The organism is Deinococcus sp. AB2017081, from assembly GCF_034440735.1.
GTDB classification, from domain to species: Bacteria; Deinococcota; Deinococci; order Deinococcales; family Deinococcaceae; genus Deinococcus; species Deinococcus rufus.
The window spans coordinates 57,672-114,747 of the sequence record NZ_CP140100.1; the positions used below are offsets into that span (position 1 = coordinate 57,672).

The following is a 57,076-nucleotide window of genomic DNA, read 5'->3' on the forward strand; positions in this document are numbered from 1 at the left end:
GCTCGTAATACACGGCACTGACGTCCGGAAGGATGTTCTGCAGCATCTCCACGCCCATGCGCGCCAGATCCAGCACGTCGCTGGTCGAGGCCGCACGCTCGGTGAACTGGGCGAAGGCGTCCAGCGCCAGGGTGCGGTTCCTGACCTGGACATCCAGATTCTGCGCGAGTTCGGCCCACCCCAGGGACACCGCCGCCAGGGCAGTCAGCGTCCTGAAAAACCGCTGCTCGCTGTCCGTGAAGTGGTGCGGTTCGCGAAAATCCAGCACGATCACGCCCAGAGAACGCTCTTCCAGAACGATCGGCAGGACGGCCGTCGCCACGGGCGCGACCGCCCGGGTCTGCGTCTCGAGATCCGGGTAGGCGCTGGTCAGGGCGCCCTCGTGTTCGAACAGCAGGGGCTGCCGCCGGGTCAGGGCATCGGACACCGGCGAGGCGTCCTCGAGGGGGCCGTCCTGCCACAGGATGGCCGCCCCCGCTTCATGGCCCCGGGTCAGGGCCAGCTCGACCCGGTCGCGCGTGTCGGTGACCATCAGGACAGCGCCGCCCAGCGCGTCGAACGAGTCGTGGGCGGCCTGCAGCACCAGATCCAGGATGACCGAACGGTCGTGGGTGCTGGCCAGCTGTTCGGTGATGCCCTGGAGTCGGTCGCCGAAGGAGGGCGTTATGGCCACGGACTTGCTGGACATGACCCGAGCATAGACACCGGGGCGGTGCGCCGGGCCATGCCGGCTGTCCTGCACACCGGCCTGAATCTTCACAGATGCGTGATCCGTCGCCAGATGCCTGAACGGCGGGCGGCCTGAGCACGGCCACCGCCCCCGGCGGCGGTGTGGAGCGCGGCGTGTCCCCAGGGCGTGTCGGTCATCGGCGGCCCGTCCCGGTGTCCCAGCGGTGTTCCGTTCCGCCCCGGGGCTGTGATGATGCCCCAGGGCTCCACGTCCAACCGCTGCCGTGTCCGGGACTCGCTCCGCTCGTTTCAGAGGCCGTGAGGGCATTCCTCACGGCCTCTGAACTCTGCTGTCACACTCGGCCCATGCTGCTCGTCGTCCACGCCGCACTGACCTGGGCCCTGGTCGGCCTGATCCTGACCATCCAGATCGTCCACTACCCCCTCTTCTCCCGGGTGGGTGCGGCCGGATACGCGGCCTACCAGCGCGAACACGTCACGCGCATCACCACGCTGGTCGCGCCACTGATGCTGGCCGAACTGGTGACCGGCGCCGCCCTGGTGGCGTGGCCACCCTCCCTCCGGTTCTCGCCGTCTGGCTGGTTGGGGCTGGGGCTGATCGCGGTGGTGTGGATGTCGACGGCCCTGGTGCAGTCCCCGGCGCACGGCCGACTGGCGACGGGCTTCAATCCGGCGTGGCACACGCGCCTGGTGACGACGAACTGGGTGCGCACCGTGGTCTGGCTGGGGCGCGGCGTGCTGGTGGGCTGGTGGCTGCACCAGGCGCTGGCATGAGTACCGGCCATCTGCCGCGCCGGTCAGGACGGACGGCCGCCCCACCGGTCATCGGTGCGGGGGATCGGGGGTGCGGGTGGGGTGACGTGGTACTCAGCAGTCCGCCGCGTTCCGGCTGCCGGTGCCGTCTCTGGAGCCTCTGGGCTGCCGACCGGCGCTCCCCCGGTGCCCGTCGAGTCGGCGGTACGCCGGGGGGCCGCCCGCTTCATGGGTTCCCGGACGCCGACCGTCTGCCGCATCCCTCCGCCGGATCCACGCCGTGCCCTGAACCAGACTGGCGCTCTGTCCGCTCCAGCTCGCCTGACGCACGCTCCGGCATGCGGTGCGTGTGCCTGCAGCTGCTCGCCCTGAGCCGCGCCGCGCCGGCCCTGATCCCCCGCCTTGGGGTCACACCGCCAGACACGCTCCGACCCCACGCTCTTGGAGCAGGTGCTGCATGGCCCCTCGATCGAGTGGATCGCGGAGCCACAGGCGATGACGCCCGGTGGACACCGGAACCGGTCAGGTTTCGCCCAGCCGCCGATCGAGCCTCAACCACCCTGGCAGGCGTGCAGCGACACCGCGGAACCATGACCAATCGGTCAAGACGCCGGTGTGGCGTGTGCCCCTGATCCGCCGACGCAGCACGCCTACGCTGCGTCCATGGAGGAATCGGTCGCGGCCGCCCAGGTGTGGCGCCACCTGGCAGCTCTGGGCTGCACGCGGTCCGTGCGCCGGGTGTGGGTGGATGGTGCCCAGCAGTACGGCGTCGAGATCTTCCAGGGGGACACGCTGATCGCGTCCGGGCACCATGAGCAGCAGGGCCTGGCCAATTCGGCCGCGCTGCTGGCGGCGATGCGGATCCTGGGGCCGCCCGACCGGCGGCGCTGAGCCCGGTGGTCGGCATGGGCCGCTCAGGGGGTCACACGGCCCCCTTGCTGGCGACCGACGGTACCTGGCCACGCCGCGTGCTGACGACACCACGATCCAGTCCGGTGCTGTCGTCTGCGGCATGCAGGAATGGTCGTGCGGGTCTCAGGCCCCATCGTTCGGGAAGGCGACGGTTCATCACGTGGCCCCGGTTCCGGACGCGCCTGCCAGTGGGCGGGGGATCGCTGAGATGACGTGGTCAGCGTCACCGCCGGCGGGACGGTGACCCGTGTGGGCCCACCCGTCTGCACGGCCCACGGCACGTGACAGCGGTGTTCAGTTCCACCCCGGGGCTGGACGGATGCCCCTCCCGTCCACGTCCAGCCGCTGCCGTGTCCGTCACCCGCTCCGCTCGTTGCAGGGGGAATGAGGGAACCCCTCACTCCCCCTGCAACCTGCTGTGAGATCCGCCGCGCTCACGTGCGGGGTGGCTGGCACGATCCGCGCACGATCAGCGTCGTCGGGAGGCGGTGGACGCCCGGCACGCGGGGGGCCGTGCCGGTGACGGCATCGATGACCAGCTGCGCGGCCATGCGGCCCAGACGGGCGGCGTCCTGCGCGATGACCGTCAGGGGCGGGGCGATCAGGGTCGCCCAACGGGCGTCGTCGAAGCTCACCACGGAGAGGTCCGTGGGAACGCGGAGCTCCGCGTCATGGAGCGCCTGGAGGGTTCCGACCGCCATCTCGATGTTGGCCACGAACAGCGCGGTCGGGCGGGGGCCCGGGCGCGACAGCAGGGCCGTGGCCGCGCGGTAGCCGTCCTCGGCGGTGTAGCGCGCTGTGACGACCCAGCGGTCAGGCAGGGGCACGCCGGCACGCTCCAGTTCGGCGCGCAGGCCCTCGAGGCGTTCGCGGCCGGACGTGAGGGAGGGGTCGCCGGCGACCGTGCCGATATGGCGGTGGCCCAGGGCGAGCAGGTGACGCGCGGCGCTCGCGGCGCCGGCGACGTTGTCGGAGAGCACTGCGGCGGTGCCGGCCGCGCCGCTGATGCAGTCGACCTCCACGACCGGCAGGCCCGAGCGGACGAGGCCCTCCACCTCGGCGCGGGAGCCCTCGGTGGGTTCGAGCACGACGCCGCACACCCGCTGGCGGCGCAGCAGGTCGAGGGCGCCGCGCTCCTTGCGGATGTCCTCGTCCGAGGTGCACAGCAGGGCGGAGTACCCGCGCTGCGCCGCCTCGCGTTCCAGGCCGCTGGCCATCTGCGCGTGGAAGGGGTTGAGGAGGTTCGCGATGATCAGGCCGATGGTGCGCCGGCACGGCACCGAGGTGCTGCAGCGCTCGTCGAGCGACGGCCGCTGGCTGTACACGTACTACCCGACCGAGCGCGACCTCGGCGTGGTGCTCGAGGTGCTGGAGGCCCGCCGTCCGGCATGACCCGCGGCCGTGACCGCCGGTCAGCGGCCCCGCGCGCGGAACTTGGTTCCCAGGAGCGGCCCGCGGTGGCCGGCGTGTCCGAACCGTCCCGGGATCCGGTGTGGCGCCGGCGCGGCCGCGCGCCTCACGTGACCGGCGTTGCGGCCGGCGTCCACGTGTCCGGATCGATGCGGCCGGCGTACAGCGGGAGGGCCAGGGGAGGGTCGCCGGGTCGGAACGGCGCCCACGGGCGGGTGAGGCCCACGGTGCCGTACGTGCGGACGCGGGGCACGTGGTCGAGGTCGAGGACGTCCGTGAGCACGGTGGCGTCCGTGGCGGCATGCACGCGCACGAGGCCCTCGGGATCCACGATGACGCTCTGACCGGTGCCCTCGGGCCCGGCGGCGTTCACGCTCACGACGAACACCTGGTTCATGATGGCGTGCGCGCGGGCGAGCACCACCTCCTGCGGGCGGTCACAGGTGGTGGTCTTGACGACGTTGAGGACGACCTCGGCGCCCATCCACGCGAGGTGGCGGGTGACCTCGGGGAACCACGCGTCGTAGCAGACGGTCAGGCCGGCGCGGCCCACGCCGGGCAGGTCGAACACCACGAAGGCGTCCCCAGCGTCGAAGGGCTCGTGGGGCCGCCACGGAAAGACCTTGCGGTAGGACGCGGCGAGCTGGCCCTCGGGACTCAGCACGACGGCCGTGTCGTACAGTTCCCCGCCCGGCCCCAGCTCGCACACGCTGCCGGGCACGAGCCACACCCCGAGGTCGCCGGCGAGCGCCGCGAGGTCGCGGAGCCTCGGTCCGCTGAGCGGCTCCGCGACGGCGCGGTACTCCTCGGCGGTGGCCGCGCCGCCGTGCAGGTGCAGTTCCGGGTACACGAGCAGCTGCGCCTGCGGGACGCGGCGGGCCACGCCCTCGACGTCCGCGGCGAAGCCCGCCAGGGGCCCACCGGCCGGGCGGGGGGCGGCCTGCACGGCCGCGACCGGCAGGGCGCGGGCCACGGCTCAGCGCACCCGCAGGCGCATGGAGTCGGCGTGGCCGACCATGCCCTCGGTGTCGGCCATGGTGATGAAGGGCGGCGCGACCGTGGCGTTCGCGGCGTCCGAGACGCGCTGCCACGTGACGGTCTTGATGAACTTCCCGACCCACAGCCCGCCGGTGTAGCGCGCGGCGTGCCCGGTGGGCAGCACGTGGTTGGTGCCGATGCCCTTGTCGCCGTACGCGACGGTGGCGTTGCGCCCGAGGAAGAGGGAACCGTAGTTCTTCAGCCGCGCGAGGAACCACGCGGGGTCGCGGGTCTGCACCTCCAGGTGCTCGGACGCCACCTGATCCGAGACGTGCCGCATCTCCTCGTCGTCCTCGACGAGCAGGATCTCGCCGTAGTCCCGCCACGACGCGCCGGCCGCGTCGGCGGTCGGGAGGGCCGCGAGCTGCCGGTCGATCTCGCGGGTCACGGCGTCCGCGAGCGCCCGGGACGTGGTGATCAGCACGGACTGCGAGTTCGTGCCGTGTTCCGCCTGGGCGAGCAGGTCGGCCGCGACGAACTCCGGATCGGCCGTCTCGTCGGCGAGGATGCAGACCTCGGTCGGCCCGGCGAGCAGGTCGATGCCGACCACGCCGAACAGCTGGCGTTTGGCCTCGGCGACGTAGGCGTTGCCGGCCCCCACGATCATGTCCACGGCCGCCAGGGGCGGCGCGCCGTCCAGGCCGAAGGCCATGGCGGCCATGGCCTGCGCGCCGCCGATCGCGTAGATCTCGTCGGCGCCGCTGTGCACCATGCCGTAGAGCTGCAGCGCGTTGACCGCGCCCGTCCCGCGCTGGAGGGGCGCGCACGCGACGATGCGCTCCACGCCGGCCACCTTCGGGACGCCGATGGTCATGGCGGCCGACGCCAGGATCGGGTAGCGGCCGCCGGGGATGTACGACCCGACCGCCTGCACCGGGATCTGCTTCTGGCCGATGGTGACGCCGGGGAGCGTCTCCTCCTCGAAGTCCACGAGGGTGCGGCGCTGCGCCTCGGCAAAGTGCTTGACCTGCGCGATGCTGAAGTCGATGGCCCGCGTGACACTCTCGTCGAGCGACGCGAGCTGCGCGCGGATGTCCGCCTCCGACAGCCGGAACTCGGCGGGCGCGAAGCCGTCGAACTTCTCGCTGTAGCGCCGCACGGCGTCCACGCCCTCGCGCTCGACGTCCGAGATGATGCGCGACACGGTGTCCCGGATTTCCTGGGTGACGGCGGCGGGCTGGGGCGGGGCTTTCTTGACGTATTCCATGACGCTCCTGTCAGGGGGGGCTCAGCGGCCGGCGGGCCGGCACAGCTGCGTGAGAAGGGCGAAATCGTTCCAGACGGTGTCCTCGCGCTGCACGCGCCCGGCCGCGACGCGCAGGTGGCTGATGCCGGGCACCCGCACGCGCCGCCCGGTGGGCGGGCCGTAGCGGCCGTCGCCGGTGTGCGTGCCCTGGAAGGTCCAGCGGACGGCGACCGTGGCGGCGGGGCCCGGCGCGGCGAGCACGTGATCCACGTGCATGGCCCCGTCCGGGAACGCGGCCAGCCACGCCAGCACGTGCCGCGCGACGCCGTCCGGGCCGCCGAGGCGGCCCCCGGGCACGCGGACCACGGCGTCCGGGGCGTAGACCGTGCGCACGAGGTCGAGCCGCCGGGCATTCCACACGTCCTGCGCGAGCACGGCCGGGAGGTCACGGGCCTCGGCGGGCACGCCCGGTGCGGTGGGTGGGGCCGCCTGCCCGCGGCCGCGCACGACCTCGCCGACGCCGGGCGCCGGGGCGGCCGGGCCGGCCGCCGCCTCGGCGTGTGCGGCGGTGCGGGCGAGCGCCCACGCGTCCAGGCCGAGCTGCCGGACCACGGCGAGGTCGTCGTGGACGCGCCACTCCTCGACCACGCGGCCGCCCACCACGGTGCGCTGCGTGATCTCCCGCCAGTGCACGCGCCGGCCGGTGGGCGGGCCGAACGCGGCGGGCCCGAGGTGGTGTCCGCTGACCAGCACGCGGTGGGAGGTGTGCATGCCCCCCGGCGCGGCGCCGCACACGAGCTCATCCCCGTGCAGGCGCACGTCCGGGACGGCCGCGAGCGTGCGCAGGGCGTGCCGCACGATCCCCTCGCGCCCGTGGTGGTCGCCGTCCGCGGAGTGCAGGACCGCGGTGTGGACGTAGTGGGTGTAGATCTCGCCGAGCGCCCGGTCCTCCCGGATGCGGCGCGCGAGCGCCACGACGTCGCCGCCCGGATCGGCCGCCGGAGCGTCAGGGGACGAGGTCGGCGGAGGTCGCCTGGGCGTCACCGCGGCCTCCCGGCTGGCCGTACAGCTGCTTGAGGAGGGCGAACTCGTCGAACACCGTCCATTCCTGGGTGATCTTGCCGTCCTGGACGATGTGGTGGCTGATCACGATCAGGAAGATCCGCCGACCGGTGGGGGCACCGTACGGGCCATGGCCCTCGTGCGTGCCCTGCAGCGTGCAGCGCGTCGCGACGCGGTGGCCGCGCTCCGCGTCGCCCTGCACGCACTGGTGATCGACGGTGATGGCCAGGTCCGGGAAGCACGCCATGAATGTGATCACGAAGTTCTCGTAGTCGCCGTACCCGACGAGTTTGCGCGAGTCCGGCACGAACGCCACGTGGCCGGGTGCGTGGTGTTCACGCACCATGTTCACGAGCCGCGCGTTCCACAGGTTGAGCAGCACCGCCCGCACGAAGCCCTGCGGGTCGCGGGTACCGTCCGGGACGTCCAGGAACTCGGGGGCCTGCTGGCCGGTGGGCAGGCGGTCGATCTCGCCGTGCGTGTGCGGCGTGGCGGGCAGGACGGCCTGCCGCGCGAGCGCGACCGGGTCATAGCCCATCTGCCGGATGACGGTGACGCCGTCGTGGGTGAGCCACTCCTCCACGATGCGGTTGTGCACGATGAAGCAGTCCGCGATGCCCCAGTACGCGATCTTGCGCCCCGTCGGGGGGCCGAACTCGGTGTACCCGCTCTGCGTGGCGGTGTTCGAGTGCCGGTGCGAGGTGTAGTACCCGAGCCGGTCGTCGCCGCTCCAGATGACGTCGTCGGCATACGCGCGCAGGTCGCCCCACATCGCCTGGTTCTGGATGGTGTTGCGCACGACCGTCTCGCGGCCGTAGATGATGCCGCCCGTCGTGTGCACCAGGGCGTTGTGGGCGTAGTGGGTGTAGATCAGGCCGATGGCCTTCTCCTCCCAGATCTTGTGCGTGCAGCGCACGATGTAGTCCACGATGTCGGTGTAGTCGTCGTCGAACCCGGCGAGCGGCTGGCGGCGTCCGGTGCCGGCGGCCCGCGTGAAGTCCGAGTAGTCCGGCCGGTCCGCGAAGTCGAAGACGGGGAGGGGCGTGTCCGGGGTCATCCTGCCTCCGGCTGGCCGTGCAGCTGCTTGAGGAGGGCGAACTCGTCGAAGATCGTCCACTCCTGCGTGACCTTCCCGCCGCGGATGATGTGGTGGCTGATCACGATCAGGTAGATCCGCCGGCCGGTGGGCGCGCCGTACGGGCCGTACCCGCCGTGGGTGCCCTGGAAGGTGCAGCGCGTCGCGACGCGGTACCCGCGCTCCGCGTCGCCCTGCACGCACTGGTGGTCGACGGTGACCGCGAGGTCCGGGAAGCACGCGAGCAGGGTGATCACGAAGTTCTCGTAGTCGCCGTACCCGACGAGCTTGCGGGAATCCGGCACGAACGCGACGTGGCCGGGGGCGTAGTGCTCGCGCACCATGTTCACGAGCCGGGCGTTCCACAGGTTGAGCAGCACGGCCCGGACGAAGCCCTGCGGGTCGTCCCCGGCGGCGGGGACGCCCAGGAACTCCGGAGCCTGCTGACCGGTGGGCAGGCGGTCGATCTCGCCGTGCGTGTGCGGGCTGGCCGGCCGCACCGAGCGCTTCGCGAGGGCGACGGGGTCGTAGCCCATCTGGCGCAGCTCGGTGAGGGTGTCGGACGCGAGCCACTCCTCGACGATGCGGTTCTCGCGCACGAAGCAGTCCGCGATGCCCCAGCGGTGCACCGTGCGGCCGCTCGGCGGGCCGTACTCGGTGTAGCCGGTGTTCACCCCGACGCTCGACACGCGGTGCGAGGAGTAGAAGCCGCGCTGCTCGTCGCCGCTCCAGATGACGTCGTCGGCGTACGCGCGGCGCTCGGAGTACACGGCGATGCGCTGCAGGGTGTTCACGACCATCGTCTCGCGGCCGTAGATGATGCCGCCCGTCGTGTGCACCAGGGCGTTGTGGGCGTAGTGGGTGTAGATCAGGCCGACGGCCTTCTCCTCCCAGATCTTGTGCGTGCAGCGCACGATGTAGTCCACGATGTCCGTGTAGTCCTCGTCGAACCCCGCGAGCGGCTGGCGGCGTCCGGTGCCGGCGGCCCGCGTGAAGTCCGAGTAGTCCGGCCGGTCCGCGAAGTCGAAGACGGGGAGGGTGGGGCTGAGCGTGTCGTCCATGCGGGTCCTCTTCCTGGGGGGCGGGGCGTCGGGGCGGGGCGTGCGGGGCCGGCGGGCGGTGGTCACTTCACGGCCCCGACGGTGATGCCCTCGACGAAGTACTTGCGGATGAACAGCGACATGACCAGGATCGGGACCATCACGAGCATGCCGGCGGCAGCGACCTGCTCCCACATCGGGCCGCGCGGGCCGGAGATCGTCTGGATGGTGACGGGGAGCGTCAGGGCGTCCGAGCGCGTGAGGATCAGGGCGAAGAAGAACTCGTTCCACGCGGAGATGAACGCGAACACGGCGGCGACGAGCAGGCCCGGCAGGATCAGCGGGATCGTCACGTACCGCAGGGTCTGGAGTTCGTTGCAGCCGTCGATGAACGACGCCTCCTCGATCTCGACGGGCAGCGCGTCGAAGAAGCCGCGCAGCATCCAGATGGCGTAGGGCAGCGTGAACGACAGGTACACGATGATCAGCGCCCACGGCGTGTCGATGAGGTTCAGGGAGCGGAACAGCGTGAAGAAGGGAATGGCGACCACGACCGCCGGCACGAACTGCGTGATCAGGATCAGCAGGAACAGGGTGTCGCGGCCCCGGAAGCGGTGCCGGGACAGGACGTACGACGCGGCGGCCGCCAGCGGGATGGTGACCGCGACGGTCAGGAACGACACCAGGGCGCTGACCCACACGTGCGAGCCGAGGAAGATCGGGTTGGCGAAGATCGCCCGGAAGTTGTCGAGGGTGGGCGTGAACAGCAGCCGCGTGGAGTACACGTCGATCTGGTTCTTGAACGCGGCGAGGATCATCCACACCAGCGGGAAGGCGACGAAGAAGATGACGGCGAGCGTGGCGACCACCTCGCCGGTCTGGGCGGCGCGGCGGCGCAGCAGCACGCCGGGCTCGGGGCGGCGCAGCGGGGCCTGCATCAGTCCCCCCTCATCAGGGTGCGCACGTAGAACGTGGCGATCACGGCCATCATCGCGACGAGCAGGTACGACACGGCCGACGCGTAGCCCAGGTCGAGGTTGCGGAACGCCACCTGGTACACGAAGAAGTACAGCGTCTGGGTGGAGTCGCCGGGGCCGCCGCCGGTCATGATGGCGACCTGGTCGAACATCTTGAACGCCGAGATGATCTTCAGGAGCGCCACGATGTACAGCACCGGGGCGAGCAGCGGCAGCGTGATGCGCCGGAAGATCTGGACGCCCGTCGCGCCGTCCATCTTGGCGGCTTCCGTGGTCTCCGCCGGGATGGCCCCGAGCGCGCCGATGAACATCAGGGCGAACAGCGGCGCCCAGCCCCAGATCTCGGACATCGCGATGGCGACCAGGGCGCTGAAGTCGTGGCCCAGCCACACGTAACCCTTGAGCGGCGGGAAGACCTCGCCGAGCATCTTGGCGTACACACCGTACTCGGGGTTGAGCATGAACCGCCACGAGTAGCCCTTGAGGATCGGGGCGACGGCGAAGGGGAAGATCAGCAGGGTGCGCGCGAAGACGTTCAGGGGGGTGGGCTTGGCGAGGATCAGCGCGATGCCCAGGCCGGTGACGAGCGTCAGCGTGACCGAGATGAGCGTGTACAGTCCGCTCACGCCGAGGCTGTTGAGGAAGCCGGCGTCGGTGAGGGCGCGCGTGTAGTTCTCCAGACCCACGAAGGCGCCGGGGGTGGGCGAGTTGATGAGGCGCCAGTCGCGGAAGGACGTGATGAAGGACGCGACGAGCGGGTAGATCACGGTCGCGAGGATCACGACCAGCGCCGGGGCGAGCATCAGCCAGCGCAGGCCGCTGCTCTGCGGTCGCCACGGCCGGGGAGCGGTGGTCGCGGCGGGGCGCGGGGCGCCCTCGGCCACGAGGTCAGGCGTCGTTCGGGGGAGTTCCATGGATCCTCACCTCAGCCGGGCCACCCTGGAAACGGTGGCCCGGCGTGCCGTGCAACAGGGGAAACGGGGCGTGGGCCGCGTTTACTTGTAGTAGCCGGCGCGTTTCTGGATGGCGTCCACGTCCCTGGCCATGCGGTTCAGGGTCGCCTGCACCTCGGCGCCGGTGGCCATCTGGTTGATGCCGACCTCGAGGACGCTCTGGATCTCGGCCCAGGTCTTGACCTGCGGGAGGGTGCGGGCGGTCGCGAGGGCCTGCGCGCCCACCTTGGGGATGCCGCCATTGGCGGCGTTGACCTTGGCGTCGTTCATGCCGCTGAACGTGACGATGGTGTTGTCGGCCTCGGCGGGAATGCTGCGGTTCGCCGCGACCTTCTTCTGCACCTCGGTGTTCGTGACGTACTTGATGAACTCCCACGCGGCGTCGGGGTTCTTGGCGTTCTTGAAGATGCCCAGCGGCCAGATCAGCGCGTAGTTCTGCGTCTTGCCGCCGGCCCAGCCGGGCGCGGGCGCGAAGCCGACGTTGTTCAGCACGGCGGGCGCGACGCCCTTGGGGTCGGAGAAGCGCGCCCAGTACCACCACCACCCGACCCACATGGCCGCGCGGCCCTGGAGCAGTTCGGAGGACGATTCGGGCTCGGCGAAGGTCGTGGCAGCGGGGTTGGTGACCTTGTTCTTGCGCAGGATGTCGATGTAGAACTGCGTGGCCTGCACGCCCCTGGCGCTGTTGAACACCGGCTTGCCCTGCTTGTCGAGGATGTCGCCGCCGTTGCCCCACAACATGCTGACCCAGTTGAAGAGGTTCTGGCCGGCGCTCACGCCGTACATGGTCGACAGGCCGGTCATGCCGGGCTTCTTCTGCTGGATGGTGGCCGCGGTCTTGACGGCGTCCTGCCACGTGGTGGGCACCTTGAGGCCGAGGTCCTTGAAGACGTCCTTGCGGTAGAACAGCACGAGTGGGTGGCCGCGGAACGGCAGGCCGACGATGTTCCCGGACGCGTCGGTGGACGCCTCGATGTAGGCGTTCGGGTAGTCCTTCATGTTGATCTTGTCCGCGGCGATGCGGCTGTTCAGCGGCATCATCTGGGACTTGAAGGCCTCGCCCCACGCGTCGACCCACGCGACCGCGTCGTAGGTGTTGCCGGTGGTCGCCTCGACCAGGATCTTCTGCTGCAGCGCTTCGTAGGGGGTGTTCTCCCACTTGACGGTGATGCCCGTGAGCTTCTCGAACTCGCTGCCGGGGCCGGTGAGCTTGATCATCTGGGCGAACTGGCCGGCGGTGGCGCAGCAGATGAGGAACTTGACCTCGGTGCCGGCGTAGGGCTTGCCGGCCTTGAGGCCGTACGTCGCGGCCGTCTGCGCCGAGCCGGTGGCGGTGGTCGCCACCGCGCCCAGGAGGCTCAGGGTCAGTCCGATGCGCCGATGAACTCCGTGTTCTGCCTTCGTCATGTGGTTCCCTCCTGAGGAGTGGGTCGGGGTCCGGTGCCGGGTGGTCATGCGGTGGCGCGCGGTGGACGGGCCGGTTCGCGGCGGTCGCGGAACGCGGTACGCGGGTTCCGGGTCATCCGGGTGCCGCGGGCTCCCGTTGACGCGTGAATTGCATACGTATTCATACCTTAGGGGTGGGTTCCGGTTTTTGTCAAGCCTTCCCACATGCGCTACAGAACGTACTTTATAGACATCCACTCCCCGTTGGCCTTGACGACGCCGGAAGAGCGCCGTACAGTTTGCATACGTATTCATATGCACCGAACCCTGCGGGTTCACTGTCCGGGCCCAGACGGCCCGCCGTCCCTTCCTGGAGGCTCCATGACCGTCCCCGAACCCACCGATCCCCGGCCCGTGGAGCACCTCGGTGCCATGACCGGCAACGTCGTCCGCTTCCGCGACCTCAAGACCCGGCCGATCCCGCTCATGTTCATCGACTCGATCCTGCCCGGCCACCAGCGCCACAACTACGCCGTGATCGGGGACACCGCGTCCGAGAACGACGCCTACGCGCCGTTCATCACCTCGCCGCACGGCTTCCAGATCGGCATGGTGCGCGCCCGCCAGGGCAACGGCCCCGCGTACCACACCCACGACTACATCGAGTCCTTCCTGCCGCTCAAGGGCCGCTGGCGCTTCTACTGGGGCCAGGGCCCCGACGCCATCGACGGCGAGACCATCCTGGAGGAGTTCGACTACGTCACGCTGCCCGCGCACCTGTGGCGCGGCTTCGAGTGCATTGACGAGGGCGAGAGCTGGATCTTCGCCGTCCTCGAGAAACACGAGGTGTACGAGGGCAAGGATCCGTACTGGGCCCCGGACGTGATCCGCCGCGCCCGCGAGTACGGCTTCGAGGCGAGCGAGAGCGGCAAGATGATCAAGCCGGACAACTTCGCCGACCTCGAGCAGCAGATGCTCCGCCAGTTCGGGGAGGACTGACGCGGTGACCACGGTGCTGCTGCCGGGCACCCTGTGCGACGCGACGCTGTGGCACGGCGTGGCCGCGCCGCGCGGTGTCCGCACTGCGCCCGTCGTGCGCGGCAGCACGCTCACCGACGCGGCCGCGCGGGCGGTGGCCGGCGCAGCCGGGCCCCTCCACGTCGTGGGCTTCTCGCTGGGCGCTCTGGTGGCCTTCGAGGTGCTGCGCCGCTGGCCCGGGCGCGTGGGCCGGCTCACGCTCATCAGCGCGTCGCCCCTGCCCCCCACGCCGGCACAGCTCGACACGTGGGCCGCGCAGCGGCGCGCCACCGAGGCGGGCGACTTCGGGGAGGTCGTGGCCCGGATCTCGGCCGCGTCGGGTGCACACGCGGGCACCGTCGCGGCCATGGCGCACCGGGTCGGGGCGGCCGCCTTCCTCGAGCAGCTCGCCCTGCTGCGCTCGCGGCCCGACAGCCGCGCCGACCTGGGCGCGTACGGCGGGCCCCTCACCCTGCTGGTCGGCGCGCACGACACCGTCACGCCGCCCGCGCTGACCCACGCCATGGCGGCGCTGGCCCCGCACGCGGACGTGCGCGTCGTGCCGGGCGCCGGCCACTACCTGCCGCTCGACGCTCCCACCGCCGTCTCGGACGCCCTGGGTGGGATCGCCCATGCGTGAGCCGTGGGCCGTCGCGGAACGCCTGCGCCGCGGCGAGGTGGTCCTGAACGGCTGGCTGCACCTGCCCGGCGGCGTGAGCGCCGAGGTGATGGGCCGCGCCGGCTACGACGCCCTGACCGTCGACCTGCAGCACGGCCTGATCGGCGACGGCGGCCTGGTGGGCACCCTGCAGGCGATCGCCACGACGCCCGCCGCGCCCCTGGTGCGCGTGCCGGGCCTGCACCCCCCGGACCTCATGCGCGCCCTGGACGCCGGCGCGGTGGGCGTGATCTGCCCGATGATCGACACGCCGGATCACGCGGACGCGCTCGTGCGGGCGTGCCGCTACGCCCCGGCCGGCCAGCGCTCCTTCGGCCCGACCCGCGCCCGGCTGGTCCACGGCGACGCCTACGCGGCGGGCGCGGACGCCGGCACCCTGGTCTTCGCCATGATCGAGACCGCCCGCGCGCTCGAGCACCTCGACGCGATCCTCGACACGCCGGGCCTGGACGGCGTGTATGTCGGTCCGGGCGACCTGAGCCTCAGCCTGACGGGCCACGCCACCCTCGACTTCCGCGCGGGCGCGGTTCATGACGCGGTCGCGCACATCGCGCGCGCCGCGGCCGCGCGCGGCGTGGTTCCCGGGATCTTCACCCAGGGCGGCGACCTGGCCCGCGCCGCCCTCGACCTCGGCTACCGCTTCGTGACGGCCGGCTCCGACCTCGCCCTGCTCTCCACGGCGGCGCGCACCGTGCTCGGCGACCTGCGCGGTGGGGCGCCCCCAGGAACGCCACCGCCGCTGTACTGAGTGATCCGTCCCCACCCGATTCCCGCGCAAGGAGGCACGCCATGGCCCACATCGTCAAGCCCGGCATGAACGTCGACACCCAGCTGAGCATCACCCAGAGCGTGCACGACACGGTGCGCGGCCTGATCGCGGACATCCGCGCCCGGGGCGACGGCGCGCTGCGTGAGCACTCGCAGGCCTTCGACGGCTGGAACCCCCCGCAGTTCCGCCTCAGCGCCGAGCAGATCGCGCTGGCCGTGGCGCAGGTGCCCGAGGAGCAGCTCGCGTCCATCCGCTTCAGCCTCGAGCAGGTGCGCACCTTCGCGCGGGCACAGCGCGCGTCCATCCACGACGTGGAGATCGAGACGATCCCCGGCGTGACCCTCGGCCACCGGGTGCTGCCCGTGAACTCGGTCGCGTGCTACGTGCCGGGCGGCCGCTACCCGATGATCGCCTCGGCCATCATGAGTGTCGCCACCGCCAAGGTCGCCGGCGTGCCCCGCGTGGTGGCGGTCACGCCGCCCAAGGACGGCCAGCCGTACCCGGCGACCGTGGCGACCATGCACCTCGCCGGGGCCGACGAGATCTACATCATGGGCGGCGTGCAGGCGCTCGCCGCGCTCGCCCTGGGCACGCCGAGCATCGCGCCGGTCGACATGCTCGTCGGGCCCGGCAACGCCTACGTCGCCGAGGCCAAACGGCAGCTGTTCGGCCAGGTGGGCATCGACCTGCTCGCCGGGCCCACCGAGACGCTCGTGATCGCCGACGACACGGTGGACGCCGAGATGGTCGCCACGGACCTGCTCGGGCAGGCGGAGCACGGCACGAACTCGCCTGCGGTGCTGCTCACCACCTCCGCCACGCTCGCGCAGGACGTGCAGGACGAGATCGGACGCCAGCTCACGCGCCTGGCCACGGCCGAGGTGGCCGGGCGCGCGTGGCAGGACTACGGGCAGATCATCGTGGCCGAGGACGAGGACGAGATGGTGCGCCTCGCCGACGAGATCGCCTCTGAACACGTGCAGGTGCTCACGCGCGACCCGGACGTGTTCCTCGCGCGCATGACGAACTACGGCTCGCTGTTCCTCGGGCCGGAGACCAACGTCGCGTACGGCGACAAGGCCATCGGCACGAACCACATCCTGCCCACCGGGCGCGCCGCACGCTACACCGGCGGGCTGTGGGTCGGGAAGTTCCTCAAGACCGTCACGTACCAGCGCGCCACCCGCGAGGCGTCGGTGGTCGTGGGCCGGCACTGCTCGGTCATCTGCGGCGTGGAGGGCTTCGCCGGCCACCAGCGGCAGGCGGACCTGCGCGTCGAGCGGTACGCGCCGGCCGTGGCGGTGGGCACGGGCGACTGACCGGGCGGTTTATGCTGAAGGCACGTCCATGACCCGCGCTCCCTCCCCACCGGCGTCCGCCCAGCGGGTCACGTCCCTTGACGTGTCGCGGGAGGCGGGCGTGTCGCAGTCGGCGGTGTCACGCGCCTTCACGCCCGGCGCGTCCATCCGCCCCGAGACGCGCCGGCGCGTGCTGGAGGCCGCCCAGCGCCTCGGCTACCAGCCCAACGCGATCGCCCGGTCGCTCGTCACGCAGCGCAGCGGCATCGTGGCGCTCATCGTCGGTGAACTGCACAACCCCTTCTACCCGCAGGCCCTGTCGAAGTTCGCCCAGGCACTGGAGGCGCGGGGCAAGCGGGCGCTGCTGCTCACCCACGACGCGCGGCGCGACGTGCAGGAGACGCTGGACGCGGCCCGCTCGTACCAGATCGAGGCGGCCATCGTGTTCCCCACCCGCCTCACGGCGACGCCGCCCACCCTCGGCCACGTGCAGGGCGGCGGGGTGCCCGTCCTGCTGTTCAACCGGCACCTGCCCGGCCACCAGCTGCTCTCCGTCGCGTGCGACAACCACGCCGGGGGCCGCCTGGCCGCGCAGGTGCTGCTGGACGCCGGCGCCCGCCGGCCGGCCTTCATCGGCGGCGATCCCGACACGTCCACCCACCAGGATCGGCTGCGCGGCTTCACCGAACGCCTCGCCGAGGCGGGCCTGCGGCCGGTCGCCGCGCCGTCCCGCGCGTTCCAGTACGACTGGGGCGTCCAGGCGACCCTGCACCTCGACGCGACCGGCACGCGGCCTGACGCGTTCTTCGGCGCGAACGACATCGTCGCCATCGGCGTGCTCGACGCCCTGCGCACCCTGGGCCGCCGCGTGCCCGAGGAGGTCAGTGTGATCGGATTTGACAACATCGACGAGTCGGCGCGCCTCGCGTACCGCCTCACCACCATCGGCCAGCCGCTCGACGCGATGATCGAGGACGCCCTGCGCGCCCTCGAAGACCCGCAGCCCGTCGACGGCCCGCGCCTGCACGCGCCGGAACTCATCTGGCGCGACACCGTCGCCGGAACCGGGCCGTGACGGGCGCACCGTCCCTGGCGGGCCGCGTGGCGCTCGTGACCGGCGGTGCCGGCGGCATCGGGCGCGCCATCTGCAGCGCCCTGGCGGCGGCGGGCGCCACCGTGATCGTCGGCTACGGCGGGAGCGAGGCGCGCGCCGCCGCGCTCGCCGCCGCGCTGCCGGGCCGCGGCCACCGCTGCGCGCGGGTGCCCGTCGACGACTCGGCCGTCCTCGCGGCGGTGGCCGAGGACATCCGGCGCGCCGAGGGGCACCTGGACCTGCTCGTCAACAACGCGGGCCTCACGACGCCCGTGCCGCACGCCGACCTGGACGGCCTGAGCGACGAGTGGATCGACACGATCCTGCGCGTGAACGTGCGCGGCCCCTTCGCGTGCGTCCGCGCGTTCGCGCCGCTCCTGCGCTCAGGCGGCCACGGCCTCGTCGTGAACATCTCGTCGGTCGCGGCCGTGACGGGCCTGGGGTCGAACGTCGCGTACTGCGCGTCCAAGGCGGCCCTGGACTCCCTGACGCGCTCGCTGGCCCGGGCGCTGGCCCCGGACATCCGCGTGCTCAGCGTGTCGCCCGGCTGGGTGGACGGCGAGTACGCGGCCCGCATGCCCCCGGAGGTGATCGCGGCGCAGGCCGCCCACACGCCACTGGGGCGCATCGCCCGTCCGGAGGAGGTCGCGCAGGCCGTGCTCGCCGCGGCCACGCTCCTCACCTTCACCACCGGCACCGTGCTCCCGGTGGACGGCGGCCGCCCCCTGGGCTGAGGGAGCGCCCCGCGCCCGGCGAGCTGCCCCACCGGCGGCGTCCGGACGACACAGCCAGGCACGCGACCCGGAGGTCGCCTCGATGTCGGCACGCTGGCCCGGTAGGCACCGGAACGCCACTCGGCAGGCTCGCTCCGGATGCTGCCGTGCCACCCGAGAAGCCGTCGGAACGGTCGGTGCCCGCGGCCCCCGGCCAGGCCGCCCTCGTCTGGGCGCCGTCTCCCCCGCCCCGCCCGGCGTCCTGGGCCCACCGGATCACGCCATCCCCTCGGCCCCGCGCAGGTCGGGGAGCCGGCGCTCGGACTGCACGACCAGGATCCACGCCACCGTCCCCAGCCCCTGCAGGCACGCCGCCGCGCCGAACCACACGGCGGGCGGCAACCGGTCGAGCCACGGCGACACGAGCAGCAGGCTCAGCGGCATCCCGATGCTCGATCCCATCCCCAGCACGCTGAACACCCGCCCCAGGTATGCCGCCGGCACCAGGTGCTGCAGCAGGGTATTCAGCGGCGTGTTCAGGATCCCGAAGCCGAAGCCCAGCACCGCCGACCCGGCCAGCACCACCGGCAGCACCGGCCACGACCACATCGCGCCGTACGTCACCGCCGTCAGCAGCAGGCCCGCCGCCGTCGCCCGCCGGGTGGGCAGGCGGCGGCCCAGCACGGTGAACAGCACGCCTGCCACCACCATGCCAGCGGCCTCCAGGGCGAGGAACGCTCCGTACCCCTGCGCACCCGCCCCGAGCGAGACCATCCGTTTTGGCACGATGACCAGCAACGGGGCCAGGGTGGCGTTCAGCAGCAGGCCGATCACCGGCGTGAACGACAGCGTCCGCGAGCGCCGCATCAGCCGCAGGCCCGCCCACAGGTCGGCGAGCAGCCCCGGCCCAGCCGCGCCGCGTCCCATGGTCTGAGGCAGCGTGACCTGCGTCAGCAGCCCGGCCATCACCAGGAAGCTCACGCGGTCCAGCGCGATCGCCACGGCGGGCGACACGGCGGCCACCAGACCGCTCCCCGCCAGGGTGCCGAGCAGCCACGCCCCCTGGGACACGCTGATCACCACGCCGTTCGCCCGCGCAAGCTGGTCCGGGGGCACCAGGGCCGGCACCGCCGCGCTGCTGGCCGGCTGCGCGAACGCGTTGGCCAGCCCGGACAGCAGCGCCGCGCCGTTCACCACCCACAGGGGAACCTCGCCCCACGCCACGGCCACGCCGCCCACCATGACCTGCAGCAGCCCCTGAACGAGCGCGGCACCGATCAGCGGGACCTTCAGGGGCATCCGGTCGACCCACGCGCCCATCAGCGGCATCAGCAGGGTCGGGGCCAGCGCGCACGCGAGGGTCAGGGCGGTCGCGCGGGCCGAACCGGTCTGCGACAGCACCAGGAAGCTCAGGGCGATGCCGGACAGGGCCGAGCCCAGCCGGGACTGCGCGCTGCCGAGCAGCCACAGGACGAACGACCGGTTCCACAGGGAGGAGGGCAGGGGCATGGCGTCAGCGTGACGACGCCCAACCTGAACCAACACCCGCGTCTTCAGGTAGCCCTGCCGGAGCGTCAGGGCATGACGGTCACGTCCCCCCTTCCCCCGATCCGGCACGCGACGGCGGCGCAGGCCGCCCTGCTGCTGGACGTCACGCTGCGCGCCCTGCTGGGGCTGCTCATGACCACGCCCAGCACCGTCACCGAGGTGGCGCTCGCCCTGAAGGTGTCCCCCAACCGCGCGCAGTACCTGGTGGGCAAGCTGCAGCGCGCCGACATCGCCGTGATCACGGCGGTGGAGCCCCGCGCGGGGCGCGGGATGCGCCGCTACGGGGTGACGCCCCGCTGATTCATTCCCTTCGAGGTCACCCGTGCGGACACCCTGGACGCCTTCCTGGCCGCGCAGCTGATCCCGCGCGTGACGCGCATGATGACGTTGACGGCGCGGCAGATGCAGGAGCACGCAGACATCTGGGGGTACGGGCTGGAGCAGCATGACGTGACCGGCAGCAACCTGCGTCTGGGCGACGGGGACGGGCGGGTGAGCACCCTGTTTGCGGGCGTCGCCCCGCTGATGGCGAATGTCGCCACGCTGACCCTGACGGCCCGCCAGGCGCGGGAGCTCAAGGCCCGCCTGATCGCCCTGTTCGGTGAATATCAGGCGCCGGAGACCGGGGGCGAGTCCTACAGCGTCGCCGTGCTGCTCGTCACCGGCGACGTGGCGTGAGGTTCCCGGACGGAGGGCGGCCCCGGCCGGGCCGCCGTGAATCCAGCGCCACCACAGGAGCCCCCCCCGTCAGCGGTGGGCCTGTTCCGCGTTCCTGAAGGGGTGCTGAGCGTATCCTCCGTACCATGTCACACCCTGCCGGAGGAGAGGATCTGGTCAACCGGCACGACATGCTCGACGAGAGCCGCGCCCACACTGTCGTCGACACGTGGCGGCGCATCACCCAGGCGCTCGGCGACGCCGTGACCCCCGAGGCCGTCATCAACACCGTGGTGGACGAGAGTGTGCGGCTCCTCGGTGCGGATGCGGGCTCCGTCATGCTGGTGACCCCGGACGGCCAGCATCTGGAAATCAGAGGCACCACCGGGTACGATCCCGGCCGCGTCGAGGCGTGGCGCGTCCTCCCGCTGCAGCGCCGGACGCCCAGCACCGAGGCCTACGTCAGCCAGACCGCGATCCTGATCGAGCGTAGCGCGGAGGCCATCCAGGCGTACCCCGCCCTGCGTGAGGTGCTGGCGCAGGTCACGGGCAGTTTCGCGAGCCTGCCCCTCACCGTTCGCGACCAGACGCTCGGCGTCCTCGCCCTCTCCTTTTACACGGAGCGGCGGTTCGACGCCACGGACCGGGCATTCCTCAGCACGCTCGCCAACGTGTGCGCGCAGTCACTCCAGCGCAGCGCCGCCCGCGCCGAAGCGCACCTCCTGAACACCCGCCTGCAGTTCCTCGCTGAGGCCGGGGCCATCCTCAGCCGGTCTCTCGACCTCACCACCATCCTCGACAGCCTCGCCCGCCTGACGGTTCCGGACATCGCCGACTGGTGCGTGATCTACCTCCCGGACCCAGACGGCCGCCTCGAACCCGTGACCATCACCCATCAGGATCCGCAGATGGTCACCCTGCTCCAGCACTACACCCGACGCTACCCCACGCACGCCTCCGCGGACAGCGGCGTCGGGCGCGTGTACGCCACGGGCCAGCCGGAACTCGTGGCGACCATCACCGACGAGATGTACGAGACCGCCTCCATCCCGGAGGAGCACCGACGTGACCTGCGGCAGCTCCACCTGCGGTCCATCATCACCGTGCCCATGCTCGTGGCCGGCCGCCCCATCGGCGTCCTCGGGTTCGGCCGCACCACGGCGGCCCGAGCGTACACGCCGGACGATTTCGACTTCGCCCAGCAGGTCGCCGCCCGCGCCGGCAAGGCCGTCGAGAACGCCCGGCTCCACCGCGAATTGCAGCAGGAACTCACCGCCCGGCTCGCCATGCAGCAGGTTCTGGACGACACCAACGCGCACCTCGAAGACCGCGTCCGTGAGCGCACCGAGGAACTCCAGAACCTCAACGATGACCTGCAGGCGTTCGCGCACTCGGTGTCACACGACCTGCGCACCCCGATCCGGCACATCACCAGCTTCGCCGACCTGCTCTCACGCCACCTGCCCCCCGGAACCGACCGCGCCGCCCGCGCCCTCGACCAGATCAAGCACGGAGCCCACCGCCTGTCGGCCACCGTCGACGGCCTGCTCGTCCTGACGCGCTCCAGTCAGCAGCCCCTGAACTGCACGGACGTCGCCCTGGACGCGCTCCTGACCGACGTCATTGCCGACCTGGACGTCAGCGCGGCGCTCCACCCGGTCGAGTGGCGCATCGGCCCGCTCCCCACCATCCGGGGCGACGCCGCCCTCCTGGCCCTGGTCATGCAGAACCTGCTGCACAACGCCGTGAAGTTCACCGCCCACATTCCGCAGCCCGTGATCGATGTCAGCGCCAGCCACAGGGAGGCGACCACCTTCATCACCGTCCACGACAACGGGCCAGGCTTCGACCCCACGTACGCCCACAAGCTGTTCCAGCCGTTCCAGCGCCTGCATCATCCCGCCGAATTCGAGGGCACCGGCCTGGGTCTGGCGAACGTCCGCCGGATCGTCCAGCGCCACGGCGGCCACATCTGGGCGGCCAGCGCGCCCGGCCAGGGCGCCACCTTCACGTTCACGCTCCCCGACTGAACGCACCACCCGTGGCTGCCACGGACGCTGGGTGTTCCACGCGGAGTGGAACCGAGCTGCGTGGAAACCGGTGGCGCCGGCCACCTGTGGGTGCGGGCCGGAACCGGCCCGCACCGAAGGCGTGGCCCCACGTCCATCCGTTGATCACGCGGACACGGGAAGCCGCGTGGCCTGCCACGTGTTCACGTCGCACGGCCCGGCGGGAGTGATCCCACGCGGCCATGGTGGGTGCGGAGCGTCGCGGCATGGCACGCCGTGGGCCGCGGAGACCGCCGAGCGCTGCGGTTCCGTGGAGCCTGAGAACCCCCTTGGCACCATGATCGAAGGATGACGTCCCCGGCCGGGTTCTGGACGCGCCCTGGCGTACGCCACATGACCTAACCCGCCTCACCTGAGCGTGTGGGTGACCCTTTTCGCGCGATCACCGTGCAATCAAGCTCCGTTTCATACGGTGGCGTCGCCCCCACGGCAAGGAGGACGCCCCCATGACACGACGCACCCTGCTCAACGCCGCCCTGATCTCCCTGACCCTCACCGCCTGCGGTGGCGGCGGGAGCTCCACCCCCTCCGCCACCATCGCCTCCATCGACCTCACCCCCCCGGCCGCCACCGTGCCGATCGGCGACACCACCCCCCTCACCGCCACCGCCCGCGACGCCCAGGGCTCGGTCGTCCCGAACGCCGCCTTCACCTGGACGTCCAGCGCCGAGAATGTCGCCACCGTCACCGGCGGCGTCGTCACCGGCAAGGCCGCCGGCCGCGCCCAGGTGACCGCCACCGCTGCAGGCGTCACGAGCGCCCCCGCCGAGCTCACCGTGACCGCCCCCACCCCCGCCGCGGGCTTCACGCTGGCGGTGTCTGCGGACAAGCTGCCCGTGATCACCGGCACGAGCGCGTCCCTCACGGTGACCGTGACGCGCGACGCGGGCTTTACGGACGCGGTGGCCATCACCCTGAACGGCCTGCCGAGTGGTGCCACGGCCCCGACCGTCACCCTCCCGGCGGGACAGACGAGCGCCACCGTGACCGTGAGCGCTCCGCACTCCCAGCCGACGGAGGTGACGGTCGAAAGGCCGCCGACCTGATCCGGGCGGACGCGGCGCCGGGCACGGCACCCCTCCAGGCCCAGCAGTCGGCGCCCGGCAGCGCATGACCGGTTCACGCGCTCCCACCTCCGGCCCTGGCTCCGCCGCAGGAGGACGGCCGTTCCCATTCCACACAGGACTTCCGCGGCACACTCCCCTGCGCTTCGCCCTCGGCTTCACGCCCGTCACCGCCCTCGAGGCCTGTGGGGGCACTCCTTCGCCCACACGGTGGCCTCATAGCCGAATTCAGAGGCACACGGGGTTCCCTCACTGCCTCTAAATCGAGCGGAGCGAGCACCTGCAGGAGACAGCGGGTGCACGTGGAATCGAGGGGCATCGGTGTCGCCCCCCAACGGATCTGAAACCCGCTGTCAGCTCACCGTTCCCTCCAGCCCGCCTTCGTGACCCTGCACCTGACGCCGGGCGGCGAGGTCTCCACCTTCGTGGATCTCAAACGCGAGGCAGGGATCGCGGACACCGTGCAGATGACCTTCGGGTCCCTCCCCGCCGGGTTCACCCAGGAGGGGACGCGCGGCGCCGCCGACAGCGACTGCTCGGTGCGGCTGGATGCTGCCGAGAACGTCGCTCCCGGCACGTATACCCTCACGCCCGTTGGCACGACGGACGCAGGCGTTCAGACCGCCGCCCGGAGCCCGCAGGCGACCGACGGCGACGGCCGGGCCAGCGTCGACGGCCTGGGCGTGGGCTCCGGGCCGAGGCCCGGCCTGACCGCCGACGCGCAGGGCCGGGGGCCACCCGCGGGCACGAACGGTGCGGGATTGGCAGTCGCCCGGCTGAACGCGAACGGCCCGCCAGATCTCAGCGTCCGTGGGAACGGCCAGACGGCGGTTCCCGTGACCGGGCAGGACGGCGGCACAGCCCCCGCCGTGAGCGGCGGGACGCTCACCAGCCCAGCACCGTGAAGACCGCCGACGTCGCTGCAGTGCGGCGGCACGCCGATGGATCTCTGGAGCAGGCTTCGGAACCGGAGGGCCCTTCCGCTTCGGGTGTGAGCGGTTCTCCGGGAGCGGTGTTCTGGGACGGGAGGAGCGCTTCACCGCCGCCAGCGCCCGGCCCGGCGGCAGGGTACGGGTGGCGATCGCCCGCCAGCTTGCCTCTGCACGGTTCACGCCCTGAGCGCAGGGAGCAGGGCGGACGGGGAAGGCCGGAGCCGCCCTTCCGTTCGCCGACCACGCGTGGATGGGCGACGGGTGTGACAAGGGGCGGGCGTCCGGGCACGGGCGGCGTCCAGACCCTCAGGTGCCCTGCCCTTCAGGCCTCCGCTTTGCCGTGTCCCGCCACCTCATGACGGCAGCCTGCCGATGGTGACGGCGGTGGCCGGCGGAACCTGTCGAGACCGGGGGACGCGGCACCCATGCCGCCGGGCCGCGGGGATCGATCCGACAGGTCTGGCCGGGCGGTGCCGCTGTCTCGTCCGTGAACGCTCCGTGTGGACGCGCACGACCGTGCAGGTCGTGGACGGCCGCGAGCACGACCTGCACCTGCTGCACATCTCCGGCGACGAGCGTGCAGCGTTCGAGGAGAACCGCTGGAGGTTCGTGTTCCTCACCCTGTCGCCCCTGATCGGCCTGACGGTGACCTCCGCGCGCAGCTGACGCGGCCTGTGAGGGAGCCGTTCGTGATGTACGCGTACGTGAAGAGGGAGATCGAGGAGGTCGCGCACGTGGGACTCGCTGCGGAGGACGCTGCTCGCCGGCGCCGTCACGCGGTTCCGGAGGGATCCAGGCTTACATCAAGCACGCACCATCGCCGGGCCGGCACCACGGCGGCGACGTGGGTATCCTGCGCCGTCCCGTCGGCCTCGGCGTGTCCGGCCAGTGACCGCCTCACCACGGCGGTGGGCACCGCCCATCCGGAGCCGAGAGTGACGGTCGCGTCGTCGTCGCCCGGGTTGAACACCTGCAGGCTCAGCTGGTCGGCGCGCGGACGGCTGAGCCGGGTCAGACGGACACCGCCGAGGTCGAGCGCGACGAGGGTATCGGGCAGGCCGGGGCGGGACGGCACGGCGTCGAAGACGTGGATCTCGGGGCGGCTGATGAGCTGCGGCGCACGGGCCGCGCTGGCCACGACGGGCTCCGCGCCGTGGAAGGCCAGGGTGAAGGTGAAGCGAAGCTCCCCGGCCTGATCGGCCTTGAAGTTGGTGTCCCAGTAGTTGTTCGTCAGCCACGCGTTCAGGGTGGCCTGTGGATGTGGGGCGGGGCCGGTGCCGTCGAAGCGTCCGAAGGTGTAGCCGCCGATCTGCCACAGCGGGGCGTCCGGCGTGCCGATGGTCACGCCCGCGTGGTCGTCCTGCATCCTCAACCAGTCGAGCGTGGTCACGTAGTGCCGGCTGCTCCCGGGGAGCTGCTCCCGGTCGAACTCCACGACGGCTCCGGCCGTCTCGAAATGGGTCACGGCAGCGTCGTCCAGCCCGAGTGGGAGGTGCAGGTAATAGCTGCGTGGCCGGCTGTCCGGCAGGAGGTGGAGGGTGACGTCCATGTGGACGAGGTTCTCGCCAGGATGCAGGCGGTACACGGCCGTGGCGCGCTCCCCACGCTCGAACTGGAGGTGCTGGGTGAGTTCGGCCGCGCCCGGCTGCTGGGACGCGGCCGACTCCAGCACCGCACCGGGCTGCCGGACGGCCTCCCACTCGGGATGCCACGCGCCGTGCATGTCGAACGCGTCCCACTGCGGCGGGCCGAAGATCGCGCTGCGCCGCTCCTGGGCGGGAGACTCGAGCACGACCTGACCGAGCGCCTGCCCGGCCCGGCTCCATTCGCGGCCCCCGACGCGGACGCTCCCCAGACCGCCACGGTCGTCGAGCTGGAGTGTGACGAGGCCGTTGGTGATCTCCCGCTCCGAGAGCTTGACCGCCTCCGGCACCGCGCGCAGCGCGTCGTCCGGCGACACCGCGCCGAGGCCGGTCGGCGGGGTCGGGACGGTGGCGGCGACGTCGCCGTCCGCGTGCAGAGGGAGGATGGCATACCCGGCCCCCGGGAGGGTCACCGGCCCGACCCAGCGCTCCTGGCCCTTGCGGCCGTTCCACTCGACATCGAACCGCTGGGCGAGGTGGTAGGCGTTGTCCGCGTACCGGGCGGCGTTGACCGGCACGCGCAGCATGGTCGTGACCGGGTGGGCCAGGGGGTTGTACGCGAGCAGGCACGGCCCATCACCGGGAAGGTGCTGCGCGAGCGCGTGCAGCGCGTCACGCTTGAGGTAGCGGGCGAGGGTGGCGCCCTTGTAGGCGTATTCGAGTTTGTGGCTCAGCTGGATGGCCGTCTCGTCACTGTCGGCGCTGGCCGCCGACCAGTCCGCGCCCCAGGTGTGCTCGGCGTACAGGGTGAGCTGATCCGTGGCGTCCTGGGCCAGGGCGGCGAAGCGGGGGGGCGCGGGCGTCCAGGCCTGCACCTGGTGGGCGGTCGTCAGGTCGCGCTGGCCCTGCAGGTGCAGGCGCGTCTCGCGGGCGGTGCTGCCTGCGCCGAAATTCCACCAGTCCGTCCAGTCGCCGCGCTGGGTGGTGATGCGCTCGGGCGGTTCCTGGCGCAGGCGGTCGAGGTACTGCGTGACGGTCGCCAGGCGCATGCGCACCGGATGTCCGGTGGCGTTCCAGGCCTCGACGAAGTCCGGCAGGCCGGCGTCCGGGAGGTCGTTGTCGGAAAAATACAGGTTGGTGGGCTGCACGCCGAACACGTCCAGCGCGTACCCGTACGCGTGCAGCGCGGCCAGGTACCGGTCTGTGGCGGGGATGGCCTCGTCGACCGGGCCGCCGATCCGCATGGCCCGGTTCGGCGTGGAGTGGTAGTGCGGGCCATTCCACGCGAGGACGGTGCCGCCATCGGGCGCCGCCCAGTGGAACGCGCCGGGCCGGGGCGATACGGCGCGCCCGAAGTGCTCGTTGATGGCCATGGTGAAGCCGTCGATGCCGTGGTCGCGCATGAGCTGCACCGCGCCCCACGGCAGGCCGTCCACGTCGCACTGCATCGCGCTGCGGATGGTCAGGCCCTCGGCCCGCAGCAACTCCGCTTCCCGGAACTGGTCGGCGAACACGCCGTGGTCGGCCAGGGGCGTCATGTTCCAGCGGAACGCCCCGACGTCCAGGAGGCCGGCCCGCCCGGCCGCCAGGAAGCGTTCCCGCTGCCGGGGCGGCGCGTGCCGCCACCAGTCCCACGCGATGCCGGCCATCTCGACCGTCCAGCGGAAGCGGGCGTCGTCGGGGCGGTCCCGGTGGCGGTCGATCAGGTCGAGGACGTCGTCGATGTAGCGGCGGTGCAGTTCGAACACGATCGGCTGCGGGTGCGTGAAGCCGATGTCGGTGTGCGAGTGGTGGATCAGCCAGATTTCCTTGACCATGGGGTTCCCCTGCAGACCGGCACCTACTCGCCGGCGTTGGTGAGCTGAAGGCCACCGATGAAGTACCGCTGCAGCGCCACGAAGAGCAGCAGCGTGGGAGCGCTCGACATCAGCGCGGCGGTGATCAGGGTGGGCGCGGTGATGCTGCTGTACGTGCCGGACAGCCCGGCCAGGGTGGTCATCATCGGCCGCACGTGGTCGGACTTGGACAGGATCAGGCCGAACAGCAGGTCATTCCAGATGGCGGTGAACTGGAACAGGATCAGCACCAGCGCGGGCGCGACGGCCAGCGGCATCATGATCCGCCAGAACAGCCGCCAGTTGTCGCAGCCGTCGAGCTTGGCCGCTTCCTGGATCTCCCACGGAACGCCGGTGAAAAAGGCGCGCATGACGAAGGTGCAGAAGGGAATGGCGTACGCGACGTAGAACAGGATCATCCCGGCGCGCGTGTCGTACAGGCCTGTGGTGAGGTACGCCTTGTACAGCGGGATGAGCAGCATCTGGGCCGGCAGGATGGTGCCGCCGTAGATGAGCATGAACCACCCGAAACTGAATTTCAGCCGCAGGCGGGTGATGCTGAAGGCCGCGAAGGCGCCGAGCACCACGGCGATGAGGGAGCTGACGGTGCCGTACAGCAGGCTGTTGGCAAAGCCGGTGGCCACGCCAGCGCGCCACACGGCCTGGGCGTTCTCCCACAGGTGGCTCGTGCGGGGCGGCGTCCACACGGTGGTGTTGAAGTACTCCTCGCCGCTCTTGAAGGCGTTCATGCCCACGACCACAAACGGTAGGGCCCAGAACACGAAGATCAGGGCGCCGAGGAACATCAGGAAGATCACGCGGGCCCGGAGGGCCGGGCGGGCGGCGCGTGGCGTGGCCGTGGTCATGACGCCTCCTGGCGGAAGGTGGTGCGCAGGTAGCTGTAGGAGAACACCAGCGCGATCACCGAGATGACCACGGCGATGGCCGCGCCGTAGCCCTGGTGGAACAGCGCGAAGCTCTCGCGGTACATCGTGACGGCGAGCGTCTCGGACGTGCGGGCGGGCCCGCCCTGGGTCATCACCCAGATGAGGTCGAAGGTCTTGAAGCCGTTGATGGCGGCCATCAGGACGTTGATGGTGATGAAGGGGCTGAGCATGGGGATGAGGATGCGGCGGGTGTACGTCCAGCCGCTCGCGCCGTCGATCTTCGCGGCCTCCAGGGGCTCGTTCGGCAGGCCCTGCAGGCCAATCAGGAAGATCATGAGGTTGGTGCCGGTCGCCTGCCACGTGTACGCGGCGATCATCGACCAGGTGTTCTGCGGGGACTCGAACAGCCAGCGGTGCGTGAGGCTGCCGAGGCCCAGCCACTGCAGCAGCAGGTTGAGCAGCCCGTTGTTGGCGTCAAGGACGTACCCGAACAGGATGGCGGCGACCGTGCCGGAGATGGTGTACGGCAGGAAGACGCTGCTCTTGAACAGGGCCGCCCCGGGCAGGCGCTCGAGCAGCAGCGCGAACGCGAAGCCGAGGCCGACGGGCAGCGTGACGGCACCGACCACCCACAGCAGCGAGTTGCGCAGGGCGTTGAGCGTGTTCGGGTCGGCGAGGAACGCGCGGTAGTTGGCCAGACCGACGAAGCGCGGCGCGTTCAGGCCGTTGGCGTCCGTGACGCTCTGCCACAGGGTGGAGACCATCGGGTAGAGCATGAACAGCGTGACGAACAGGGCGGCGGGCACCACGTAGAAGTACGGCTGGAGCCGCTGCGACCACGCGCCGCGCGCCGGCACGCGGCGCGCGGCGTGCGCTGAGGGAACCACTTTCTGCATGGGAAGCCTCGCTGGCCTGGACGGTTCACGGCGTGAACGCGGCGGCCGGGGGGGAAGCGGGTGGGGGGCCGGGACGGCGCGGCCCCCCGTCCCTCACTTGTGTGTCGACCAGTACGCGTCGGCCAGTTTCTGCAGGTTGGCCTGCACGGCACCCTGGGTGCGCGGATCGAGCATGAACTTGGCGAACTCGTCCACGCCCGGCTCGATGATCTCGGTGGGCGTCGCTTCCCAGATGCGGTTGAGGAGGGTGTAGTCGCGGGCCTTGAGCTGCGTGACGAGGCTTCTGGTCAGGGCGCTGTCCGGCGTGGACTTGAGGTTCACGGGGCTGAAGCTCTGCAGGTTCGTCCACAGCGTCTGGGCCTTGGTGCCCATCCACGCGTCCGCGAGTTTCAGGGCGGCGGCCTTGTTGGCGCTGTTCTTGGGCACCACGATCGGGCTCGATTCACTGATCAGGGCGGGGGTGGTGCCGGGCGTCATGCTCGGCAGGATGAACACGCCGAAGTCGGTGTTGGCCTTGGCGCCGGCCGCCACGAGTTGCGGCGTCATCCAGTCGCCGTTGAGGATGTTGGCGATCTTGCCCTGCGCGAACTGGCGCTGCATGGCGCCGGGTTTGCTGGCGTCGGTGCTGAGCGTGGGATCCGACAGGTAGCCCTTCCTGATCCAGTCGGCCCAGGTGGTGAAGACCTTCGTCACGGCCGGATCGGTGTACTTGATCTGCCCCACCATCAGCTTGTTGTAGGCCGCCGGATCGGAGTTCGCGAGGAACTGCTCGAACCAGATGAACGACTGCCAGCGCCCGTCGACCGTCTGGGCGAAGGGCGTGACGCCGGCGGCCTTGAGCTTGTCGTTGTTCTGCAGGAGCTGCGCCCACGTGGTGGGGGGCGTGATGCCGACCTTGGCGTACACGGCCTTGTTGTAGTACACGACCCAGTACGCGACGTTGTTCGGCACGCCGTAGATCTTGCCGCCGAAGGTGAAGGGCTTCGCGGCGTCCGCCTTGTACTCGCCACTCTTGATGTACTTCGTCCACAGCGGCGTGAGGTCCTCGAGCTGCCCGGAGTCCACGAGGTCTTTCATGCGGTACCCGGACCACCACGTGAACGCGTCCGGGGGCCGGCGCGCGGACAGGGCCGTGCGGACGGCGGCCTGATAGGAGGTGGTGTCGGGATAGCGCACCTGCTTGAAGTCGATGCCGCCCGGGCGCAGGGCGTCGGCGACCTTGGTGTAGCTCGCGCCCCAGTCGGCGGCCTTGTCGTTCCACAGTTCCAGGGTGGCGGCGCCGGCCGTGGACAGACAGGCGGCGGTCAGCAGGATGATCGGGCGGGTGGGGACACGCATGGTGGAACCTCCAGGGTGGGGGGCGGGAGCGGCGGACGGGCGGTCGGGGCGGGCGCGGGGTGGACTCAGGGCGGGGTGGCGGAGCGGGCCGTCACGGCTTCGGCCGGGCCGGGGATCGCCCGGGCGGCCGCGGCCGCGCCGAGCAGGTTCGCGTCGTCGAGGAGCGTGCTCCGGGCGAGCGTCATGGTGGGCAGGACGTTCGCCAAGGCCGGCGCGAACAGCGGCCACGCGCGGGCGATCTGGCCGCCGAAGACGATCACGTCCGGGCCAAACCGTTCGGCCCAGGGGGCGAGCACCGTGCCGAGGTCGTGGCCGAAGTCGTGGAACACCTGGCGTGCCCGGGCGTCGCCCTGCGCCGCGCGCGCCGCGATCTCTCGCGCGTCGAGCGCGTCGCCGCCGCTGGCCACGTGGGCGCGCCGCAGGCCCGGGCCGCTCAGGTGGTCGTCGGCCACGCCGCCGCGCACCGGCAGCAGGCGCACCTCGCCGCCCGGGGGCACGTCCGGGCCACCGGTGACGGGCTGGCCGTCGGCGATGAAGCCGCTGCCGAAGCCGGTGCCGAGGGTGATGCCGATGACCCGCCGGGCCCCCTGGCCGTGGCCGGCCGCCGCCTCACCCAGGGCGAAGGCCACGGCGTCGTTGACGTAGGTGAGTGGAACTGTCGCCAGGGGCGACGCGGGCCACCGCGCCCGCAGGCCGGCGGTGACGTCGTGGCCCGCCAGGGCGGCCAGTTTGCCCTCGTAGTGGGCGATGCCGCCGGGGTAGTCGAAGGGGCCGGGGATGGCGCACGCGACCCGCGCGCACGGCGTGGTGCCGGCGGCCGCGCGGGCCGCGCCGGCCCACGCGTCGAGCAGGCGGTCGGCGCTCCACCCGCTGTCCACGGCGTGCCGCACCACGGTGTCCCGGAGGACGCCCGCCGGGCTGACCTGCGCGGCAGTGACGTGGGTGCCGCCGATATCGAGGGCGAGAACGGAACGGGACATGGCGGCTCCTGGTGACGCGTCACGGGTGAGGAGGACGGGGGGCGGCGCGGGGGCCGACCAGACTTATTTGTAAGTAACTTGATTTATTCTGAGATGCTACGCTGGCTCTTGTCAAGCCGCCCCACCCTCGCCGCCACGCCCGGAGCCCCCATGCTGTCTGGAACCAACGTCGAATATGCCCACCAATACAACAAACGCATCATCCTGGAGACCATCCGGCAGCACGACACCATCTCCAAGGCGGAGCTGAGCCGCCACACCGGCCTGACGACCCAGGCCATCAGCAACATCGTCGAGCGCTTCCTCGATGCCGGCATCGTGGAGGTGCGCGGCAAGCAGTCCAGCCGCCGCGGGCAGCCGGCCCAGTTGCTCGGTCTGCGCGCCCAGGGCGGGTACTCCGCCGGGCTGCACCTCGACCGTGACCACCTCACCGGCGTCCTGCTCGATCTTTCCGGGCACCCGCTCGCCCGCACCCACCTGGAGTGGCACGTGCCCACGCCCGATCAGGCGCTGCCCGAGGTGCTGCGCGCCCTGCAGGCGCTCCTCGACCACGCCGGTCTGGAGGAGCGGCAGCTGTGGGGCGTCGGCATCAGCCTGCCGGGCCCGATCGAGGCCCAGTCCGGGCGGCTGATGTCGCCGCCAAACCTGCGAGGCTGGAACGGTACCGTTCCCCGCGCGTGGCTGGAGCAGCGCACGGGTGTGCCGGTGTACGTCGAGACGGACTCGACCGCCGCCGCGATCGGCGAACGCTGGTTCGGAGCTGGGCGGCCGTATCAGAACCTCTTCTACATCTACCTGGGCATGGGGGTCGGCGGCGGCCTGCTCGCCGACGGCCAGCCGTTCCGCGGCGCGACCGGTGCCGCAGCCATGTTCGGGCATACCCCCGCCGGCTCCGAACAGCGCCCCTGCCCCTGTGGCGGCACCGACTGCCTGGAACTGTACCTCTCCATCCCGGCGCTGCTCCGCGACCTCCAGCCCGCCCTCGGTCCCGCGTTGACGCTGGAGGACGTCGTCACCTCGCTCGGGCGGGGTGAGCCCGCCGTGTCCGCGTGGCTGGATCACGCTGCCGACCGGCTCGCCCGCAGCGTCGCCGGCGTCAAGGCGCTGCTCGACCCGGAGGTGGTCATCATGGGCGGCCGGTGGCCTGCCCCGCTGCTCGACGCCCTGCTCACCCGGACGCGAGCAGCCACGCAGCGCTACGAGCCGAAGATCGTGGCCCCCACCCGGATCCTGGCCGCCGAACTGAGCGACGACGCGGCCCTCGGGGCCGCCACCATCGCCCTGTTCAACTCCGTCACGCCCTACACCGAAGTCATGATGAAGGTCAGGCACCCGGGCGGCCCCGCCACCTCGCCGCACTGACCCGCCCCGAGGAGACCGCGTGCCCCGTCCTGACCCCGCCCACAGCCGCTACGATCGGCAGCCCACCATCCCCGTCCCCGGCCACGCGGCACACGCCGGCGCCGACGCCGTGTGCCGCGCGCTGGCCACGGCCGCCGCCGAACGGGCAGTCCCGATCCTCGTCATCGACACCTACCCCGGCACCGACCTGGACGCGCTGGTGACGGCGGCAACCACTGGCCTGCCGGACTACACCCTGATCAATGTCGAGGACGCCGCCCTTGCCCCGGACATCCTGACCGCGCGGCTGGAGCGCTTCCTGACGCCAGACCGGGTGTTCGGCGTGATGGCCCCCCACGACCTGCTGGAGTTCTACGACGCCACGCACCTGGCGGCACTCCGCACCCGAATCGCCCGCGCCACCGGCCCCACCCTGGTGTACGGCTGGGGCGCGGCCCTCGCCGCCCCGGCGGCGGCCGTGGTGGTCGTCGCGGACCTGGCCCGCTGGGAGATCCAGCAGCGTCAGCGGCGCGGGCAGCCCAACTGGCACGCCGACAACGCCGACGACGACGCGCTGAGGAAATACAAGCGCGGCTACTTCATCGAGTGGCGGGTGGCCGACCGGCACAAACAGCGCGTGTTCCCGCACATGGACTTCTACCTCGACGTCAACGACCCCGCGCAGCCTGTGCTGATCGACCGGGCGGCATTTGACGCCAGCCTGCGCGTCACCGTCGAGCGGCCCTTCCGGCTCGTGCCGTTTTTCGATCCCGGCGTGTGGGGCGGCCAGTGGATGAAGGCCGTGTGCGGCCTCGACCCCACGCCCCCCAACTACGCGTGGGCCTTCGACGGCGTCCCAGAGGAAAACAGCCTGCGGTACGCCTACGGCTCCGTCACGCTCGAGATGCCGGCCATGAACGTGACGCTGCAGCGACCGCTGGAGCTGCTCGGTCCCCGCACGTACGCCCGCTTCGGCGCGGAATTCCCGATCCGCTTCGATTTTCTCGACACCATGCAGGGCGGCAACCTGTCACTCCAGGTGCACCCCATGACCTCCTACATCCAGCAGCAGTTCGGCGTGGCGTACACCCAGAACGAGAGTTATTACCTCCTCGACGCCGCCGAAGGAGCCGTCGTCTACCTTGGCCTGCAGGAGGGAACGGATCCAGACCGGATGCTGGCCGACCTCGACGCCGCCCAGACCACGGGCCAGTTCGACGCCCTGCAGTACGTCAACGCCATCCCGGCCCGCCCCCACGACCACTTCCCGATTCCAGCCGGAACCGTCCACTGCTCGGGGGCCGGCGCGATGGTGCTCGAGATCTCCGCCACGCCGTATATCTTCACGTTCAAGCTGTGGGACTGGGGCCGCGTGGGCCTAGACGGTCTCCCCCGCCCCATCCACCTCGAACATGGGCGCGCCAACATCCAGTGGAACCGGGACACCGCCTGGGTGCAGCGCCACCTCCTCGGCCTGACCGAGGAAGTGGCCCGCGGTGACGGCTGGGTGGAGGAGCGTACGGGACTCGACGATCTGCAGTTCATCGAGACGCGCCGCCACTGGACGAGCGCCCTGGTCGCCCACCACACTGCCAACACGGTGAACGTGCTCAACCTCGTGGCCGGCACCGCCGCGATCGTCGAGAGTCCCACGGGACGCTTCGAGCCCTTCACTGTGCATTACGCCGAAACCTTCATCGTGCCGGCCGCCGTCGGTGCCTACACGATCCGCCCCGCGGTGGCCGGGGAACGCGTCGCGACGCTCAAGGCCTTCGTGCGCGGCTCAGCGGAAGCGTAACGGCCGGCTCGGCACTCTGCAGGTGGTGGACGGCTGAGCGACCACAGTTCTGGCACCTTAAAGTGCGTCTGATAAAGGTCAGAGTGGGTCTTTTGCCAGTCGGCGCACCATCATCCGGATCATGACTTCGTACACCAGGTTCTCCGCAGTGTCCACCAGCGCTTCGTAGTCTTTCGCCATCCGCCTGGACGTGCCCAACCATGCGAACGTCCGCTCCACCACGACTCGTAGACGTGCGTCTTTTGGTGCCCAGGTACCCTGCCAGCCCGACCAGGGATGCTTCACGATCTCCAGCGTCCAGCCCAGGTACGTTTTGATGTCGCCCGCCGGTTTGCCGGTGTATCCCGCGTCGGCCCAGACGTGTTGCATGCGCGGAAAGACGTTCGGCAGATCGCGCAGCAGCAAGACCGCGCCGGCACGGTCTTGGATGTCCGCCTCATGCACCGTGATGGCCATCAACGTGTGAAGCCAAGGTGCGGCCAGGTGAGATTTTCCCCCGGTTGACCGCGTGGTGCTCGTCCAAGGTGTCTCCTCGGGATGCTGCACACACCTGACCCTGCAATCCCATCGGCCGACCCGGCGGCAGGAACGCAGCCAGCTCGGCTTCACAGGGCGGCAGACTCAAGAATTCCTCGCACTGCAGGCTCGACGCTCGCATCGTTGCCAGCACACCCGAACGACCGTCCCTACTGCCTCCGACGAAGCAATCAACCTGCAGCGCAGCTGCTCTGGCGAGACGCGGCGCAGCAGGCGGCTTGAACATCAAGCCGCCTGCTGAGCTACTCCAGCTCCACGGAGGTTAGGTTGCCAGAACCCACCCGAGGGTGGTGTTACTCGCTCGAGCCATATAAACGGGTTTCTTTGTTGCCCAGTGCCGCATCGATGGCCGCCATCACCTCGTCGGTGAGCTGAGGAACCACCTCGAGCGCGGAAAAATTCTCCACCACCTGGGTGACCTTGGAGGCACCCGTAATTACGGTGCTCACATGTGGATTCTTGACGCACCAGGCCAGGGCAAGCTTCGGCAAGGTCGTGCCCAGGTCGTCGGCAATCTTGGCCAGGCCACGGACTTTGACCAGGTTGGTCTGGCCTTCTTCACTCTCGAGCCTGGCTTTCAACCATTCGTACCCGGGCAGGTTCATGCGGGTGTCATTCGGAACCACATCGTTGTACTTGCCGGTCAGCAGTCCGCTTGCCAGCGGCGACCAGACCGTGGTGCCCAGCCCGAGCGTGTCCGGGCGGTACAGGCGACGGTATTCGACCTCGACCCGGTAGCGGGTGAGCATGTTGTATTGCGGCTGCTCCATGGTTGGGGGAACCAGGTTGTATTGGCGGGCAACCGCGTAGGCTTCCATCAATTCCTGCGCCGACCATTCACTCGTTCCCCAATACAACACATCCCCGCGCTGGATCAGTTCGGTCATGGCCCGCACCGTTTCTTCGATGGGCGTCGTGCGGTCTGGGCGATGACAGAAGTACAGATCCAGGTACTCACATTGCAGGCGTTCGATGGCCTGGTAGCACGCCTCGTAAATGTGCTTGCGCGAAAGTCCCCGCTGTGTCGGCGCTGGGTTTTCGACCGCTCCGCCGAACACTTTGCTCGACACGATGTAGCTGTCGCGCCGCCAGCCCGCCTTGGCCAGTGCCTGGCCCATGATGGTTTCCGCCTGGCCTCGGGCGTACACCTCGGCGTTGTCGAAGAAATTACATCCGCGGTCGTAGGCGGCGGACATCAGCTCCAGCGCACTGTTCGCATCCAGTTGCGTGCCAAAGGTCACCCAGGCACCGAAGGAGAGCTCGCTGACCTGCAACCCAGATTGGCCCAATCGACGATATTCCATAGCGTCACCTCGCGTTCCACCCTAAGCCTCAGCAGCGCAACTGTTCTTGACCGCAAGTTTAAACATGCCCTCAAGCTCAGTGGTGTTCGCATCAGGGTGCCGAGCCGACCGGCACCCGCCGACGGGCTTCAACCGGCTCTCCCCTGACGCTGCCGTTCAGCTCCTTGCACGTTCCCAGCTGCGCCACCGGCCGGTGGAGGCCATCGCCACGTCCGCCCTGCGGCAGGCCGAGGATCCACGTCAACAGCGGTCGAGGCCGCCGAACGGCTGTCCATGACGCGGGCCGGGCACGTCGCGCTGTGGGTCTCTCTCGCCCAGCTGCGGATCCTGCATCAGGCGTTGGGTTGGGAGGAGTGGCGTTCCTGACCGTCCCGGTGCACACTACAGGCACCCGCTTCCGAGCCCTTGCCACGCGTGGTGGGCCATGCAGGGAAGCAGCGCCGCGCACAAGCCGGGCACGCGGCCATGGGCTGGGCGGCCACCAGCAGGCCACGTAGACTGCCGCGCCGCCCCCCGCACCACCCTTGCCTTCGAGACTGAGACCGCGCCCCTCGAGCGCCGCGGTCGCTGTGTGCCGTCACGTCGGCGTTGAAGACGTGGCCGATGTCGACAATCAGTGAGGTTCCCAGGATCGCCCGTCCTGCCGAGGGGTCAGCCCTGCAGGCGGCGGACGAGCACCATGAGCAGCGGCCGCCAGCGCCACAGCCATCCGGGCAGGTCGAGCGTATCGGCCGCGTAGGGCTCACCCCACGCGGCGCAGTCGGCGAGGATGGCCAACTGTGGCGCGGCGCGGGCCCATGTCTCCAGCCGCGCGATGGCGTGGTGCGCGCGGTGAGGGTGACCCAATTGCGGTGCCAGTTGATCTGCAAATCTCAACGTACTTCAGCCTGCCTGGTTCAGGCGGGCGAATTCGTTCGGTGAGCGTCCACCGAGCGACGTATGCGGACGAACGTGGTTGTAATCCACCCGCCAGGTCGAGAGGACGGCTCGAGCCTGTTCCAAGCTCTGGAACCAGTGGAGGTTCAGGCACTCGTCCCAAACTCGGCCATTGAAACTCTCGATGTGGGCGTTCAGGGCGGGCTTTCCAGGTCGAATGAACACGTGATGGATGCCGGTCTCGTGCGTCCAGATGTCGAGGGCTTTGCCTGCGAATTCCGGCCCGTTGTCCGTGAGGATGGACGCCGGCCGCCCTTTGAAGCGGATGACGTCGGTGAGCTGGCGAATGACATCGAGCCCGGTGATGGAAACGCCGGCATACATGACCAGACACTCGCGGGTAAAATCGTCCACAACGTTCAGGACGCGAAACCGCTGCCCCGAGGCCAACTGATCCGCCATGAAATCGAGACTCCAGCGCTGATTGGGAGCAGAAACCTGTGGTTTCTGCTGACGTTCGCCGAGGGCAAGCTTCCGGCGAGCGTTCTGCCTGACCGCCAGCCCCTCAGCGCGGTAGACCCGGTAGACGCACGTGTGATTGATCCACACGCCGTCCCGCCTCAGCAGCAGGTACAGACGTCGATATCCGAAACGCGGTCGCTCGGCGGCCAGGGTACGAAGACGCTCGATCAGCACGAGGTCGTTCACCCTCTTGGGGCTCTTTCTTCGTTGCGTGGTTCTCGAGAAGCCCAGCACCCGGCAGGCCCGACGCTCGCTGACGTCGAACGAGCCTTGCAGCAGACCAACCATCTGGTGTTTTAGCGGCGTCTGCGCCTGGGACGTCGTCCCAGGCGTCACCACTTTTTTCCGACGACTTCCTTGAGCATAGCATTGTCCAACGACAGATCAGCGACGAGCGTCTTCAAACGGCGATGTTCGTCCTCCAGCTGGCGGAATTTTCGGGTCTCATCCTTGGACATGCCGCCATACCGGGCGTTCCACCGGTAGATGGTCGTCATCGCGACTCCATGGAGTCGCGAGAGATCGCTGATGGCCGTGCCGGCCTCACGCTGCAAGGGGATGTCGAGGATCTGCTGCTCGGTGTACCGTGTTCCCTTCATGCGTCTCCCAGAGTGCCACTGGATTTGCAGTCAGGTTGGCACCGGAAGTGGGGGGAGGGTCACCGCGTCACCCGAACCCAACACCTTGCCACAACCGGTCGGCGGGTGACGTGCACAGCGTCGAGGGGGCGCCACCACCTGCCATCGGCCTGACCACGGCCTGCAACTGTCGTGCCAGGTGGAGCTTGTGGCGGCCCGCCCACGCGACCTGGAGGCACAGCGCCCTGGCGGTTCGCTGACGCCCAAATCATGCAGGATCGACATGCCCACATCCAGCACGGCGCCGCCTGGCCGCCCACGGAGTGCGACGGACAGTACTCTGGTGGCCGCGATATGACTTCCCAGCCCCCCCCCCAGCCCGACCCGCTCTTCCGTGAGGGCGGTGACCTGGGGGCACTCATGCGGGCCCATGACTGGGCCTCCACGCCCCTCGGGCCGTCCCACACGTGGCCGGAGGCGCTGCGCACGTGCGTGCATCTCCTGCTCGCGTCCAGACAACCGATGTACCTCGCATGGACGCCTGATCTCATCGCCCTCTACAACGACGCCTACCGCACCATTCTCGGTACCGACAGGCACCCAGCCGCCCTGGGCGCCCGCACCGCCGACATCTTCGGCCGCGACGGGTACTCTGACCTCAAGTTGGTATTTGACGCTGCACTGCGTGGGGACGGTGCCGCGTTCGAGAACCTGCTGGTTCCCCTGATGCGCCATGGGTACTTGGAAGAGCGCTATTTCGATGTCAGCTACACTCCGGTGTACGTTGATGAGCGCGTCGAGGGCGTGTTCTCCACGGTGACTGAAACCACTGAACGGGTGCTCTCGGAGCGCCGTACCCGCTCCCTCGCGGCCCTGACCGCCGACCTGCTTGGTGCCACGACCCCACAACAGGTCGTGCAGGCGGCGCAGGATGTCGCCGAGCACAATCCCCACGACCTGCCGTGTCTGCTGCTGTACGTGCCCACTGCGGGGGGGGACTTCCACCTCGGCGGCGCGGCCGGGCTGAGCGACGAGCAGGTGGCGGTCTGGCAGCGCGCGTCCCACCCCTGGCTGGGCGTGCGCGAGGAGCGCGTGGTTCCGGTGCCGTCCCTGACCGCAGGGTCATGGCCAGCGTCCGTCACGCAGCTGCTGGTGCTGCCACTCACCCTGTCAGGAGTGGCCCAGCCGTTGGGAGTGCTTGCCGTCGGTCTGAATCCGCACAAACATCTCGACACGGTGTACCGGAACTTTCTGCAGCTGTGCGGCGGGCAGCTCGCGTCGGCCCTCCACACGGTTCGGCTTGCTGCGGAATTGCAGCGTCAGCATGCTGAGCTTGACGCGCGTACCCGGGCCCTGGGGGCCTTCGAGGAGTGGACGCGCGACCTCACCATCGACCTGAACCCCGATGACCTGATCGGACGGGCTCAGGCACGGATCGGCAGTCTGATCCCTCTGGATGTGGCCGTGTACTACGAGCGCGAGGGCGAGTACTGGGTCGTGCGGCGGATGCGCGGCGAGTATGGCAATGCAGAGCTCCAGCGCGCCCACGAGCAGGGCCTGCCACACGCGACCACCGGCAATCTCCGCATCCCCTTCGAGACCGGTGAACCCTACTACCAGGAGGTGTACGACGAGGTCACCGACCATCTTGCGCCCCACGTCACGCACGTGACCGCCACGGCCATGGTTCCCCTCCGGACGACCCGGGGGGTGCGGGGCATCTTCGGGGTGGCGGCCTTCGGACGCGTCGGCTGGTCGGCCGTGGACCGCGCGGTGATCGAGACCGTGGGGCGCAGCCTGAGCCTGGCGCTCGACCGGGCAGAGCAGGTGGCCGACCTGTCGCGGGAGCGGGAACGGCTCGCCGCGCAGACCGTGGCGCTCGCGAGCGCCAACGAGGAACTCGAGGCGTTCGCGTACAGCGTCTCGCACGACCTGCGTACTCCGCTGCGGCACATTCAGGGTTTCAACGGACTCCTGCACAAATCCCTCGGCGCCGACCTGGATCCCAAGGCGACCCGGTACCTCCACCTGGTCGCCGACGCGGCGGCACGGATGGACACTCTGATCGACGCCATGCTGAACCTGTCGCGCACCTCTCGGCAGCCACTACGCATGGCCGTGGTCGACCTCGGGGCGCTGGTGGCGTCCGTGCGTGGGGAGCTGGCGGTGGATGTCCTGGAGCGGCGCGTGTCGTGGCACGTTCCTTCGTTGCCGCTGGTGGTGGGGGATCCCGACCTGCTGCGCCAGGTGATGGTGAACCTGCTGAGCAACGCACTGAAGTACACGCGCGGTCGGGAAGAGGCAGTGGTCAAGGTGTGGGCAGAAGAGCGCCCGGACGGATGGGCGGTGTTCGTGCGGGACAACGGCGTGGGCTTTGACCCCAGGTATCAGGACAAGCTCTTCAGCATCTTCCAGCGCCTCCACCGGGCCGATGAGTTCGAGGGCACGGGGGTCGGCCTCGCGAACGTCCGCCGGATCATCACCCGGCATGGCGGGCAGGTGTCGGCGCACGGCGTCCTGGGTGAGGGAGCGACGTTTGGGTTCACATTGCCCAGCGCCCGCTGATCCACGCACCCGCATCCTGGCCGGCCTGAGGGCCAGGCGGCGGCGCTTCCGATGGTTCGCCAGCCGCGCCCTGCCGGCATCGTGCCTGGGGAGTGCGACCCCCTGCAGGCCTGCAGGAGCCGGTGCCTGCACGATCGGCCTCACGCGGCCCACCCGACCAGAATCAGTTGCATGAACGCGCGCCGCTGCGCCGGTATGGACGCCGGCGTGGAGTACGCGTCCGCCCGCCGGGCCGGTTCGCCGTGCGGCCGCCCCAGCTGTGAGCACGGTGACGCCCTCCGGCATCCCACATGGCCCCAGCCCTCCGCCCGCGGGTACACGCGGTGGTGGCACGTTGTTGGGTTCGGGTCACGCGGTGCTGAGCGATCGGACACTTCGCGGCCACAGATCGCCCCACGCTGTGATCGGCTACGCCGCCCGGTTGTACCACCACGTCACGCTGAGCTGCCGGGATGTTGAAGAACGTCTGCTGAAGCGGGGGAGCTGCGGCACCCGCGAGTCTGTCCGCAGCTGGAGCATTACGGTCGGCGACCTGTGCGCCCAAGGTCGACGCCATCGGGAGCCCCAACCGGGCTCCCGATGGCGTCGTTGCTCAGCACAGAGGGTGCCGACGTTGATGCACCATTTTCGGACGGTCTCGGGGCTGACCTGAATGCCTCGCTGGTACAGTAACTCCGAGACATCTCGGTAGCTGAGCAGGAAGGGGTGATCCAGCCAGACCGAGTGCTGAATGATCGTATGGATGTACGGATTCGTCACTCAGGGACGGTCAGCCCCCCCAACCCGGTTCAGGCAACATAGCCAGCACGACACCCACACCATGGTGCTGCGCCGCCTGCTCGACCTGCCCACCGAGCCCACCGCACCGTCTCCCCCACCCCAGATGCTGGCGGACTGGTTCAGCTACAGCTTCACCCTGCCGGTCGGCACACAGCTGCGCACCACGTACAAGAACGTCGACCGCTTCGGCACCGTCCGCCCGGACGGCCTGGAGGTCGACGGCACTCTTTACCCCTCGCTGTCCGCCGCCGCTATCGGCGCGGTTGGGCAGAACACCAGCGGCTCGAATTTCTGGCGCTACCTGGATTAGGACACCCAGGTTTGGAAGCCCATGATGGCCCTGCGCTGAGGAGGAATGACCATGAACACCGCCTGGCAGTACGTCATCAAATCGGCGAGGAACCTGCACGCGTAGGGGCACGCGACCTTCACCCGTCAGCAGCTTGTAGACGACGCCCTGCGCCTCAGTTGGCCGATTGAAGAACGCGCTGAGCGGCACCACGCAGCGGTAGCCCGGCGACATGGACGGCGCGAAACTGGGCACGCCCAGGAGCGTCTCGGTGCGGGCGTTGGTGTTGATGAACCGCCGGGCCAGTTCTGGCGTCCAGTTCGTCGCGGGCAGCAGGCCCCAGTGCATGACGGCCACCTCCGTCAGTGCGCGCGCCCAGATGTGGTGCAGGACGGTCAGGCCATCGGTCGGCCGCGCCCACACGCGATCCGGGGGCGGCAGGCCACGGTCGGCGTACGCGCCCACGCGGCCGGACGCCACCGGCTGGTGCAGCGCCGTCGCCGTCCACCCTCTGCCGACCGGGAGGCCCCGCCGGACAAGGCCCAAGAGGCCTTGGCGTGACCGGGTGGCCGCCCACACCGCACGCCCCGACAGTAAGGGATGACTTCGCCCACGCCCGCCCCCCGGCCCCCCGCCCAGGACGCTTCCGCGCCTCCCCTCGTCCACGTCCGGCGCGGCCAGGGCAAACCGCTGCTGCTCATCCACGGGCTGGGCAGTTCCTGGCAGACCTGGGCCCCGATCCTGCCCGGACTGGAAGCGCAGCGGGAGGTCATCGCCGTCGACCTGCCCGGCTTCGGCCACACCCCCCCCCTGTCCGGGGAGGTGAGCATCGCCACGCTCGCCGACGCCGTGACCGAGTTCCTGACGCGCGAGGATCTCCTGGGCATCGATGCCGTGGGCACCTCCATGGGCGCCCGGCTGGTGCTGGAACTCGCGCGGCGCGGGGGCGTCCTGGGCGCGGTGGTGTCGCTCGATCCGGGCGGGTTCTGGCAGGGCTGGGAACGGGGCTTCTTCTACAGCACGGTGGCCGCGTCCATCACGCTGATCCGGGCGCTCCAGCCGGTCATGCCTGCCCTGACGGCGTCGCCCGTCGGCCGCAGCGCCCTGTTCGCCCAGTTCTCCTCGCACCCGTGGGCCCTGGCGCCGGAACTCACCCTCACCGAGATGAGGAGCTTCGCCGCCTCGCCGTCCACCGACGACGCGCTGCACACCCTGGCGTTCGGCGCAGCGCAGCAGGGGCTGCCCCGGGGCCAGCTGGCGCACCCGCTGGTGATCGGCTGGGGGCGCTGGGACCGGGTGTGCCTGCCGGTACAGGCCGCGAGGGCACAGGCGCTCTTCCCCGACGCCCGGCTGCACTGGTTCGACCACAGCGGCCACTTCCCGCACTGGGACATGCCTGCCCAGACGCTGCAGCTCATTCTGGACACCACCGCCTGACCCGGCCCAGGCCCGCGCCCACGCTGTGGCACCATCAGCGGGTGCGCCGCGCCTTCCTGTTCCTCCTGCTCCTGCTGGCGACCGCCCACGCCGCGCCCGCCCTGCTGGTCGGCGTGGCCTCGGTCATCGACGGCGACACGCTGGAGATCCAGGGCGTGCGCGTCCGGCGGTTCGGCATCGATGCCCCGGAATCTTCGCAGACCTGCACGAAGGCCGGGACGGTGTACCGCTGTGGGCAGCGGGCGGCGCTGGCTCAGGGCGGGCTGGTGAAGGGGAAGACCGTGACCTGCACGCCGAAGTCCAAAGACCGTGATGGGCGCACCGTGGCGGCATCGTCGACAAGATGAACATGAACGCCTGGATGCCCTTGCAGGGGCACGCGTTGGCGTCGCTCCAGTACGGCACGGCCATGTTTGCCGCGCAGGAGAAGGTTGCGGACATTGCCGGGGTCAGTCGTCACGGCGATCTGGCGAGGAGCCCTCGCTGGCCAGCAGGCCCTTTCAGCGGCCCGCAGCCCACCCGCGCAGGCCATCACATGACCAGGGCGAACCGCACAGGGGCGCTGGACATCCAGACCCGCGTGATGACAGAAGCCCCCGATCCGGCGTATGGCGGCCCTGGCGCGGCCCCGCCCGACCACAACGGTGATGGAAGCCTTAAGGCCCGGCTGTTCGCCGGCCCCGAACCAGTGCTTACATGGCAGGAGTTCCACAACCCAAGGGGGAAGGTATGCCTGGAATCCTGGCTTTCTGGCTCCGTCATCGCCGCTCGTCCGGCTGGCCCGTGACCGTCGCCACCGCCCTCACGCTGATGGGCTGTCAGCAGACGCTGCAGGTCGAGTCGGTGCTCGGCGCCCAGCGCCGTGGTCCACCGCTGACGTACACCAACCCGCTGCCCATCTCCACGGAACGTGGCCGCATCGAGACCTGTGCCGATCCCGACATCATCCGTGGACAGACGCCAGGCGACACGGACTGGTACCTGTACTGCACCACGGATCCGCATTCGGGCAACGACCGGGACGCCAGCGGCAACCTGATCTTCCACCCCATCAGCATGGCCCGGTCGCGTGATCTGGTGAACTGGACGTATGTGGGCGACGCCCTGCCCGACAAGCCCGCATGGGTGCGCCCGGACGCGGGCCTGTGGGCCCCGGACGTCGAGTACCTGAACGGCCGGTACCACCTGTACTACACCGCCAGCGAGACGGTGGCGGGCGGCAGCGCGATCGGGGTGGCCACCAGCGACAGCCCGCTGGGGCCGTGGACGGACGCGGGTGCCCCGGTGGTCGAGCCCCATCCGGCCCCCTGTTGTCCGGACAGCCGCCGCTGGACCTTCGATCCCGCCGTGATCCAGGACGACCGGGGCCAGAAGTGGATCTACTACGGCTCGTATTTCGGCGGCATCTCGGTGCGCCGGCTCTCGGACGACGGACTGCGCTCCGACCCGGCCACCCAGGTGCAGGTGGCCAGCGCCAACCGCTACGAGGCCAGCAACGTGTTCCGGCATGACGGCTATTACTACCTGTTCGTGTCCAGCTCGGACTGCTGCCGGGGCCCCCTGACCGGGTACAGCGTCTTCGTGGGCCGCTCCGTGGAGCCCGGCGGCCCCTTTCTCGACCGCGACGGGGTCGACCTGAACGCCACGTACGTGGGGGGCACGCCGGTGATCAGCATGAACGGCAACCGCTGGGTCGGCCCGGGCCACAACGCCGTGTTCACCGACGCGGCCGGGCAGGACTGGACGGTCTACCACGCCATTGACCGGGCCGATCCGTACCTGGCCGAGCCCGGGGGGATCAACCAGCGCCCGGCGCTGCTCGATCCGCTGGACTGGGTGGACGGCTGGCCCACCGTGCGCGGCGGCCTGTGGGCCTCGGATGAGCCCCTGCCGGCCCCCGCCGCGCAGGCCGGCGACCGCGACCGCACCCGCACCCCGAAACTGCGTGTGGACGTGCCGGGCAAGCTGCTGGGAGCCTACAGCGACGAGTTCACCGCGCCGGGCCTCAGCCCGAGCTGGAGCTGGGTTCGGCCGCCCGTCGCCGGGATGGTGAACGTTGAGAACGGCGCCCTGCGCTTCGACACCCAGAACGCCGAACTCTTCGAAGACCGCGACGACGCCTCGGTGCTGCTGCGCCCCGCCCCTCAGGGCGACTACGTGGTCGAGACCCGCCTGACGCTGAACCTGCCCCCTGAGGGCTGCTGCTTCAACTACTCGCAGGCCGGCCTGGTGGTCTACGGCGACGACGACCGCTACGTGAAGCTGGCGCAGGTCAGCATTTTCGAGACCCGGCAGCTCGAGTTCGGCAAGGAGGTCGCTGCCGGCGCCCCCGGCTTCCCGCGCTACGGCAACACCGTGCTGAGCGCCGGCGCCCCGACCATCTGGCTGCGGTTGGCCCGCCGCCTGGACGGCGCCGAGGAGCAGTACACCGCGTCCTCCAGCCGCGACGGACAGCACTGGACACGGGGCGGCACCTGGACGCATGCCCTGGGGGGAAGTGCCCGCATCGGTCTGGTGTCGCTGGGCGGCGCTGGCTTCACCGCCCGCTTCGACTACCTGCGCGTGTATGACCTGAAACAGAACCACGACCTGAAGTGAACCACGGTGTCAGGGGGCGTCCGCGTGGTGCTGGGCGCTCCCTGACCATGATGCCTCCAGCCCACCAGCAGCGCGAACTGGTCACGCGGGCAGACCACGCACCAGCACGGCGCGGGAACGGTCTCGCCGCCGTGCATGTCGGCCAGAACGCTCTCACCGCCGCAGCGGGTGCAGGCGGGATGTGGCTCGTCGGTGACAGGGGGGCCGAAGCGGGCGACGAGATCAGCTTTGTTCATCCGGCGTTGCCGCCGAGACGATCACGATCCGCAGGTGCGGAGGCCAGTCCCCATCCGCGCGACCGGCGCGTCGGCCTTCGTGCCCAGCAGCGCTTCGAACCAGACATCGTGCTGGACGCAGGAGTGATATGGGCTCCGGCCCACGTCCAGTCCTGACCCTGGTCGTGGGCGCGAGCACAGGCCAACCACAACGCCCGGCCACGATACCTGGAATGGCCACGACACCGCAGACTGACGCCGTCACCAGCCTGTTCTTGACACCCACTGGACGGCCCAGGACGCCGGGGGGCCACCGCCCCCTCACGCGGCTGGCTCCCACCGACGGGCACTTCAGCCAATGCTGGTAGCGGGCGAGACCGATGGTGAAGGTTCGAGGTCCGGTCATGGAGGGCGAGGAAGTCCAGTGCTCGGTTTCGTGACCGGAACCCGCGTTGCTCGTGGGTCGATGAGACGATTCGACCAGCGTGTTGCAGCGGGCTGTAGAGACCATTGACCGTGCTCGACAGCGTGGAACACGAAGAGGTCACGGATCGCCGCCCCAGAGCTCTTCAACGTGTCGCTGTGACTACCCTCCGGCACGTCGTACCGACCCAGCAGGCGAGCGACGAACGATGTGGCAACCTCGGTGTCATAAGAGTATTGGATGAAGACGTCCAGCACCGCTCCGTGATCGTCGACCGCCCGCCACCGCCAGTGTCTGACGCCACCAGTGCACCCGCACATCTCGTCCAGATGGGCCCGGGAACCGCCTCGGGGTTTCCGGTGGCGCAGGCCATAGGCGAAGAGATCACTGAAGTTGACGCATTCCGCGCGGATCCACTCGTGAGTAACACCGAGTCCTCGTTCTAGACGACGTTCGTCAATGTTGTGGTAGCTCGGAGAACACCAAGAGGTGCGCCAGACAGCGAGATTGATCACCTCGAGAGGCGCCTGATGCCCTGGGAGCTCCCGACCGCTCAGCACCGCGCCACCATATCGGAACACCTTGTCACACCCGTGGGAGGGCACCAGCTGGGCCGATCGGTGCAGGACAGCGGGGGTGCGCTGGACATCCGCTTCCAGCCGCGGGAGACGACCCCCACGCTCGGAGTGCCCAGACGACGGACACTGAACCCACGGCACCCCGCCCCAGCCTGCGGCCCACCTGCTCACACCAACGCAGGACGTCCTCTATCTGCACGCCCTGGTCTCGAACCTTTGCCGGATTACCCGGATCAGAATTCCTGCGAACCTCAAATGAAACAACCCAGCTGCATCCCATCTCCTCTGGCGAGAAGCGATGCAGCAGGCAGCTTGACGATCTGGCCGCCTGCTGCGTCATGACGGCCCCGCTGAGATCACGTTTCCGGAACCATTGCCGACAGCGCGATCGCTCAACTGAAGCGCCTCCGCCCGGCTGAGCAGTACGCCGTGCTGCGCTCCATGTTGCGCGTGCTTCTCAGAAAACATCTGAACGCAGATCAGTGGCACCCGCTCGAACGACTGATGCCGCATGGAGTCGATGGCTCCGTTCAGCTGACGGGGTTTCTCGCAGTCACGTCTGCCGCACCGGATCCGCCAGACAGGACAGCGGCCGTGAACCGCCGCCTGAGTCCGCAGCTCTCCCAGGAGCGTGAGGCGGCTCTCCAGCGTGATCTCTGTGCCGGTCTTACCGGTAAGACCATGGGCCCGGCGCGGTATCGTGACCGCGTGAAGATTGCGACGGTGTTCAACCACGCCGGGGGAGCCGGCAAGACGTCCATGGTGCGCGATGTCGGCCACCAGCTCGCCACCCAGGGCCAGCGGGTGCTTCTGATCGACCTCGATCCTCAGGCATCCTTGACAAAGTGGCTCGGGGTCGAGCACGTCGATCTCTCGGAGACGGTCTACCCCGTGGCGCTGGAAGGCCAGGCCCTGCCCGCCCCCAGGTCGGTGCATGGGCTTCACCTGGTGCCGTCCCATATCAGCCTCTCTCTTGCAGAAGCACAGATCAGCGGTCAGATCGGCGCGGTGCTGACGTTGCGTCACGCCCTGGTTCAGCTGAAGGACACCTATGACGTCGTGCTGATCGACTCCCCACCCAGCCTGGGTCAACTGGCCGCGCTTGGGGCCCTGGCGGCCGACCACCTCATCGTCCCGGTGCTGACCCAGCAGAAGGGACTGGACGCCCTGCCGGGCCTCCAGAGTGCTCTGGAGCTCTACCACCGCCTGCGTCCTGAACTCAGCGTGGCGCTCTACGTCCCCACGATGTATGAGGGTCGGCGATCCCACGACCGCGAGGTGCTCCAGGCCCTGCGCGACATCCTGCCGAACCTGTCACCACCCGTGCCGCTGCGTGGCGCCGTCTGGCTCGACTCCAGCAGTGCCGGCCAGCCCGTCGGTGTGTTTGCGGCCGGAAGTCCGGTGCACCGTGACGTGCAGGACTTGACCCGCTCTGTCATGGAGGCGCTGAACCTGGACGTGCCGGCATGAGCGGAAAGCGCAAGGGCCCGAATCTGGGCGGCCTGCTTGGTGCCTCTGCGGCGCTGCTCGCGGCCCCTGACCTTCCTGTCCGCACGCTTCCCGTCAGTGATCTCGCCCCCGGGCAAGGGCAACCACGCCGCGCCTTCCCGGCGACCGGCCTGGAGAGCCTGGCGGGAAGCATCCGCGAACACGGGGTGCTGCAGCCGCTGCTGGTGCGACCATCCGGGACGACCTATGAGATCGTCGCGGGAGAACGGCGCTGGCGGGCTGCCCAGCTCGCCGGACTGACCGAGGTACCGGTGGTCGTCCGCACCCTGAGCGATCACGAGGCCCGCATCATGGCCCTGATCGAGAACCTCCAGCGGGAGAACCTCAACGTGATCGACGAGGTGGACGCCAAGCTGGATCTCGCGGCCGCCACCTTACACCTGGAACGGAATGAGGCCCGGTCGCGCCTGATCCGGCTGACCAAGGAAGCCGCGGGGGAGGAGGCCGCGGCCCTCGCTGCCGCCTTCGCGCCGCTGGGGGAGAGCTGGCTGTCGTTCGCCAAGAACAAGCTGCGGGTGCTCGGCTGGCCCGACGCGGTGCTGGACGCCCTCAGACGGGGCCTGCCCCTGACGGTCGCGTCTGTGATCGTAGCGGCGCCGGCAGAGCACATGCGCCGCCTGATCACCCTTGCAGAAGGCGGCGCCAGCCGCACGGAACTGAAACAGGAAGTCGAGCGCCTGGCGACCCCCGTGGAGCGGCCTGACCTGGCCGCGACGGCCGCACGCCGCCTCGGAAGCCGGCGGTTTCTGGGAGGACTGGACGAGGCGCAGCGCAAGGAGATGGATCGCTGGCTCGCCAAGATGCCCGCCTTCCTCCGGAATCACGTGGACTGAGGCTTGAGATGACGACGACGGATGTGGGAGGCGGCACCATGCCCCCTGAAGCCCTTCCGGTACCATGACGGTTCTGGCAACTTAACCTCATTGGGGCCGGAACAGCGCAGGAGGCGGCTTGATTCTCAAGCCGCCTCCTGCAGTGCCTCTTTCCAGAGGCGTAGCGCTGCGGTTTGGTTGCGTCGTCGAAGGTCGGCGGGAACGGTCGTTCGGGTGGGGCGGTGAAGGTTCGAGACTCGGGCATGCAGGGCAAGGAATTCTTGCGTTCGCTGCCGTCGTTTGAAGCCCAGTTGGCTTCGCTCCTGTTGCCGTGTGGGTCGATGCGATTGTTCGACCAGATTGTTGCATCGGGCCGCAGACATGACCTGGACGTGCTCCACGGCGTGGAGCACGGGAAGTTCCCGAATGGCCGCCCCATAGCTCCAGAGCTTGTCGGTGTGGATGACCTCCGGAACCTCGTACTCACCGAGCAGTCGCGTGAGGAAGGTTCGTGCGGCCGCCGTATCCCGGTGGGGCTGGAGCAGGATGTCGAGGACGGCACCGTGCTCGTCGACGGCCCTCCAGAGCCAGTGCTTCTGTCCACCAACCTCGATGTACACCTCGTCCAGAAACCACCGGGAACCCCGACGGGGTTCCCGGTGGCGCAGTTCCTCAGTCAGGAGGGGGGCGAACTTGATGTTCCATTGCCGCAGCGTTTCGTGACTGACCATGATTCCACGCTCGTGAAGCAGCTCCTGAACGTCACGCTGGCTGAGAGGGAACCGGTGGTAGAGCCGCAACGCGTAGCCGATGACGCTCAGGGGAAAACGGTGGCGGTATGGCTTCCGGTCACTCACAGCTCACTACGCTACCGAGGTTAAGTTGCCAGAACCGTCGGAACAGTCTGGAGTGGTCGGGACGGCCCGCTGGCGCAGTCCGGGGGACGGGGTCGATCCGGCCACAGCGCGTACGAACCACCCGTCCGGGCCGGATCTCGATGCCCGATCACACCACGAAGCGGGCCGGCACCGGCTGATAGGCTGAGGCATGCCGCGCAGGAGCACCTCGCCCGTCCGGTACGCGGTGGCAGCGTTCGACGCCCTGTCGGCCCACGTGGCGATTCTGGATCAGCGCGGCACCGTGCTGGCCGTCAACCGGGCGTGGGAGGTCTTCGCGCAGCACAATGGCGGCAGCAACGACCTGGGAACGAACTATCTGGAGTTGTGCCGTCAGGTGCAGGGGCCGGATCAGGCCGATGCCCTCGCGGTCGCCACCGGGATCCAGCAGGTGATGCAGGGGGAGATCGAGTCCTTCGAATGGGAGTACCCGTGCCATTCCCCCACCGAGCAGCGGTTTTTCGTGGCTCGCGTCACGCGCTTCGTCCAGGACGGGCAGACCTATGTGCTGGTCGCGCACGAGAACATCACCCGTCGCAAGGTCGCGGAACTCGAGGTGCGCGACCTCAACCGGACGCTGGAAGCCCGGGTGCTCGCCCGCACCCAGGAACTGGAAGCCAGTCAGCGCACGCTGCAGCAGCAGAACCGTGCGCTGGAGCTGAGCAACGACGACCTCAGCCAGTTCGCTGCGGTGGCGTCCCATGACCTGCAGGAACCGCTGCGCACCCTGAGCCTGCACGCGGACATGCTGCTGGAGCGGCACCTGGGACGGTCGATCGATGAGCGCGCCGAGCGGCACCTGCGGCACATCATTGTGCAGGCGGGCCGCGCCCGTCGCCTGGTGCAGGACATCCTGACCATGACCGAACTGTCCGTCACGCCGCCGATGGACGTGGTCAGAATGGACACCATGCTCCCGGAGGTGCTGGGGGCGCTGGACTGGCCGGCCTCCGCTCCGCCCGCGTGGGGTGACCTGCCTGCCGTCTGGGCCAATGCCGGTCAGATGCACCAGTTGCTGATGAACCTGCTGGGCAACGCCTTCAAATACAGCGAGGGGCATGACCTGTCCGTGACGATCCAGGGCGTCCGGTCGGGGGACACCGTGACGTTCGAGATCGCAGACGCCGGTCAGGGCATCCCGCAGGAACACCGCACGCACGTGTTCGAGCTGTTCCGCCGCCTGCACAACCGCACGCCGACCAGCGGCAACGGCATCGGCCTGACCGTGTGCAGCAAGATCATCGAGCGGCACGGCGGACGCATCTGGATCACCGGCAACCCCCGGGGCGGCACCACGGTTCACTTCACGCTGCCTGCAGCGCCCACGCCGGCCGGCGTCGCCCAGCCGTGGGCCGGGCACCGCGGCTGATTGGGACGCCGCGTCCGACCCCGCCGGAGCGGAGCCGGCGTTCAGTCGGCCAGCTGATCAATGCGGGGCAGCACCACGGCCCCCCGCCAGTAATCGCTGACCCGCTGGATCAGGGCCTTGAGATCTGCGTATGAGGCCGGCTTCACGGCGTAGCCGCTGGCGAAGTTGTGATACGACCGCTGGACGTCCTTGATCCCGGCCGATGTCGACAGCACCAGCACCGGAATACTGCGGTGGCGGTCGTGGGCCTTGGCACGCTCCAGGAATTCGTGTCCGTTCATCACGGGCATGTTCAGGTCGAGGACGATGAGCTGCGGAGTGGCGACAGTCGGATCGGTCTCGCTCCGGGCCAGATAGTCGAGGGCCTCCTGACCGTTGAGCGCGCGCGTGATCCTGACCTCGGGGAAGTCCTCCCGGAAGACCTCTTCAAACAGTTCGGCGTCCGCCACCTCGTCGTCAACGAGCAGCAGGTGAAAGGGCGTCATGGACATCCCGGGCAGTCTATCAAGCCGCCGGAAGGTCGCGGGAGCGCCCGGTCTCCGCCTGCCGGCTTCCAGTCTGTCTCACTGGTGCGGGGTGGCGCAGGCGACCGGTGACGTCCCCGTTCATCCAGCGGACGTGGGCGGCCGGGACGGGCGGGCTCCGACGGTCGGCGATCCGGTTCCACCACAGCCGGGGGTACCGTGGCCAGCCCGTCCAGTGGCCCGACGATCAACGGCTGATGCGGCGCCGTGCCGGCCCGCACCCCACCGGCCGCCGCCAGGCTGGCACTGCCGACCCTCGGCGTGATGGCGCCCGCCGCGGACACGCCCGGCACCGTGGTCTGGTTCGCCGTGTCCGTCTCGATCAGGGGCCCCAGTGGGCCCTCCACCAGAGCACAGCACCCATCCAGCGCGGGCACACGGGGAGCCGGCCGGTGCGCCGCGGCCGGAGACGATCACTCACAGCAGATGTCAGGGGAATGGAAGTACCCTCAGTGCCTCTGAACCGAGCGGAGCGAGTCCCTGACACGGCAGCGGTTGGACGTGGAGCCCTGGGGCATCCGTTCCGCCCCGGGGCGGAAGTGCACACCGCGGTCAGACCGCCGCAGACGAACCGCTGGTCATCGGTGGCCCGTTCGAACAGCATCCAGCGGGCGTGCTCCGTCACGCCCCGCGACCCTGTCGGTTCCGGCACCAGCGCCGCGTGCGGCCCGTCCACGCTGAACACCCGTCATCCCGGCAGCCCACCGGGGGCACGCCCGCGCGATCGGTGGCCTTCAGGGACGCGCAGCACTTCGTCCAGCTCACGCCCGCGCGGTGCGGGCGGCGCGGTTCAGGGCGGCGTGGAGCACCGTGAGCAGATCCACGGCGTACTGATCGAGCCTGCCGCTGACCTTCGCGGCGGCCGCCTCCCGGGTGGCGGTCTTGATGTCCGGCTGTCCAGCGATCAGGCCGGCGCGCAGCAGGGCGTACTCGTTCACGCTCAAACGCTCGCGCAGCAGGAACTGGAGCGTCTTCATGGCCGCCTCGACCTGGGCCTCGAGTGGGCCGTCGTCACTGGCGGCCTCGTCCAGGCTCGGCATGTAGGTTGGCGCGGCGCGGCGTTCCAGCGGCGGGATGACGCCCTCGGGTTCATCGGGATACTTCCCCTCGGTGTCCTTGATCACGTCGACCAGCAGGGCCGAGCGGCTGCGGGCCTTGTACCCGCGCGCCATCAGCTGGTGGAATTTCGCCAGCCGCGCCTGGACGTGCTCTTCACCCAGATCGGTGATCAGCTTGCGGGCGACGGCCGCGCTCACCTGCACCGCAGTCAGCGCCGCGACCAGCCCTGAGTCCGGCAGGCGCGGCTGCCCAGCAGCGAACGTGTAGGTCAGCAGTTGCTTGACGCCGCGGCCGGTGTACTCCGCGCCGCTGAGGTACTTGCGCTCGATCAGCTCGTCGTGGGCACTCTTGAGCTGGAGGCGCACACGGGTGGCCTTGCGCTCCAGGATCTTGCAGGCTTCGGCCCACTCGGTGACGCTCACCGTGAACTCCATCAGCGGCTCATCCGGGCTCAGCGGATTGTAGCGCCGCGCGTCGATCAGGCGGTACAGCGCGCGTGTCAGGGGGCGCTCGAGGCTGGTCAGGAACTCGAGGTCGAGGGGCTTGGTGTAGCGCGCACGGATCGACGCGACGATCGGGTCGGCCAGGCGGATCGTGATGGCGCTGCTGCTCGACAGCTCCGTCTGGTCGCTGTCACTGGTGTATTCGAAGTCCGCCAGGTAGTTGAACGTCGCGGTCGTCCAGCGGCCGCGTCCATGGTCGCGCCACGCCTCCGAGGCCTTGTAGGTGGTGCTGCGCAACCGCAGTAACGTCTGATTGAGAATCTGGTAGTAGCGGCCCGAGGTGTCGAGGCCGGCCCGCGTCAGGATCTGGTACGGCGTCGTGTGGATGCGTCCGTCACCAAGTGCGCCGGCCTCCACGTAGAGATCCATCAGGGCGGTGGCAATGTCGCCGTCCAGGCCGTGCGGTACCCCGCCGACATCCGGGGAACCGATGCACGTCAGCTTGGCAGGTCGCCCGTCCACCTGAAAGTTCACGGTCCAGGTCGTGAAGTCGGCGGGGATGCGTTCCTGAATGCTGATCAGGCCCAGGCGCGCGACATTGGCTTCCTCCATGCGGGTCAGCTGCCCCACGGGCTTGGGAGCCTGCTTCTCCTGAGACTTTCTGCGCGCCACCCTGGCCTCCTGTGTCTGAGACCAGATGATAGAGCACGCCCGCGCTTCCTGGAGGCGCATGCGCTCCCCTGTCAGCCCCCCGTGAACACCACTGGATGCGTCCAGCATGGCGAAGAGCCGCTACCATGAGGTCGTGGGGGGTATCGGACATCTCTGACCTTTCTGGCACCGGGCTATCGGACAGCTCTGACCTTGTGGACGCCAGAGGCGTTCACCTGTCCTCTCGCAGGAAACCCGAGCAGCGCAGGAATTGAGCCGACTCCAGGCACACCGGACGCCTACACGTCCCACGCTGGGGCGGTCGGCATGTCCAGCTCCGCACGGTATCGGACATCTCTGACCTTTTGGGATCGGCCGAGCTGGAACTGGAGGCCGCCAGGTATCGGACATCTCTGACCTTGACACGTGGGCCGTGTCTTTTCAGGCCCTCTGGGTGCGCAGATTCCCTGATCCCACCCGGGGTGACGGGTGTGCGCCCGCCTGGCGGTAGTCCCTATCGGACAGCTCTGACCTTTCGGGGGTCGAAGTATCGGTCATCTCTGACCTTTTGCCGACTGCACCCTCGGACAACTCTGACCTTCTGGCCCTCCGGGGACCGGACAGCTCTGACCTTTCGGGGGTCGAAGTATCGGTCATCTCTGACCTTTTGCCGACCGCACCCTCGGACAACTCTGACCTTCTGGCCCTCCGGGGACCGGACAGCTCTGACCTTTTGGGGGTCGAAGTATCGGTCATCTCTGACCTTTTCGCCGAAAATGAGCGTCCAGCACGCGCCGTGCACCGCTCCTTGATGATGATTCATCAATGTATTTACAATCTTTTATCTCTCTAAAAGAATCAAACATCATGCCTGCCCTCACGAACCTCCCGCGAACCGTGGACGACCCGCCGGTCAGGTGGTGGGGTGCCCACCGACGGTGAGGTGCGCCGTCATCTGCCCTCCCTGAGCGATGGCCCAGGGTGTGAGGCCTTCGCCGGGCGCGCGTGGTGCGGGTACGCGCAGGCGATCACCGGCGTACACCGTCGAGGAGCACCGCGGGCGCTCCCGCGCCATCCGGGCCAGGCTCGACCGGCAGACTGGAGGCCTGCCGGTGCCCTCTCTCGGTCACCGGGATTGGCAAGCAGACCCTCACGGACGTGATGCGGGCCAAGGTGCGCGCTGAGGCCTCCTGAACCTGCATGGCCACCGTCCGGTCGGAATCTCCGGTATGCCGAGCTGAGTGCTGCAACCTCAGCTCGGCGTATGAGATGTACGTGCCACAACCCGTGACGTCCGCTCAGTCACCACATCCCTCACCACCGCACTCACCCGCTGGTCGATGTGCGTTCCGGCCTGGGCAGGGTGAACCAGAACGTCGCTCCCTGGTCGACACCCCCGGTCGCACCCACCGTCCCGCCATGTCGGGTGATGATCCGCCGCACCAGCGACAGGCCGACCCCTGTCCCCTTGAACTCGTCCTGATGATGCAGGCGCTGGAAGATCCCGAACAGCTTGCCCGCATACGCCGGATCGAAGCCCGCCCCATTGTCCCGCACGAAGACCGTCCACTGCTGGGCGTCCTCGTCGGCCCAGACCTCGATCACCGCCGGATCGCGGTTCTCGCTGTACTTCGACGCGTTCTCCAGCAGGTTGGTCATCACCTGTTGCAGGGTCACGCGGTCGCCCCGAACCACCGGCAGTTGGCGTAACCGCCACTCGACGGTTCGGCCGCCCAGCTGGGCGGCCACATCCAGCTGCGCCTGCCTGAGGAGGTCGTTCAGATCCACCGCGCCCACACTGAGTTCGCGCTGTCCAGTGCGGGACAGGGCCAGCATGGCCTCGATCAGGGTCTCCATGCGCTGCGCGCCCTCCACGATGATCTGCAGATAGCGGCGAGTCTTCTCCGGATCGTGCAGGTTCCTGCTGGCGAGCTGCGCGAAGCCGGCGATATGCCGCAGGGGGGTCATAAGATCGTGCGAGACGCTGTGGTTGAACGCCTGCAACTCCTCATTCGACACTTCCAGGGCGGCGCGCTCGTCCGCGAGGGTGCGGGTGCGTTCCTCGATGCGCGCCTCCAGGAGGCGGTTGAGCTCCTTGATGTCCGCCTCGGCCTGCTTGCGCTCGCTGATG

General features: G+C 69.8%; 52 protein-coding genes and 3 pseudogenes (2 of these 55 only partly in view). 27 read left to right on the forward strand and 28 right to left on the reverse strand.

Annotated features, from left to right (window positions below; all coding sequences use genetic code 11):
* A protein-coding gene (locus U2P90_RS19455) for a sensor histidine kinase (protein WP_322474986.1) crosses the window boundary here: on the reverse strand, positions 1-688 show its 5' end (the start). The gene continues 1,064 nt to the left of window position 1, outside the view; the window shows 688 of its 1,752 coding nt (coding positions 1-688); the start codon lies at positions 686-688; its stop codon lies off the left edge, out of view.
* Positions 689-1,035: 347 nt separating this feature from the next.
* Between U2P90_RS19455 and U2P90_RS19460 the strand changes: the two genes are divergently transcribed.
* The gene (locus U2P90_RS19460) at positions 1,036-1,464 is read left to right on the forward strand and encodes a hypothetical protein (protein WP_322474987.1); all 429 of its coding nucleotides are present in this window, start codon (positions 1,036-1,038) and stop codon (positions 1,462-1,464) included.
* A 642-nt stretch (positions 1,465-2,106) separates the two neighbouring features.
* Entirely contained in the window at positions 2,107-2,334 is a 228-nt protein-coding gene (locus U2P90_RS19465) for a hypothetical protein (RefSeq protein WP_322474988.1), read from the forward strand.
* 455 nt (positions 2,335-2,789) lie between these two features.
* Here U2P90_RS19465 and U2P90_RS19470 read toward each other — a convergent pair whose 3' ends face one another.
* On the reverse strand, positions 2,790-3,635 hold the full coding sequence (locus U2P90_RS19470; RefSeq protein ID WP_322474989.1) for a substrate-binding domain-containing protein: 846 nt from the start codon (positions 3,633-3,635) through the stop codon (positions 2,790-2,792).
* Here U2P90_RS19470 and U2P90_RS19475 point away from each other — a divergent pair.
* The gene (locus U2P90_RS19475) at positions 3,604-3,747 is read left to right on the forward strand and encodes a hypothetical protein (RefSeq protein ID WP_322474990.1); all 144 of its coding nucleotides are present in this window, start codon (positions 3,604-3,606) and stop codon (positions 3,745-3,747) included. The genes U2P90_RS19470 and U2P90_RS19475 overlap by 32 nt on opposite strands.
* Positions 3,748-3,871: 124 nt before the next feature.
* On the opposite strand, the gene U2P90_RS19480 is transcribed toward U2P90_RS19475, so the two are convergent.
* From U2P90_RS19480 to U2P90_RS19515, 8 genes are all read right to left on the reverse strand, one after another.
* Positions 3,872-4,738, reverse strand: a complete 867-nt coding sequence (locus U2P90_RS19480; RefSeq protein ID WP_322474991.1) for a carbon-nitrogen hydrolase family protein — start codon at positions 4,736-4,738, stop codon at positions 3,872-3,874.
* 3 nt (positions 4,739-4,741) lie between these two features.
* Entirely contained in the window at positions 4,742-6,010 is a 1,269-nt protein-coding gene (hisD, locus tag U2P90_RS19485; protein ID WP_322474992.1) for a histidinol dehydrogenase, read from the reverse strand.
* Between the two features lie 21 nt (positions 6,011-6,031).
* Positions 6,032-7,033, reverse strand: a complete 1,002-nt coding sequence (locus U2P90_RS19490; protein WP_322474993.1) for an ester cyclase — start codon at positions 7,031-7,033, stop codon at positions 6,032-6,034.
* Complete coding sequence (locus U2P90_RS19495; RefSeq protein WP_322474994.1) at positions 6,996-8,108, reverse strand: ester cyclase; 1,113 nt, start codon at positions 8,106-8,108, stop codon at positions 6,996-6,998. The genes U2P90_RS19490 and U2P90_RS19495 overlap by 38 nt, the downstream gene beginning before the upstream one ends.
* Positions 8,105-9,187 (reverse strand): ester cyclase, encoded by a 1,083-nt coding sequence (locus tag U2P90_RS19500; protein ID WP_322474995.1) that lies wholly within the window; start codon positions 9,185-9,187, stop codon positions 8,105-8,107. Before U2P90_RS19500 ends, U2P90_RS19495 begins: the two co-directional genes overlap by 4 nt.
* A gap of 62 nt (positions 9,188-9,249) precedes the next feature.
* Positions 9,250-10,104, reverse strand: coding sequence for a carbohydrate ABC transporter permease (locus tag U2P90_RS19505; protein WP_295822424.1), 855 nt, complete (start codon positions 10,102-10,104; stop codon positions 9,250-9,252).
* A complete protein-coding gene (locus U2P90_RS19510) occupies positions 10,104-11,057 on the reverse strand; it encodes a carbohydrate ABC transporter permease (protein ID WP_322474996.1) in 954 nt (317 codons plus the stop codon). Before U2P90_RS19510 ends, U2P90_RS19505 begins: the two co-directional genes overlap by 1 nt.
* An 81-nt stretch (positions 11,058-11,138) precedes the next feature.
* Positions 11,139-12,503, reverse strand: a complete 1,365-nt coding sequence (locus tag U2P90_RS19515; protein WP_295822420.1) for an ABC transporter substrate-binding protein — start codon at positions 12,501-12,503, stop codon at positions 11,139-11,141.
* A 360-nt stretch (positions 12,504-12,863) separates the two neighbouring features.
* Between U2P90_RS19515 and U2P90_RS19520 the strand changes: the two genes are divergently transcribed.
* From U2P90_RS19520 to U2P90_RS19545, 6 genes are read left to right on the forward strand one after another with little or no spacing between them, the layout of a single operon-like run.
* Positions 12,864-13,481, forward strand: a complete 618-nt coding sequence (locus U2P90_RS19520; protein ID WP_322474997.1) for a cupin domain-containing protein — start codon at positions 12,864-12,866, stop codon at positions 13,479-13,481.
* 4 nt (positions 13,482-13,485) lie between these two features.
* The gene (locus U2P90_RS19525) at positions 13,486-14,139 is read left to right on the forward strand and encodes an alpha/beta fold hydrolase (RefSeq protein WP_322474998.1); all 654 of its coding nucleotides are present in this window, start codon (positions 13,486-13,488) and stop codon (positions 14,137-14,139) included.
* Positions 14,132-14,926 (forward strand): HpcH/HpaI aldolase family protein, encoded by a 795-nt coding sequence (locus tag U2P90_RS19530; RefSeq protein WP_322474999.1) that lies wholly within the window; start codon positions 14,132-14,134, stop codon positions 14,924-14,926. Before U2P90_RS19525 ends, U2P90_RS19530 begins: the two co-directional genes overlap by 8 nt.
* 41 nt (positions 14,927-14,967) lie before the next feature.
* Positions 14,968-16,266 (forward strand): histidinol dehydrogenase, encoded by a 1,299-nt coding sequence (gene hisD / locus U2P90_RS19535; protein ID WP_295822411.1) that lies wholly within the window; start codon positions 14,968-14,970, stop codon positions 16,264-16,266.
* A gap of 28 nt (positions 16,267-16,294) precedes the next feature.
* Positions 16,295-17,320 (forward strand): LacI family DNA-binding transcriptional regulator, encoded by a 1,026-nt coding sequence (locus U2P90_RS19540; protein ID WP_295822410.1) that lies wholly within the window; start codon positions 16,295-16,297, stop codon positions 17,318-17,320.
* Positions 17,317-18,072 carry an SDR family NAD(P)-dependent oxidoreductase gene (locus U2P90_RS19545; protein WP_322475000.1) on the forward strand — a complete coding sequence of 252 codons (756 nt, stop codon included), beginning with the start codon at positions 17,317-17,319 and terminating at the stop codon, positions 18,070-18,072. The genes U2P90_RS19540 and U2P90_RS19545 overlap by 4 nt, the downstream gene beginning before the upstream one ends.
* A 255-nt stretch (positions 18,073-18,327) precedes the next feature.
* Here the strand turns inward: U2P90_RS19545 and U2P90_RS19550 are convergent, their stop codons facing one another.
* Complete coding sequence (locus tag U2P90_RS19550; RefSeq protein ID WP_322475001.1) at positions 18,328-19,560, reverse strand: MFS transporter; 1,233 nt, start codon at positions 19,558-19,560, stop codon at positions 18,328-18,330.
* 9 nt (positions 19,561-19,569) lie between these two features.
* Here U2P90_RS19550 and U2P90_RS19555 point away from each other — a divergent pair, with 9 nt between their 5' ends.
* The 6 genes from U2P90_RS19555 (at position 19,570) to U2P90_RS19580 (ending at position 24,987) form a co-directional block, all read left to right on the forward strand.
* Positions 19,570-19,899: a hypothetical protein gene (locus tag U2P90_RS19555; protein WP_322475002.1), complete on the forward strand. Its 330-nt coding sequence runs from the start codon at positions 19,570-19,572 to the stop codon at positions 19,897-19,899.
* Positions 19,900-19,968: 69 nt separating this feature from the next.
* A complete protein-coding gene (locus U2P90_RS19560) occupies positions 19,969-20,277 on the forward strand; it encodes a hypothetical protein (RefSeq protein ID WP_322475003.1) in 309 nt (102 codons plus the stop codon).
* A 125-nt stretch (positions 20,278-20,402) separates the two neighbouring features.
* A complete protein-coding gene (locus tag U2P90_RS19565) occupies positions 20,403-22,286 on the forward strand; it encodes a GAF domain-containing protein (RefSeq protein ID WP_322475004.1) in 1,884 nt (627 codons plus the stop codon).
* A 485-nt stretch (positions 22,287-22,771) separates the two neighbouring features.
* On the forward strand, positions 22,772-23,371 hold the full coding sequence (locus U2P90_RS19570) for an Ig-like domain-containing protein (protein ID WP_322474888.1): 600 nt from the start codon (positions 22,772-22,774) through the stop codon (positions 23,369-23,371).
* A 401-nt stretch (positions 23,372-23,772) separates the two neighbouring features.
* Positions 23,773-24,294, forward strand: coding sequence for a hypothetical protein (locus U2P90_RS19575; RefSeq protein ID WP_322474889.1), 522 nt, complete (start codon positions 23,773-23,775; stop codon positions 24,292-24,294).
* A gap of 525 nt (positions 24,295-24,819) precedes the next feature.
* Entirely contained in the window at positions 24,820-24,987 is a 168-nt protein-coding gene (locus tag U2P90_RS19580; RefSeq protein WP_322474890.1) for a hypothetical protein, read from the forward strand.
* Positions 24,988-25,093: 106 nt separating this feature from the next.
* Here U2P90_RS19580 and U2P90_RS19585 read toward each other — a convergent pair whose 3' ends face one another.
* The 5 genes from U2P90_RS19585 to U2P90_RS19605 form a co-directional block, all read right to left on the reverse strand.
* Entirely contained in the window at positions 25,094-27,721 is a 2,628-nt protein-coding gene (locus U2P90_RS19585; protein ID WP_322474891.1) for a hypothetical protein, read from the reverse strand.
* Positions 27,722-27,744: 23 nt separating this feature from the next.
* A complete protein-coding gene (locus U2P90_RS19590; protein ID WP_295822216.1) occupies positions 27,745-28,605 on the reverse strand; it encodes a carbohydrate ABC transporter permease in 861 nt (286 codons plus the stop codon).
* A complete protein-coding gene (locus U2P90_RS19595; RefSeq protein ID WP_322474892.1) occupies positions 28,602-29,522 on the reverse strand; it encodes a carbohydrate ABC transporter permease in 921 nt (306 codons plus the stop codon). The genes U2P90_RS19590 and U2P90_RS19595 overlap by 4 nt, the downstream gene beginning before the upstream one ends.
* Before the next feature lie 93 nt (positions 29,523-29,615).
* Entirely contained in the window at positions 29,616-30,860 is a 1,245-nt protein-coding gene (locus U2P90_RS19600) for an ABC transporter substrate-binding protein (protein ID WP_295822222.1), read from the reverse strand.
* A gap of 65 nt (positions 30,861-30,925) precedes the next feature.
* Positions 30,926-31,840 carry an ROK family protein gene (locus U2P90_RS19605; RefSeq protein ID WP_322474893.1) on the reverse strand — a complete coding sequence of 305 codons (915 nt, stop codon included), beginning with the start codon at positions 31,838-31,840 and terminating at the stop codon, positions 30,926-30,928.
* A gap of 150 nt (positions 31,841-31,990) precedes the next feature.
* Between U2P90_RS19605 and U2P90_RS19610 the strand changes: the two genes are divergently transcribed.
* Complete coding sequence (locus tag U2P90_RS19610) at positions 31,991-33,202, forward strand: ROK family transcriptional regulator (RefSeq protein ID WP_322474894.1); 1,212 nt, start codon at positions 31,991-31,993, stop codon at positions 33,200-33,202.
* 19 nt (positions 33,203-33,221) lie between these two features.
* Positions 33,222-34,979: a class I mannose-6-phosphate isomerase gene (locus U2P90_RS19615; RefSeq protein ID WP_322474895.1), complete on the forward strand. Its 1,758-nt coding sequence runs from the start codon at positions 33,222-33,224 to the stop codon at positions 34,977-34,979.
* Between the two features lie 78 nt (positions 34,980-35,057).
* Here the strand turns inward: U2P90_RS19615 and U2P90_RS19620 are convergent, their stop codons facing one another.
* From U2P90_RS19620 to U2P90_RS19645, 5 genes are all read right to left on the reverse strand, one after another.
* On the reverse strand, positions 35,058-35,435 hold the full coding sequence (locus U2P90_RS19620; RefSeq protein ID WP_322474896.1) for a transposase: 378 nt from the start codon (positions 35,433-35,435) through the stop codon (positions 35,058-35,060).
* A 374-nt stretch (positions 35,436-35,809) separates the two neighbouring features.
* On the reverse strand, positions 35,810-36,820 hold the full coding sequence (locus tag U2P90_RS19630; protein WP_322474897.1) for a potassium channel beta subunit family protein: 1,011 nt from the start codon (positions 36,818-36,820) through the stop codon (positions 35,810-35,812).
* A gap of 651 nt (positions 36,821-37,471) precedes the next feature.
* Complete coding sequence (locus U2P90_RS19635) at positions 37,472-37,666, reverse strand: hypothetical protein (RefSeq protein WP_322474898.1); 195 nt, start codon at positions 37,664-37,666, stop codon at positions 37,472-37,474.
* Positions 37,667-37,702: 36 nt separating this feature from the next.
* Entirely contained in the window at positions 37,703-38,506 is an 804-nt protein-coding gene (locus U2P90_RS19640; RefSeq protein WP_322474899.1) for an IS3 family transposase, read from the reverse strand.
* A 44-nt stretch (positions 38,507-38,550) separates the two neighbouring features.
* Complete coding sequence (locus U2P90_RS19645) at positions 38,551-38,817, reverse strand: transposase (protein ID WP_322474900.1); 267 nt, start codon at positions 38,815-38,817, stop codon at positions 38,551-38,553.
* Between the two features lie 333 nt (positions 38,818-39,150).
* Here U2P90_RS19645 and U2P90_RS19650 point away from each other — a divergent pair, with 333 nt between their 5' ends.
* Both U2P90_RS19650 and U2P90_RS20190 read left to right on the forward strand, forming a co-directional pair.
* Positions 39,151-41,361: an ATP-binding protein gene (locus U2P90_RS19650; protein WP_322474901.1), complete on the forward strand. Its 2,211-nt coding sequence runs from the start codon at positions 39,151-39,153 to the stop codon at positions 41,359-41,361.
* Between the two features lie 358 nt (positions 41,362-41,719).
* Positions 41,720-41,843: pseudogene (locus U2P90_RS20190) on the forward strand (IS6 family transposase); the annotation flags it as partial.
* A gap of 70 nt (positions 41,844-41,913) precedes the next feature.
* On the opposite strand, the pseudogene U2P90_RS20195 reads toward U2P90_RS20190, so the two are convergent.
* Positions 41,914-42,120: pseudogene (locus U2P90_RS20195) on the reverse strand (IS6 family transposase); the annotation flags it as partial.
* 61 nt (positions 42,121-42,181) lie between these two features.
* Between U2P90_RS20195 and U2P90_RS19655 the strand changes: the two are divergent.
* Positions 42,182-42,451: a DUF2924 domain-containing protein gene (locus U2P90_RS19655; protein WP_322474902.1), complete on the forward strand. Its 270-nt coding sequence runs from the start codon at positions 42,182-42,184 to the stop codon at positions 42,449-42,451.
* Between the two features lie 174 nt (positions 42,452-42,625).
* Here the strand turns inward: U2P90_RS19655 and U2P90_RS20200 are convergent.
* Positions 42,626-43,135: pseudogene (locus tag U2P90_RS20200) on the reverse strand (SOS response-associated peptidase family protein); the annotation flags it as partial.
* Here U2P90_RS20200 and U2P90_RS19660 point away from each other — a divergent pair.
* From U2P90_RS19660 to U2P90_RS19675, 4 genes are read left to right on the forward strand one after another with little or no spacing between them, the layout of a single operon-like run.
* Positions 43,031-43,867 carry an alpha/beta fold hydrolase gene (locus U2P90_RS19660; protein ID WP_322474903.1) on the forward strand — a complete coding sequence of 279 codons (837 nt, stop codon included), beginning with the start codon at positions 43,031-43,033 and terminating at the stop codon, positions 43,865-43,867. The pseudogene U2P90_RS20200 and the gene U2P90_RS19660 overlap by 105 nt on opposite strands.
* A 41-nt stretch (positions 43,868-43,908) precedes the next feature.
* Positions 43,909-44,214, forward strand: coding sequence for a thermonuclease family protein (locus tag U2P90_RS19665; RefSeq protein ID WP_322474904.1), 306 nt, complete (start codon positions 43,909-43,911; stop codon positions 44,212-44,214).
* Positions 44,211-44,654: a hypothetical protein gene (locus tag U2P90_RS19670; protein ID WP_322474905.1), complete on the forward strand. Its 444-nt coding sequence runs from the start codon at positions 44,211-44,213 to the stop codon at positions 44,652-44,654. Before U2P90_RS19665 ends, U2P90_RS19670 begins: the two co-directional genes overlap by 4 nt.
* The gene (locus U2P90_RS19675; RefSeq protein ID WP_322474906.1) at positions 44,651-46,465 is read left to right on the forward strand and encodes a family 43 glycosylhydrolase; all 1,815 of its coding nucleotides are present in this window, start codon (positions 44,651-44,653) and stop codon (positions 46,463-46,465) included. The genes U2P90_RS19670 and U2P90_RS19675 overlap by 4 nt, the downstream gene beginning before the upstream one ends.
* 617 nt (positions 46,466-47,082) lie before the next feature.
* Here U2P90_RS19675 and U2P90_RS20205 read toward each other — a convergent pair.
* Positions 47,083-47,424 (reverse strand): DDE-type integrase/transposase/recombinase, encoded by a 342-nt coding sequence (locus U2P90_RS20205; RefSeq protein WP_380102249.1) that lies wholly within the window; start codon positions 47,422-47,424, stop codon positions 47,083-47,085.
* A 699-nt stretch (positions 47,425-48,123) separates the two neighbouring features.
* Here U2P90_RS20205 and U2P90_RS19680 point away from each other — a divergent pair.
* Entirely contained in the window at positions 48,124-49,152 is a 1,029-nt protein-coding gene (locus tag U2P90_RS19680) for a ParA family protein (protein ID WP_322474907.1), read from the forward strand.
* Entirely contained in the window at positions 49,149-50,024 is an 876-nt protein-coding gene (locus U2P90_RS19685) for a ParB/RepB/Spo0J family partition protein (RefSeq protein ID WP_322474908.1), read from the forward strand. Before U2P90_RS19680 ends, U2P90_RS19685 begins: the two co-directional genes overlap by 4 nt.
* 125 nt (positions 50,025-50,149) lie before the next feature.
* Here the strand turns inward: U2P90_RS19685 and U2P90_RS19690 are convergent, their stop codons facing one another.
* A complete protein-coding gene (locus U2P90_RS19690) occupies positions 50,150-50,860 on the reverse strand; it encodes an IS6 family transposase (protein WP_322474909.1) in 711 nt (236 codons plus the stop codon).
* A gap of 190 nt (positions 50,861-51,050) precedes the next feature.
* Between U2P90_RS19690 and U2P90_RS19695 the strand changes: the two genes are divergently transcribed.
* Positions 51,051-52,268: a sensor histidine kinase gene (locus U2P90_RS19695; protein WP_322474910.1), complete on the forward strand. Its 1,218-nt coding sequence runs from the start codon at positions 51,051-51,053 to the stop codon at positions 52,266-52,268.
* 41 nt (positions 52,269-52,309) lie between these two features.
* On the opposite strand, the gene U2P90_RS19700 is transcribed toward U2P90_RS19695, so the two are convergent.
* The 3 genes from U2P90_RS19700 to U2P90_RS19710 form a co-directional block, all read right to left on the reverse strand.
* Positions 52,310-52,759, reverse strand: coding sequence for a response regulator (locus tag U2P90_RS19700; RefSeq protein WP_295817809.1), 450 nt, complete (start codon positions 52,757-52,759; stop codon positions 52,310-52,312).
* Positions 52,760-53,553: 794 nt separating this feature from the next.
* Positions 53,554-54,966 carry a replication initiator protein A gene (locus U2P90_RS19705; protein ID WP_295817810.1) on the reverse strand — a complete coding sequence of 471 codons (1,413 nt, stop codon included), beginning with the start codon at positions 54,964-54,966 and terminating at the stop codon, positions 53,554-53,556.
* 1,305 nt (positions 54,967-56,271) lie between these two features.
* Positions 56,272-57,076, reverse strand: the 3' portion of a protein-coding gene (locus U2P90_RS19710; protein WP_322474911.1) for a sensor histidine kinase. 1,034 nt of this gene lie beyond the right edge of the window; 805 of the gene's 1,839 nt are visible here — the last part of the coding sequence; its start codon lies off the right edge, out of view — the gene reads right to left on this strand; the stop codon is at positions 56,272-56,274.

Coding starts and splice junctions, on each gene's coding strand:
- U2P90_RS19460 (WP_322474987.1), top strand. CDS start 1,036: ATGCTGCTCGTCGTCCACGCCGCACTGACCTGGGCCCTGGTCGGCCTG.
- U2P90_RS19465 (WP_322474988.1), top strand. CDS start 2,107: ATGGAGGAATCGGTCGCGGCCGCCCAGGTGTGGCGCCACCTGGCAGCT.
- U2P90_RS19475 (WP_322474990.1), top strand. CDS start 3,604: ATGATCAGGCCGATGGTGCGCCGGCACGGCACCGAGGTGCTGCAGCGC.
- hisD (WP_322474992.1), bottom strand. CDS start 6,010: ATGGAATACGTCAAGAAAGCCCCGCCCCAGCCCGCCGCCGTCACCCAG.
- U2P90_RS19495 (WP_322474994.1), bottom strand. CDS start 8,108: ATGACCCCGGACACGCCCCTCCCCGTCTTCGACTTCGCGGACCGGCCG.
- U2P90_RS19500 (WP_322474995.1), bottom strand. CDS start 9,187: ATGGACGACACGCTCAGCCCCACCCTCCCCGTCTTCGACTTCGCGGAC.
- U2P90_RS19505 (WP_295822424.1), bottom strand. CDS start 10,104: ATGCAGGCCCCGCTGCGCCGCCCCGAGCCCGGCGTGCTGCTGCGCCGC.
- U2P90_RS19510 (WP_322474996.1), bottom strand. CDS start 11,057: ATGGAACTCCCCCGAACGACGCCTGACCTCGTGGCCGAGGGCGCCCCG.
- U2P90_RS19515 (WP_295822420.1), bottom strand. CDS start 12,503: ATGACGAAGGCAGAACACGGAGTTCATCGGCGCATCGGACTGACCCTG.
- U2P90_RS19520 (WP_322474997.1), top strand. CDS start 12,864: ATGACCGTCCCCGAACCCACCGATCCCCGGCCCGTGGAGCACCTCGGT.
- U2P90_RS19530 (WP_322474999.1), top strand. CDS start 14,132: ATGCGTGAGCCGTGGGCCGTCGCGGAACGCCTGCGCCGCGGCGAGGTG.
- hisD (WP_295822411.1), top strand. CDS start 14,968: ATGGCCCACATCGTCAAGCCCGGCATGAACGTCGACACCCAGCTGAGC.
- U2P90_RS19540 (WP_295822410.1), top strand. CDS start 16,295: ATGACCCGCGCTCCCTCCCCACCGGCGTCCGCCCAGCGGGTCACGTCC.
- U2P90_RS19550 (WP_322475001.1), bottom strand. CDS start 19,560: ATGCCCCTGCCCTCCTCCCTGTGGAACCGGTCGTTCGTCCTGTGGCTG.
- U2P90_RS19565 (WP_322475004.1), top strand. CDS start 20,403: ATGTCACACCCTGCCGGAGGAGAGGATCTGGTCAACCGGCACGACATG.
- U2P90_RS19570 (WP_322474888.1), top strand. CDS start 22,772: ATGACACGACGCACCCTGCTCAACGCCGCCCTGATCTCCCTGACCCTC.
- U2P90_RS19585 (WP_322474891.1), bottom strand. CDS start 27,721: ATGGTCAAGGAAATCTGGCTGATCCACCACTCGCACACCGACATCGGC.
- U2P90_RS19590 (WP_295822216.1), bottom strand. CDS start 28,605: ATGACCACGGCCACGCCACGCGCCGCCCGCCCGGCCCTCCGGGCCCGC.
- U2P90_RS19595 (WP_322474892.1), bottom strand. CDS start 29,522: ATGCAGAAAGTGGTTCCCTCAGCGCACGCCGCGCGCCGCGTGCCGGCG.
- U2P90_RS19600 (WP_295822222.1), bottom strand. CDS start 30,860: ATGCGTGTCCCCACCCGCCCGATCATCCTGCTGACCGCCGCCTGTCTG.
- U2P90_RS19605 (WP_322474893.1), bottom strand. CDS start 31,840: ATGTCCCGTTCCGTTCTCGCCCTCGATATCGGCGGCACCCACGTCACT.
- U2P90_RS19610 (WP_322474894.1), top strand. CDS start 31,991: ATGCTGTCTGGAACCAACGTCGAATATGCCCACCAATACAACAAACGC.
- U2P90_RS19620 (WP_322474896.1), bottom strand. CDS start 35,435: ATGGCCATCACGGTGCATGAGGCGGACATCCAAGACCGTGCCGGCGCG.
- U2P90_RS19630 (WP_322474897.1), bottom strand. CDS start 36,820: ATGGAATATCGTCGATTGGGCCAATCTGGGTTGCAGGTCAGCGAGCTC.
- U2P90_RS19640 (WP_322474899.1), bottom strand. CDS start 38,506: ATGGTTGGTCTGCTGCAAGGCTCGTTCGACGTCAGCGAGCGTCGGGCC.
- U2P90_RS19645 (WP_322474900.1), bottom strand. CDS start 38,817: ATGAAGGGAACACGGTACACCGAGCAGCAGATCCTCGACATCCCCTTG.
- U2P90_RS19650 (WP_322474901.1), top strand. CDS start 39,151: ATGACTTCCCAGCCCCCCCCCCAGCCCGACCCGCTCTTCCGTGAGGGC.
- U2P90_RS19655 (WP_322474902.1), top strand. CDS start 42,182: ATGGTGCTGCGCCGCCTGCTCGACCTGCCCACCGAGCCCACCGCACCG.
- U2P90_RS19660 (WP_322474903.1), top strand. CDS start 43,031: ATGACTTCGCCCACGCCCGCCCCCCGGCCCCCCGCCCAGGACGCTTCC.
- U2P90_RS19670 (WP_322474905.1), top strand. CDS start 44,211: ATGAACATGAACGCCTGGATGCCCTTGCAGGGGCACGCGTTGGCGTCG.
- U2P90_RS20205 (WP_380102249.1), bottom strand. CDS start 47,424: ATGTGCGGGTGCACTGGTGGCGTCAGACACTGGCGGTGGCGGGCGGTC.
- U2P90_RS19680 (WP_322474907.1), top strand. CDS start 48,124: ATGTTGCGCGTGCTTCTCAGAAAACATCTGAACGCAGATCAGTGGCAC.
- U2P90_RS19685 (WP_322474908.1), top strand. CDS start 49,149: ATGAGCGGAAAGCGCAAGGGCCCGAATCTGGGCGGCCTGCTTGGTGCC.
- U2P90_RS19695 (WP_322474910.1), top strand. CDS start 51,051: ATGCCGCGCAGGAGCACCTCGCCCGTCCGGTACGCGGTGGCAGCGTTC.
- U2P90_RS19700 (WP_295817809.1), bottom strand. CDS start 52,759: ATGTCCATGACGCCCTTTCACCTGCTGCTCGTTGACGACGAGGTGGCG.